The organism is Agromyces sp. NPDC055661 (genome assembly GCF_053618135.1).
Window position 1 is genome coordinate 995,392 of the sequence record NZ_JBSHHC010000002.1, and the last position, 57,671, is coordinate 1,053,062.

General features: G+C 70.0%; 46 protein-coding genes, 2 tRNA genes and 1 pseudogene (2 of these 49 only partly in view). 21 read left to right on the top strand and 28 right to left on the bottom strand.

Features of this window, described 5'->3' with window-relative positions; genetic code table 11:
• Nucleotides 1-817, top strand: partial view of a beta-ketoacyl-[acyl-carrier-protein] synthase family protein gene (locus ACWGO8_RS18205; RefSeq protein WP_452044359.1) — the 3' portion only. Its footprint begins 419 nt before the window's first position; only the last 817 of its 1,236 coding nucleotides appear in the window; its start codon lies off the left edge, out of view; the stop codon is at nucleotides 815-817.
• Between the two features lie 136 nt (nucleotides 818-953).
• Here ACWGO8_RS18205 and ACWGO8_RS18210 read toward each other — a convergent pair whose 3' ends face one another.
• A complete protein-coding gene (locus tag ACWGO8_RS18210; RefSeq protein ID WP_452044360.1) occupies nucleotides 954-1,475 on the bottom strand; it encodes a DUF3145 domain-containing protein in 522 nt (173 codons plus the stop codon).
• Between the two features lie 195 nt (nucleotides 1,476-1,670).
• Here ACWGO8_RS18210 and ACWGO8_RS18215 point away from each other — a divergent pair, with 195 nt between their 5' ends.
• Nucleotides 1,671-2,372, top strand: a complete 702-nt coding sequence (locus ACWGO8_RS18215) for a PadR family transcriptional regulator (RefSeq protein WP_452044361.1) — start codon at nucleotides 1,671-1,673, stop codon at nucleotides 2,370-2,372.
• Here the strand turns inward: ACWGO8_RS18215 and ACWGO8_RS18220 are convergent.
• Nucleotides 2,354-4,189 (bottom strand): bifunctional 3'-5' exonuclease/DNA polymerase, encoded by a 1,836-nt coding sequence (locus ACWGO8_RS18220; protein ID WP_452044362.1) that lies wholly within the window; start codon nucleotides 4,187-4,189, stop codon nucleotides 2,354-2,356. The two genes, ACWGO8_RS18215 and ACWGO8_RS18220, sit on opposite strands and share 19 nt — an antisense overlap.
• Before the next feature lie 195 nt (nucleotides 4,190-4,384).
• On the opposite strand from ACWGO8_RS18220, the gene ACWGO8_RS18225 reads away from it, so the two are divergent.
• From ACWGO8_RS18225 to ACWGO8_RS18235, 3 genes are all read left to right on the top strand, one after another.
• Nucleotides 4,385-5,059, top strand: coding sequence for a hypothetical protein (locus ACWGO8_RS18225; RefSeq protein ID WP_452044363.1), 675 nt, complete (start codon nucleotides 4,385-4,387; stop codon nucleotides 5,057-5,059).
• A gap of 115 nt (nucleotides 5,060-5,174) precedes the next feature.
• Nucleotides 5,175-5,645, top strand: coding sequence for an NfeD family protein (locus ACWGO8_RS18230; RefSeq protein ID WP_452044364.1), 471 nt, complete (start codon nucleotides 5,175-5,177; stop codon nucleotides 5,643-5,645).
• 84 nt (nucleotides 5,646-5,729) lie between these two features.
• Complete coding sequence (locus ACWGO8_RS18235; RefSeq protein WP_452044365.1) at nucleotides 5,730-7,187, top strand: SPFH domain-containing protein; 1,458 nt, start codon at nucleotides 5,730-5,732, stop codon at nucleotides 7,185-7,187.
• A gap of 24 nt (nucleotides 7,188-7,211) precedes the next feature.
• On the opposite strand, the gene ACWGO8_RS18240 is transcribed toward ACWGO8_RS18235, so the two are convergent.
• From ACWGO8_RS18240 to ACWGO8_RS18260, 5 genes are all read right to left on the bottom strand, one after another.
• A complete protein-coding gene (locus ACWGO8_RS18240; protein WP_452044366.1) occupies nucleotides 7,212-9,815 on the bottom strand; it encodes a DUF4062 domain-containing protein in 2,604 nt (867 codons plus the stop codon).
• Nucleotides 9,812-12,478 (bottom strand): DUF4062 domain-containing protein, encoded by a 2,667-nt coding sequence (locus tag ACWGO8_RS18245; protein WP_452044367.1) that lies wholly within the window; start codon nucleotides 12,476-12,478, stop codon nucleotides 9,812-9,814. The genes ACWGO8_RS18240 and ACWGO8_RS18245 overlap by 4 nt, the downstream gene beginning before the upstream one ends.
• Before the next feature lie 126 nt (nucleotides 12,479-12,604).
• The gene (locus tag ACWGO8_RS18250) at nucleotides 12,605-13,036 is read right to left on the bottom strand and encodes a nucleoside 2-deoxyribosyltransferase (RefSeq protein ID WP_452044368.1); all 432 of its coding nucleotides are present in this window, start codon (nucleotides 13,034-13,036) and stop codon (nucleotides 12,605-12,607) included.
• Nucleotides 13,037-13,049: 13 nt separating this feature from the next.
• Nucleotides 13,050-13,448: an MmcQ/YjbR family DNA-binding protein gene (locus ACWGO8_RS18255; protein WP_452044369.1), complete on the bottom strand. Its 399-nt coding sequence runs from the start codon at nucleotides 13,446-13,448 to the stop codon at nucleotides 13,050-13,052.
• A gap of 37 nt (nucleotides 13,449-13,485) precedes the next feature.
• The gene (locus ACWGO8_RS18260) at nucleotides 13,486-14,388 is read right to left on the bottom strand and encodes an alpha/beta fold hydrolase (RefSeq protein ID WP_452044370.1); all 903 of its coding nucleotides are present in this window, start codon (nucleotides 14,386-14,388) and stop codon (nucleotides 13,486-13,488) included.
• A gap of 108 nt (nucleotides 14,389-14,496) precedes the next feature.
• Here ACWGO8_RS18260 and dinB point away from each other — a divergent pair, with 108 nt between their 5' ends.
• The 3 genes from dinB to ACWGO8_RS18275 all read left to right on the top strand — a co-directional run bounded on the left by dinB (nucleotide 14,497) and on the right by ACWGO8_RS18275 (nucleotide 17,983).
• Entirely contained in the window at nucleotides 14,497-15,693 is a 1,197-nt protein-coding gene (dinB, locus tag ACWGO8_RS18265) for a DNA polymerase IV (RefSeq protein ID WP_452044371.1), read from the top strand.
• Between the two features lie 149 nt (nucleotides 15,694-15,842).
• On the top strand, nucleotides 15,843-17,039 hold the full coding sequence (locus tag ACWGO8_RS18270; RefSeq protein WP_452044372.1) for an epoxide hydrolase family protein: 1,197 nt from the start codon (nucleotides 15,843-15,845) through the stop codon (nucleotides 17,037-17,039).
• Nucleotides 17,039-17,983, top strand: a complete 945-nt coding sequence (locus ACWGO8_RS18275) for an NADP-dependent oxidoreductase (protein WP_452044373.1) — start codon at nucleotides 17,039-17,041, stop codon at nucleotides 17,981-17,983. The genes ACWGO8_RS18270 and ACWGO8_RS18275 overlap by 1 nt, the downstream gene beginning before the upstream one ends.
• A gap of 68 nt (nucleotides 17,984-18,051) precedes the next feature.
• On the opposite strand, the gene ACWGO8_RS18280 is transcribed toward ACWGO8_RS18275, so the two are convergent.
• Nucleotides 18,052-20,814, bottom strand: a complete 2,763-nt coding sequence (locus ACWGO8_RS18280) for an AAA family ATPase (RefSeq protein ID WP_452044374.1) — start codon at nucleotides 20,812-20,814, stop codon at nucleotides 18,052-18,054.
• A gap of 361 nt (nucleotides 20,815-21,175) precedes the next feature.
• Entirely contained in the window at nucleotides 21,176-21,763 is a 588-nt protein-coding gene (locus tag ACWGO8_RS18285) for a hypothetical protein (protein WP_452044375.1), read from the bottom strand.
• Between the two features lie 246 nt (nucleotides 21,764-22,009).
• Between ACWGO8_RS18285 and ACWGO8_RS18290 the strand changes: the two genes are divergently transcribed.
• The gene (locus tag ACWGO8_RS18290; RefSeq protein ID WP_452044376.1) at nucleotides 22,010-23,194 is read left to right on the top strand and encodes a flavohemoglobin expression-modulating QEGLA motif protein; all 1,185 of its coding nucleotides are present in this window, start codon (nucleotides 22,010-22,012) and stop codon (nucleotides 23,192-23,194) included.
• A complete protein-coding gene (locus ACWGO8_RS18295; protein WP_452044377.1) occupies nucleotides 23,191-24,189 on the top strand; it encodes an ATP-grasp domain-containing protein in 999 nt (332 codons plus the stop codon). Before ACWGO8_RS18290 ends, ACWGO8_RS18295 begins: the two co-directional genes overlap by 4 nt.
• A 27-nt stretch (nucleotides 24,190-24,216) precedes the next feature.
• Here ACWGO8_RS18295 and ACWGO8_RS18300 read toward each other — a convergent pair whose 3' ends face one another.
• Complete coding sequence (locus ACWGO8_RS18300; RefSeq protein ID WP_452044378.1) at nucleotides 24,217-24,918, bottom strand: hypothetical protein; 702 nt, start codon at nucleotides 24,916-24,918, stop codon at nucleotides 24,217-24,219.
• Between the two features lie 155 nt (nucleotides 24,919-25,073).
• Here ACWGO8_RS18300 and ACWGO8_RS18305 point away from each other — a divergent pair, with 155 nt between their 5' ends.
• Together ACWGO8_RS18305 and ACWGO8_RS18310 are read left to right on the top strand one after the other, a co-directional pair.
• Entirely contained in the window at nucleotides 25,074-25,913 is an 840-nt protein-coding gene (locus ACWGO8_RS18305) for a helix-turn-helix domain-containing protein (protein WP_452044379.1), read from the top strand.
• 62 nt (nucleotides 25,914-25,975) lie between these two features.
• Nucleotides 25,976-26,557, top strand: a complete 582-nt coding sequence (locus ACWGO8_RS18310; protein WP_452044380.1) for a dihydrofolate reductase family protein — start codon at nucleotides 25,976-25,978, stop codon at nucleotides 26,555-26,557.
• Nucleotides 26,558-26,623: 66 nt separating this feature from the next.
• Here the strand turns inward: ACWGO8_RS18310 and ACWGO8_RS18315 are convergent.
• Nucleotides 26,624-27,551, bottom strand: a pseudogene (locus ACWGO8_RS18315) (helix-turn-helix transcriptional regulator).
• Between the two features lie 100 nt (nucleotides 27,552-27,651).
• On the opposite strand from ACWGO8_RS18315, the gene ACWGO8_RS18320 reads away from it, so the two are divergent.
• The gene (locus tag ACWGO8_RS18320; RefSeq protein ID WP_452044381.1) at nucleotides 27,652-28,068 is read left to right on the top strand and encodes a cyclophilin-like fold protein; all 417 of its coding nucleotides are present in this window, start codon (nucleotides 27,652-27,654) and stop codon (nucleotides 28,066-28,068) included.
• Between the two features lie 77 nt (nucleotides 28,069-28,145).
• On the opposite strand, the gene ACWGO8_RS18325 is transcribed toward ACWGO8_RS18320, so the two are convergent.
• From ACWGO8_RS18325 to ACWGO8_RS18335, 3 genes are read right to left on the bottom strand one after another with little or no spacing between them, the layout of a single operon-like run.
• Nucleotides 28,146-29,387 (bottom strand): hypothetical protein, encoded by a 1,242-nt coding sequence (locus tag ACWGO8_RS18325; protein ID WP_452044382.1) that lies wholly within the window; start codon nucleotides 29,385-29,387, stop codon nucleotides 28,146-28,148.
• Nucleotides 29,387-32,803: a hypothetical protein gene (locus ACWGO8_RS18330; protein ID WP_452044383.1), complete on the bottom strand. Its 3,417-nt coding sequence runs from the start codon at nucleotides 32,801-32,803 to the stop codon at nucleotides 29,387-29,389. Before ACWGO8_RS18330 ends, ACWGO8_RS18325 begins: the two co-directional genes overlap by 1 nt.
• Nucleotides 32,800-33,177, bottom strand: a complete 378-nt coding sequence (locus tag ACWGO8_RS18335; protein ID WP_452044384.1) for a hypothetical protein — start codon at nucleotides 33,175-33,177, stop codon at nucleotides 32,800-32,802. Before ACWGO8_RS18335 ends, ACWGO8_RS18330 begins: the two co-directional genes overlap by 4 nt.
• Nucleotides 33,178-33,293: 116 nt before the next feature.
• Here ACWGO8_RS18335 and ACWGO8_RS18340 point away from each other — a divergent pair, with 116 nt between their 5' ends.
• Nucleotides 33,294-34,094: a helix-turn-helix transcriptional regulator gene (locus tag ACWGO8_RS18340; protein WP_452044385.1), complete on the top strand. Its 801-nt coding sequence runs from the start codon at nucleotides 33,294-33,296 to the stop codon at nucleotides 34,092-34,094.
• Between the two features lie 233 nt (nucleotides 34,095-34,327).
• Here the strand turns inward: ACWGO8_RS18340 and ACWGO8_RS18345 are convergent, their stop codons facing one another.
• Complete coding sequence (locus tag ACWGO8_RS18345; RefSeq protein ID WP_452044386.1) at nucleotides 34,328-35,197, bottom strand: hypothetical protein; 870 nt, start codon at nucleotides 35,195-35,197, stop codon at nucleotides 34,328-34,330.
• Between the two features lie 255 nt (nucleotides 35,198-35,452).
• On the opposite strand from ACWGO8_RS18345, the gene ACWGO8_RS18350 reads away from it, so the two are divergent.
• The 3 genes from ACWGO8_RS18350 (at nucleotide 35,453) to ACWGO8_RS18360 (ending at nucleotide 41,149) form a co-directional block, all read left to right on the top strand.
• A complete protein-coding gene (locus ACWGO8_RS18350; protein WP_452044387.1) occupies nucleotides 35,453-35,770 on the top strand; it encodes a histone-like nucleoid-structuring protein Lsr2 in 318 nt (105 codons plus the stop codon).
• 193 nt (nucleotides 35,771-35,963) lie between these two features.
• Nucleotides 35,964-36,590: a hypothetical protein gene (locus ACWGO8_RS18355; RefSeq protein WP_452044388.1), complete on the top strand. Its 627-nt coding sequence runs from the start codon at nucleotides 35,964-35,966 to the stop codon at nucleotides 36,588-36,590.
• A 254-nt stretch (nucleotides 36,591-36,844) separates the two neighbouring features.
• A complete protein-coding gene (locus tag ACWGO8_RS18360; RefSeq protein ID WP_452044389.1) occupies nucleotides 36,845-41,149 on the top strand; it encodes a hypothetical protein in 4,305 nt (1,434 codons plus the stop codon).
• 221 nt (nucleotides 41,150-41,370) lie between these two features.
• Here the strand turns inward: ACWGO8_RS18360 and ACWGO8_RS18365 are convergent.
• From ACWGO8_RS18365 to ACWGO8_RS18375, 3 genes are all read right to left on the bottom strand, one after another.
• Nucleotides 41,371-41,444: transfer RNA gene (locus ACWGO8_RS18365), tRNA-Ile, on the bottom strand.
• A gap of 10 nt (nucleotides 41,445-41,454) precedes the next feature.
• Nucleotides 41,455-42,711 carry a glycosyltransferase gene (locus tag ACWGO8_RS18370; RefSeq protein ID WP_452044390.1) on the bottom strand — a complete coding sequence of 419 codons (1,257 nt, stop codon included), beginning with the start codon at nucleotides 42,709-42,711 and terminating at the stop codon, nucleotides 41,455-41,457.
• A 168-nt stretch (nucleotides 42,712-42,879) separates the two neighbouring features.
• Nucleotides 42,880-43,797, bottom strand: a complete 918-nt coding sequence (locus ACWGO8_RS18375; protein ID WP_452044391.1) for a DMT family transporter — start codon at nucleotides 43,795-43,797, stop codon at nucleotides 42,880-42,882.
• A gap of 41 nt (nucleotides 43,798-43,838) precedes the next feature.
• Here ACWGO8_RS18375 and def point away from each other — a divergent pair, with 41 nt between their 5' ends.
• On the top strand, nucleotides 43,839-44,405 hold the full coding sequence (def, locus tag ACWGO8_RS18380) for a peptide deformylase (RefSeq protein WP_452044392.1): 567 nt from the start codon (nucleotides 43,839-43,841) through the stop codon (nucleotides 44,403-44,405).
• A gap of 57 nt (nucleotides 44,406-44,462) precedes the next feature.
• On the opposite strand, the gene ACWGO8_RS18385 is transcribed toward def, so the two are convergent.
• From ACWGO8_RS18385 to ACWGO8_RS18425, 9 genes are all read right to left on the bottom strand, one after another.
• Nucleotides 44,463-44,768, bottom strand: a complete 306-nt coding sequence (locus ACWGO8_RS18385; RefSeq protein ID WP_452044393.1) for an AzlD domain-containing protein — start codon at nucleotides 44,766-44,768, stop codon at nucleotides 44,463-44,465.
• Nucleotides 44,765-45,469 (bottom strand): AzlC family ABC transporter permease, encoded by a 705-nt coding sequence (locus ACWGO8_RS18390; RefSeq protein WP_452044394.1) that lies wholly within the window; start codon nucleotides 45,467-45,469, stop codon nucleotides 44,765-44,767. Before ACWGO8_RS18390 ends, ACWGO8_RS18385 begins: the two co-directional genes overlap by 4 nt.
• A 56-nt stretch (nucleotides 45,470-45,525) precedes the next feature.
• A tRNA-Asn gene (locus ACWGO8_RS18395) sits at nucleotides 45,526-45,598 on the bottom strand.
• Between the two features lie 79 nt (nucleotides 45,599-45,677).
• Nucleotides 45,678-46,688 (bottom strand): D-isomer specific 2-hydroxyacid dehydrogenase family protein, encoded by a 1,011-nt coding sequence (locus ACWGO8_RS18400; RefSeq protein ID WP_452044395.1) that lies wholly within the window; start codon nucleotides 46,686-46,688, stop codon nucleotides 45,678-45,680.
• Entirely contained in the window at nucleotides 46,685-47,551 is an 867-nt protein-coding gene (locus ACWGO8_RS18405) for an ATP-binding cassette domain-containing protein (RefSeq protein WP_452044396.1), read from the bottom strand. Before ACWGO8_RS18405 ends, ACWGO8_RS18400 begins: the two co-directional genes overlap by 4 nt.
• A complete protein-coding gene (locus ACWGO8_RS18410; protein WP_452044397.1) occupies nucleotides 47,551-49,239 on the bottom strand; it encodes an ABC transporter ATP-binding protein in 1,689 nt (562 codons plus the stop codon). Before ACWGO8_RS18410 ends, ACWGO8_RS18405 begins: the two co-directional genes overlap by 1 nt.
• The gene (locus ACWGO8_RS18415; protein WP_452044398.1) at nucleotides 49,236-50,312 is read right to left on the bottom strand and encodes an ABC transporter permease; all 1,077 of its coding nucleotides are present in this window, start codon (nucleotides 50,310-50,312) and stop codon (nucleotides 49,236-49,238) included. The genes ACWGO8_RS18410 and ACWGO8_RS18415 overlap by 4 nt, the downstream gene beginning before the upstream one ends.
• A 1-nt stretch (nucleotide 50,313) precedes the next feature.
• Nucleotides 50,314-51,408, bottom strand: a complete 1,095-nt coding sequence (locus ACWGO8_RS18420) for an ABC transporter permease (protein WP_452044399.1) — start codon at nucleotides 51,406-51,408, stop codon at nucleotides 50,314-50,316.
• Between the two features lie 87 nt (nucleotides 51,409-51,495).
• The gene (locus tag ACWGO8_RS18425; protein WP_452044400.1) at nucleotides 51,496-53,133 is read right to left on the bottom strand and encodes an ABC transporter substrate-binding protein; all 1,638 of its coding nucleotides are present in this window, start codon (nucleotides 53,131-53,133) and stop codon (nucleotides 51,496-51,498) included.
• 420 nt (nucleotides 53,134-53,553) lie between these two features.
• On the opposite strand from ACWGO8_RS18425, the gene ACWGO8_RS18430 reads away from it, so the two are divergent.
• From ACWGO8_RS18430 to ACWGO8_RS18440, 3 genes are all read left to right on the top strand, one after another.
• Nucleotides 53,554-55,677: a hypothetical protein gene (locus ACWGO8_RS18430; protein ID WP_452044401.1), complete on the top strand. Its 2,124-nt coding sequence runs from the start codon at nucleotides 53,554-53,556 to the stop codon at nucleotides 55,675-55,677.
• A 130-nt stretch (nucleotides 55,678-55,807) separates the two neighbouring features.
• A complete protein-coding gene (locus ACWGO8_RS18435) occupies nucleotides 55,808-56,275 on the top strand; it encodes a hypothetical protein (RefSeq protein WP_452044402.1) in 468 nt (155 codons plus the stop codon).
• Nucleotides 56,272-56,832, top strand: a complete 561-nt coding sequence (locus ACWGO8_RS18440) for a TlpA family protein disulfide reductase (protein ID WP_452044403.1) — start codon at nucleotides 56,272-56,274, stop codon at nucleotides 56,830-56,832. Before ACWGO8_RS18435 ends, ACWGO8_RS18440 begins: the two co-directional genes overlap by 4 nt.
• A 34-nt stretch (nucleotides 56,833-56,866) precedes the next feature.
• On the opposite strand, the gene dnaG is transcribed toward ACWGO8_RS18440, so the two are convergent.
• Nucleotides 56,867-57,671 carry the 3' portion of a DNA primase gene (dnaG, locus tag ACWGO8_RS18445; RefSeq protein ID WP_452044404.1) on the bottom strand. 1,142 nt of this gene lie beyond the right edge of the window, so the window shows 805 of its 1,947 coding nt (coding positions 1,143-1,947); its start codon lies off the right edge, out of view; its stop codon occupies nucleotides 56,867-56,869.

The window sequence follows — 57,671 nt, forward strand, 5'->3', positions numbered from 1 at the left end:
CCCGGGCGCCGCGGTCGGCATGGACCTGCACGCACGCGCCGGCATCACCACGGTGGTCTCGGCCTGCGCGTCGAGCACCGAGGCGCTCGTGAACGCGTACAACCACCTCCAGGCCGGACTCGCCGACGTGGTCATCGCGGGCGGCTCGGAATCGGCCATCCACCCGATCACGATCGCGTCGTTCAACTCGATGCAGGCGCTCTCGCGCAACAACGACGACCCGGCGCACGCGTCGCGGCCGTACGACGTGGCGCGCGACGGCTTCGTGATGGGTGAGGGCGCCGCGGCGCTCGTCGTCGAGACCGAGGAGCACGCGAAGGCCCGCGGCGCGCGCATCTACGCCGAGCTCATCGGCGGTGCGGTCACGAGCGACGCGTACCACATCACGGCGCCCGACCCCGAGGGCACCGGCGCGGCCCGCGCGATGCGGGCGACCCTCGAGCAGGCCGGCGTCGGCCTCGACGAGGTCGCCCACATCAACGTGCACGCGACGAGCACGCCCGTCGGCGACATCGCCGAGTACACCGCCCTGGCGGCCGTCTTCGGCGAGCACCTCCCGAACATCGCCGTGAGCGCGACGAAGGCCTCCACCGGGCACCTGCTCGGCGGCGCCGGCGCGATCGAGGCGATCTTCACGGTGCTCGCACTGCACGAGCGCACGGCTCCCCCGACGATCAACGTCACCGAGCTCGACCCCGAGATCGACCTCGACGTGGTGCGCGAGCCGCGCGCCCTCGGCGACGGCCCGCTCGTGGCGATCTCGAACTCGTTCGGCTTCGGCGGGCACAACGCGGTGGTCGGCTTCCGCACCGCCTGATCCGCACGGCTCATGGAACGGGCCCCGACGCCTCCCGGCGCGGGGCCCGTTTCGTCGCCGCCCACTGCTTCGCTCGTGCGGTCGCCGGGAAGGGTCATCCGACTTCCGCGTCGCGCCGCTCGGGCGGCGTCGCCGCTCAGCCCACCTGGTGCAACCAGACGACCGGGGCGAAGTCGCTCGCGTGGCGGAACGGCTCGAGCTCGTCGTCCCACGCCTGGCCGAGGGCCAGGCGCAGCTCGCGGTGCAGCTCGACCGCGTCGTGGCCCGCGACCTCCATCGCGTAGCGGATGCGGTCCTCGGGGATGACGGTGTTGCCGGCCGTGTCGGTCTGCGCGAAGTAGACGCCGAGTTCGGGCGTGTGCATCCAGCGCGCGCCGTCGGACCCTGGCGTCGGGTCCTCGCTCACCTCGAAGCGCAGCTGGTCCCAGCCGCGGAGCGCTGACGCGAGCTTCGCGCCGGTGCCGGCCTCGCCCTCCCAGGTGAACTCGGCACGCAGGAGACCGCGGTAGACCGGCTGCTCCGACCAGTCGAAGTTCACGGCCGTGCCGAGCGCACGCCCGGCAGCCCACTCCACATGCGGGCACAGCGCCCGCGGCGAGGAGTGCACGAACAGCACGCCTCGCGCGGCGCGCACGGCCCGCGTGACCTTCTCCGCCATCTCCGTCTCCGTTCTCGAGGTGCGTCTTCCCCTACGACCTCGGAACCGCCGGACAGCGGGTGTTCGATTGTGGACGGCGAGCCGTCATCGACGAGTATGCCGCGGAATCCCGCCCCTGACAAGGATCCGCGCCGGTCGGAGCCCCATTCCGCGACCTCTGGCGACACGCCTCGATCGCGGACGACACGGAACAGTATGCTCGGTGAAGCGTTCCCGATCCCCCAGCCGGAGGTGCACATGGCCGTGCGCGACGCGCTCCTCGCGCTCCTCACCGTGGGTCCTGCGTACGGGTTCCAACTGCACGGCGGCCTCGCGACCCGCACGGGCGGCCGGCGCAGCATCAACGTCGGCCAGACCTATGCCACGCTCGAGCGCCTGCAGAAGCAGGGGCTCGTCGAGCCCGCGGGCACGACCGACGACGGCCTCCCCCTCTACGGCCTCACGTCCGCGGGTGCGACCGCGGCGCGATCCTGGCTCGAGGGCACGGATGCCGCGGGCGCCGACCCGTGGGACGAGGCCCTCGACCGCGTGCTCATCGCCCGCTCGCTGCCGGGTGTCGATGCCGACGCGGTGCTCGTCGCGGAGCGGGGTCGCTGGACGCGGCGTCGTGACGCGGCATCCGATTCGGACGAGCGATCGACCGTCACCGCGGCCGGCACGTCGAGCGACGAGCCGGCGCCCGCCGAGGGCGAGCGGGCGCTCGTCTCGCTCGTCACGGCGGCCGAGCGGTCGCGCGCGGTGGCGATGCTGGGCTGGCTCGACGAGGTGTCGGCGCAGGAGCGGATCCCGTTCCCGCCCCGTGCGGAGCGACCCAGGCGCGGACGACGCCCGGGTGCGGCATCCGTCTCGGCCGAGCCGAGCGATGCAATCGACGCTGTTCAGCCCGCCGACGCGTAGCTCTCGACGATCGCGAGGTCGAGCGGGAAGTCGACCGGGAAGTCGCCGAAGAGCAGGCGCCCCGACGCCGCAGCGGTCTCCTCGACGGCGGCGGCGACCGCGTCGGCCGTCTCGCGAGGGGCGTGCACGATGATCTCGTCGTGCAGGAAGTACACGAGGTGCGGCGTCCGGCCGAACACCGGGCCCGAGGCGACCGCGTCGGGCGTGGCATCCGTCACCGTCGACCCGATCTCGGCGAGGCGGCCGCGCAGCGCGGCCATCCAGCAGAGCGACCACTCCGCCGCACTGCCCTGCACGACGAAGTTGCGGGTGAACCGACCCCAGTCGCGCGCCCGCGAGCGCGCTCGTCGTTCGTCGACGGCCGTGGCGTCGGGCTCGCTCGCGCGGGCCTGCACCGCGCGCCACTCCGCCGACGGGAGCGGTGAGGACCGCCCGAGGAGCGTCGTGACCGGGAGCCCGCGCTCGCCGTCGGCCGCGGCCCGGTCGACGAGGCCCATCGCCCGCGGGAACGCACGGGCGAGGCGCGGCACGAGGCGCCCGCTGTCGCCCGTCGTCGCCCCGTACATGGCGCCGAGGATCGCGACCTTCGCCTCGTCGCGCGTGCCCACGACACCGCCGTCGACGAGTCCGCGGTAGATGTCGCGTCCGCGCGCCGCCTCGGCCATGGCCTCGTCGCGCGCCATCGCCGCGAGCACGCGCGGCTCGAGCTGCGCAGCGTCGGCCACGACGAGCGTCCAGCCCGGATCCGCGACCACCGCGCTGCGCACGTTCTTCGGCAGCTGCAGCGCTCCCCCGCCCGACGTCGCCCACCGGCCGGTTGCCGTGCCGCCGGGCACGTACTCGGGACGGAACCGTCCGTCGAGGATCCACTCGTCGAGCCACGTCCAGCCGTTGGCGCTGAGCAGGCGTGAGAGCTTCTTGTACGCGATGAGGGGCTCGATCGCGGGGTGGTCGTGGTCGCGCAGCTCCCAGCGCGCGGTCGACTCGACCGGGATGCCCGCGCCGCGCAGCGCGCGCAGCAGGTCGGCCTGCGAGTCGAGGTTCACGGATGCCGCGCCGAGCTCCTCGCGCACCCGGGTCGCCAGGGCCTCCATCCGCGCCGGCTTCCATCCGGGCGAGGGGCGCGGCCCGAGCTCCGACTCGAGCACGGCCTCGTGCACGGCGCGGTCCCACGGCATGCCGGCGGCCTGCAGCTCGGCGCCGATGAGCGCCCCCGCGGACTCCGCCGCGAGCAGGAGCCGGAGGCGTCGGGGGTCGTCGCCCTCGGCGACGAGGGCGAGCTGGCGTGCGAGCTCGGCCGCGACCGCGTCGACCGGGACGGATGCCCCTGACGCGCGCCCCGCGGCATCCGTGGACGGTACGGGGGCAACATCGATCGCGGGCTCTGCGGCGCTGCCGAGGCCGACCCCCGAGTCGCCGCCGAAGTCGTCGAGGTCGAAGAGGGCGCTGTGCGCGGCCACCGCTGGAGTCGTGGTCGTGGCGACCGCGCCACCGGCCTCGGCCGGTCCGGGGGGAAGCCACCCGGGCCGCGCGTGCCGCCCGCCCGCGCGCGCCCACTCGGTGATCGTCGATCGGTCGAGGATGGCGCTGCAGAGCCGCAGGTCGTGGCACCGCTCGACCCGGACGCCCGCCTCGAGGAGGCGCGGATACCAGCGGCGCGTCTCCGCCCACACCCAGCGCGGATGCTCGCGCGCCTCGAGCGCGCGGACGGCGTCGGCGAACCCGTCGGGCTCGACCTCGGCGAGGGGTCTGGCGGGGTCGTCGGGGTCGACGAGGACGATCCGCCCCTGGGCTCCCGCACCGACCACCACGTGCACGGCTCCATTCTCGCCGCGGCCGGTGACACCGGCAGTCCGGCCGACTCCGTCCGGAGTGTCGGCGGGATGCCGCACCATAGGTCCCATGGAGCAGCGAGGGATCCGATCGTGGTCGCGGTGAGCTTCCGGTGCGGCCACGGGGCTGTCGCCGGCGCCGACGGGGTCGTCGCTCTCCGGCGCGTGTGTCCCCTGTGCATGCTCATCGACGAGACGCACCGCAGCCGCGGCGAGCTCCTCGGCCGCGTCGCGCCCGCCCAGCGATCGGCGCTGGCCCGCGAGACGCGGATCGGCGCCACGTACGACTGGCGCTGCGCGCGCGGGCACGATCGGTACGCCGCCACGATCAGCGAGGTGCTCACCGGCCCCGGCTGCCCCAAGTGCCGGGTCAATGCGGGCGGTCCCACCGCCGCGCGCGAGGCCGGCGTCGCCTACATGAACCCGGGCCTGCGCACGCGCACCTCGCAGACCGAGCAGCGGCTCAGGATGCTGCTGGGCGAGCGCATCCGGCTGCACCAGGGCGTCAACGCGGTGCGCATCGCCCGCACGTTCTACGGTCGCCAGGAGGTCTGGCCCGACATCCTCGTGCCGCAGCTGCGCATCGCGATCGAGTACGACGATCCCGGCCGCTCGCGGCGAGCCCATCGCGGGCTCAAGGAGGGCTCCGACCTCGAGAAGGACGAGGCGCTCCGCGAGGTGGGCTGGGAGGTCGTGCGCATCCGCGCGGGCGGCCTCGCCGCTGCCGGCCGGAACAGCGTCGTCTGCACAGCGCTCTCCCCCGCGGTCGTCGACGAGGTCGTGGCGTGCATGCGCCGGATCCGCGGCGACGCGGCCGTCGACGCCCTCTCGCTCGGCCATCCTGCGCTCCCGTGACGCCGGTGCGACGAAGGTGCGCACGATTGATGCGCGGACGACCCCGTCGCCGGTAGGGTGAGTGCACCCGCGGGTGGTCGCCCGCGGGATTCGTGCGCACGAGAGGCCCCCGACGTTGCTCCTCCCCTTCCTGATCGTCGGAGGCCTCGGCCTCGTGCTGCTCGTCATCTCGCTCGTGCTCGGCGACATCCTCAACCACTTCGACATCGGCGACGGAGCCATCTCGGGCACAGCGATCGCCGTGGGCCTCGTGGTCTTCGGCGCGGCCGGAGCACTCACCGTGACCTGGGGTATCGACGTCGTCTGGGCGTACGTGCTGGCCGCGGTGCTCGCCGTCGTCGCCTACCTGCTCAGCGCCATGGCCGTCCGCAGCCTGACGCGCAGCTCCGACGGCGTGCCCGCCTCGGCGCTCGGGCTCACGGGCGTCGCGAAGTCCGACGTGTCGTCGTCGGGCGGCGAGGTCAGCCTCGACGGCCCCGGCGAGATCGAACGCCGCCTCGCCTGGTCCGACGCCCCGATCGCCGAGGGCGCGCGGATCCGCGTGATCGAGCACGCCGGCACGCGCGTCAAGGTCGTCGCCGACTGACGGCCGCCCCGATCTGTACCCAGACCCCCTCGAGTTCCACCCCGTCATCCTCCGGAATCCTCCGGAACCCTGAAAGGACCGCCCGTGCTCGACCCCTTCCTGGTGCAGGTGATCTCGATCGTCGCGATCGCGATCGCGCTCATCGCCCTGCTCGCCTTCATCGCCCGTCGCATCCGGCGCGTCCCGCCGAACGAGGCCCTCGTGATCGTCGGTCGCGGCGCCGGACGCCCCGCACCCGGCGAGGCGCCCATCGGACAGCGGGTCATCATCGGCGGCCGCACGTTCGTGTGGCCGATCCTCCAGCAGGGCTTCGCCATCTCGCTCGAGCAGCGCCAGATCGGGATCACCGTCGAGGGCGTCGACAAGAACCGCATCAAGATCGCGATCAAGGCCTCGATCAACTTCAAGGTGAGCGGCAACGAGGACGGGGTGCGGCGGGCCGCCCAGCGCTTCCTGTCGCAGCAGGACCTCCTCACCGAGATCATCAAGGAGTCCCTCGAGGGATCGTTGCGCTCGATCGTCGGCGACATGACCATCGAGCAGATCATCTCCGACCGCAAGAGCCTCTCCGACCGGGTCGTGGCCGAGACGAAGGCCGACCTCGTCGAGCAGGGCCTCCAGGTCGACCTGCTGAACATCTCGGACATCTCGACGCCCGGCAGCGACTACCTGGGCAACCTCGGTCGCGCCGAGGCTGCCCGTGCCCGCCAGGTCGCCGAGATCAGCGAGACGGATGCCGCGCGCGCCGCCGAGTTCGCGCGCATCGAGGCCGCGGAGCAGATCGCCGAGCGCCAGAAGGCCCTCAGCCTGAAGCAGGCGATCATCAAGGCCGAGACCGACAAGGCGAACGCGGAGGCCGAGGCTGCCGGACAGCTCGCGAAGGCCGAGCAGGACAAGCTGGTCGCCGTGCAGGAGCGCGACGCGCTCGCCGAGCAGGCGCTCGTGACCCAGGAACGCCTCGACATCGACATCCGCAAGCCCGCCGAGGCGGCGGCCTACGCCGAGGTGCAGCGCGCCACCGCGCAGCGCGACGCCGCGAACGCCGCAACCGAAGCCGACGCCTACAAGCGCACGAAGATCGCCGAGGCGAACAAGGTCGCGGCGGTGCAGGACGCCGAGGCCTCGGCCACGGCCGTCCGCGTGTCGGGCGAGGCCGAGCGCGACCGCCAGGTGGCCCTCGCCGCCGGTATCCGCGCCGAGGGCGAGGCGCGCGCCGCCGCGATCCAGGCCGAGGGCCTCGCGGATGCCGCCGCGACCGACGCGAAGGCGATCGCCCTGAAGAAGTACGGCGAGGCGGCCCTCGCGCAGGAGATCATCTCCCGCCTGCCCGAGATCGTGCGCGCCGCCGCGGAGCCGATCGGCAACATCGACACGCTCACCGTCGTCTCGACCGACGGCGCGAGCGCGATCACGAAGACCGTCGGCCAGGTGCTCGGCGAGGGCACCGAGGTCGTCAAGTCGCTCACCGGGCTCGACGTCGGCGCGATCCTCGCCGGTCTGGCGGGCGGTCAGCTCGTGAAGGCCGACCTCGCAAAGGATTGACGCGATCGGGCGGGCCGGCCGGACTCATCGATCCGCGCCGGTTCGCCCGTCCAGGGCCAGGTCGATCGCCGCGCCGCGGGAGAGGGCACGTCCTTCGGCCCGCGCAGCCTCGAACGACTCGGCCCACTCCGAGGCGAGGACCTGCTGCACGAACGGCGCATGCGTCATCCGCGCCCGCTGGTCGGCCATGCCCGTGCGGGTGCGCGAGGCCTCGGCCGCCCCCAGCAGCAACCCGCTGCGCGCCACGTCCCCGCTCAACGCGGCGCACGCCGCCAGCCCCTCGAGCGCGTAGCCGTTGCCGTCCTCGAAGCCGAGCTGCAATGAGAGCTCCAGCCCTCGCGTGAAGAGCTCTGGACGCGCCTCGCCCAGGCCGAGCCGTCCCCATCCCGCGTTCGTGAGCGCGATCGACTCCACGAAGCGATCGCCGAACCCGACGGCCTCCGCGATCACGGTCTCCGCGACCTCGAGCGAGCCACGGGCATTCCCGCGATAGAGCTGGATCGTGCCGAGGCTGGACCTGAAGAAGGCGTTGAACGTGGGATCCAGCTCCGGTCCGACGAGCTCGACCGCTCGTCGTTGCAACGCCTCCGCGCGGTCCAGCTCGGGGGGCCACCGATACGTGCACGCGATGCTCAGCACCGTCAGCGAGCAGCCCTCCCCGAACGCGTCGCCGAGGTCGTGGAACAGCTCGACGCTCTCCTCGATCGGGGCGAGGTCGATCTCGGCGGTCGGTTGCAGCAGCGAGACCCAGGCCGAGATCGCATTCGCGATCGCACGGGTGCGGGGGGCGAGCGGTGGGCCGGCACGGAGCACGTCTCCCATCCAGGCCTTCGCTTCGGGCAACAGGTTCCGGATCCACCAGTACAGCAGCAGGCGCCACACTGCATCGACCACGGCCTCCGTCTGGCCGAGGTCGATGAGATGGCGATACCCCGATCGGATGTTGTCCCGCTCCGCCTCGAGCCGGTCGAGCGCCGCGAGCTGCGTGGCTCCCCGCAGCTTCGGCTCGATCTCGGCGGCGAGGCGGACGTAGTGGTCGGCATGCGCACGTCGGGTTGCCGCGGCATCCGGGTCGCGCTCGAGCCTCGCGGTCGCGATCTCGCGCACCGGGACGAGCATCGAGAAGAACGGGACACCGGCGTCGTCGCGCTGCCGGAGGAGGCTGCCGTCGACGAGCTCCGCGATCGCGTCGAACGCCGCCTCGGCCAGCGGCGTGCCGTCGACGACCGCCTCGACCGCGTCGAGGCTGAAGTCGCCCGAGAACACGCCGAGGCGAGTGAACAGCGCCTGCGCTTCGGCGGTGAGCAGGTCGATGCTCCACTCCACCGTGGCGCGGATGGTCTGCTGGCGCTCGGGCACATCCCGGGCGCCCGTGGCGAGGACCGGGAGGACGCGATCGAGGCGCGACACCAACGCCTCGGGAGTGAGGACGCGGATGCGAGTCGCCGCGAGCTCGATCGCCAGCGGCACGCCGTCGAGCGCTCGGCAGATGCGGGCCACGGCCTCGGCGTTCTGCTCGGTGAGGTCGAAACGGGGATCCGCCGCTCGCGCGCGGTCCCGGAACAGGCGGACCGCCGGAGACGACAGGATCTCCTGCAGCGGGGTGCCGTCCCCTCCGAGCGGCAGGGCCAGCGGGTCGACGTCGTACACCTGCTCGTCCCGCAGCCGGAGCCGCGCCCGACTCGTCACGAGCACCGTCGATTCGGGCAGGCCAGCCAGAAGCGTCGCAACCACCGGCGCGGATGCGACCACCTGCTCGAAGTTGTCGAGCACGATCAGGTCCCGCCGGCCGGCACGCGCGGCGACGATCCGGTCGAGCATGGGCAGCTCCCCCACGTCTCGAACCCCGAACGCCCGTGCGATCGCGGGCACCACGTCGCGGTCCTCCTGGACGTGCTCCAGTGCGACGAGCGTCACCCGGTCGAACCGGTCGCTCGCGCGACGAGCGACCTCGAGCGCCAGGCGCGTCTTGCCGATGCCTCCTGCGCCGACCAGCGTGACGAGCCTCGGGCCGTCGTCGACACCGATCCAGCCGAGCAGCGTGGCGACATCCGCGTCGCGTCCCAGCACATCGGTCGCCGGGAGCGGCAGCGGCTCCGCAGCGGCGTCATGTGATTCGGCATCTGCTCCGCGCGACGCACGTGAGGCGTCGAACCGCTCGGCGAGGAGTGTCGCGAGGTCGGCCTCGATGAGCCGTGCGAGGTGGTCGGCATCGGTGAACGGCAGGTACGACGCGGCGTCGTCGTCCCGGATCCGCTGCACGAGCGCGGCGAGGCGTTCCTCGCGCGCAGCGGGCTGCTTGAGGTAGATCAGCTTCGGCATGTCGGGTGGCGCGAGGCGGTACTCGTCCTCGAGCCCCGAGATGTCCTCGCCCGGGGCGATCCAGCCGTACTGCTGCCAGTAGACACCGACAAACACGTCGCTCTGCGCGAGGTAGGAACGGTAGAGCTCGCGGGGCGGATGCGGGCGCGCGCCGAGCTCGAACATGACCGGAGCGAGATGCAGGCGCTCGATCGCACGCCGCGCGGCCGCCCGCTCCGGCTCGAGCTCGCGGAGCGTGGAGCTCACGAAGACCCGCAGCAGCCGGTCGGGCGTGCGGATCGACGGACCGTCGATGCCGTCGCTCACGTCGACGTCACCTGAGTCGTGCGCTCGAGCGCCATGGCCAGCGCGTCGGGTCGCGGCATCCGGCGACCCGCCTCGCGCGCGGCCTCGAAGTCGGCCGCCCGATCGCCCGCGAGGATCGCGTCCACGACGGGCTGGTACGAGCGGTACTCGCGCTGGTCCATCAGCCCGGTCCGCGAACGCAGGCTCTCCGCGGCACCGAGCAGCGTTCCGGCCCGCTCGACGTCGCCGGTCGTGCCCGCCGTGGCGGCGAGCCCTTCGAAGGCGAAGGCGATCCCGCCGACGTTGTCGAGACCCGTCGCGATCTCGAGCGCGCGCAGGAACGGATCGGGACGGGGATCGCCGAGGGCGAGGCGAGCCCAGCCGACCTGCGTCACGGCGATGCTCTCGACGAAGAGGTCGCCCGCCGCCACGGCGACGTCGCGCGACCGCTCGAAGACCTCGAGGGCTGCGGCCGGATCGCCGCTGTGGAACAGCACCCGCCCCAGCCCCGTGAACAGCACCGCGAGGAACGTCGGGTTCGCCTGCACCGCGGGAAGGTCCAGCGCCTCCCGCTGACCCTCCAGCGCACGACGGAGCTGAGGCGGCGAGACGGACATGCAGCAGAGCGAGAGGATGGCCAGAGCAAGGGCTTCGGAGAATTCGTCGCCCTCGGCGCGGAACAGCTCCACACTCTCGGCCGCCGGTTCGGTCGTGACCGACGGATCCCGCTGCCAGACGGAGACCCACGAGGAGTAGGCGAGGGCGATCGCCCGCGCCCGCCGCGACAGCGGCACGTGTGCGTCGAGCACCTCCTCCATCCACGCTCGCGCCTCAGGCATGAGGCTCCGGATCCACCAGTAGAGGAAGGTCTGCCACACGGCCTCGGCCACTGCGTCGCCCTCGCCGAGCGCGATGAGGTGCCGGTACGCGGCGCGCAGGTTGTCGCGCTCGGCTTCGAGACGGGCGACGGCGGCGGGCTGGGTCGGCCCTCGGAGCAGCGGTTCCGCCGCGAGGGACAGCTCCACGTAGAAGTCCGCGTGCGCGCGGTACACGGCGGCGGCATCCGCTCCCTCCGCGAATCGTGCGGCCGCGAGCTCCCGCACGGGGACGAGCATGGAGAAGAACGGAACGCCCGCCTCCTCGCGCTGGCGGACGAGGCTGCCGTCGACGAGCTCGAGGAGCGTGCCGAGCAGGTCGGTCGCCCACGGCGCCCCGGCGGTGACCGCTTCGGCGGCGTCGAGGCTGAAGTCGCCGGAGAACACGCCGAGGCAGGTGAACATCGACCTCGCGTCGGGGCTCAGCAGGTCGATGCTCCACTCGACCGTCGCGCGGATCGTGCGCTGACGCTCCGGGACATCCCGGTCGCCGGTCGTGAGCAGCGGGAGCACGCGATCGAGTCGTGCCAGCATCGCGGCGGGGGTCAGGATGCGGATACGAGCTGCGGCGAGCTCGAGTGCGAGCGGGACGCCCTCGAGCGCCCGGCAGATGCTCGCGACCTCCGCCGCGTTCTCCGCCGTCAGTTCGAACCTGGGGTCCGCCGCCTCGGCACGATCCCGGAACATCCGCACGGCCGGGGCCTCGAGGAGCTGCTCGACCGACGGTGGGGCGTTCGCGTCGGGCAGCGCGAGCGGTTCGACGTCGAAGACGTGTTCGCCGCGCACCCGCAACCGCGCACGGCTCGTCACGAGGAAGGTCGCGCCGGGGAGAGCGTTCAGCAGGGCGAGGACGTCCATGGCGGCGGGGAGCACCTGTTCGAAGTTGTCGAGCACGATGAGGTCGACCCTGCCGGTGCGCGCCGACCCGATCTGCCGGACGAGGGGGCGATCCCGCGTGTCGCGCACCCCGAGGTCGCGGGCGATCGACGGCAGCACGTCACCGGATTCGGCCACCTCGGCGAGGCGGACGAACGTCACGCGGTCGAACCGGTCCTGGGCGAGACGTGCGACCTCGACGGCGAGACGCGTCTTGCCGATTCCGCCGGGACCGACGAGGGTCACGAGGCGCTTCGCATCCGAGCCCAGCCAGTCGAGGAGTGTCGCGATCGCGGTCTCGCGGCCGACCGCGTCGGTCGACGTGACGGGGATGCGGCCACCCACGGCGGGCACGTCGACGGCCGCGCCCGACCCGGCATCCGGACTCGGAGCCGGCTCCGAACGCGACGCGTCGAACCGCTCGGCGAGCAGGCTCGCGAGGTCGGACCCCACGAGGCGCGCGAGCTCGTCGGCGGTGTCGAACGACATGTACGAGGTGCCGTCGTCGTCCCGGATCCGCTCGAGGAGCGCGGCGAGACGCGGCTCCCGCTCGGCGGACCGCTTGACGTAGATGAGCTTCGGCATGTCGCCCGGCGCGAGGCAGTACTCGTCCTCGAGTCCGGAGATGTCCTCACCCGGGGCGATCCAGCCGTACTCCTGCCAGTAGATGCCCACGAACACGTCGCTCTGCGCCAGGTAGGCGCGGTACAGCTCCCGGGGCGGATGCGGCCTGGCCCCCAGCTCGAACATGACCGGCGCGAGGTGCATCCCTTCGATCGCGTGACGTGCCGCAGCCCGCTCGGGACGGAGCTCGAGGAGGGTGGAGCTGACGAAGATCCGCAGGCGCTGATCGGGCGTCCGGATCCTCGGCTCCTCGGTCGGGTCGTTCACGACGAGGCCGCCGTCCGCCGCGCGCACCAGGACCGGCGCCACATGACGCCCATTCTCGTGCGCCCGCCGTGGCGCGTCCAGTGCGCCGGGGCGTGCCGGACGCTCGCGCCGGCTGCATGGAGCGACTCAGCTGGGACGGACGGCATCCGAATCCCCCGCACGCCGCGGCTACGGACCCAGGGTCGACGCGAGACGCTCGAGCGCCGCGATGACGGCGTCGGCCACGTCGGTTGCGGACGACTCGGGGAGGTCGAGCCGTATCGTCGCCGCTTCGGTGAGCATCGGGTTGTAGTCGCCGAGTCTCCCCGACTGCATGCGGAAGTCAGTCCTGACCAGGATGATCGGCTTCTTGCGGAAGGCGTACCCCACCTCCCACGCCGTCCCGGAATCAGGGTCGGGACCGTCCATGATCGCGACGACGGCGTCAGCCCAGTCGATCCCGGCGACATCGGCGGCGAAGATCGCCGCGGCGTCCTGCTCCAGGCCCTTCTCCTGCGGGAGGAAGACCTGATGCCCGGCGGCCCGGAGCGCTACCGTGAGGTCGGCGTTCCAGCTGCGCTCAGGGCCCGTGAAGAGCGGGCCGGCGAAATACACCCTCACATCGCCGAGTATGTCATCGGGGGTGCGGTTCGGCGTCGTCGAACTCGCGCCGCAGGTACTTCGGCGCCTGGACGCGCCATGCCTCGGTCACGAGCTCGGCGAGATGGTCGTCGTCGATGCCGGCCATGCGGAACGCGACCTTGGGCTCGCCCCACCTCGTCGTCGTGCGCAGGAACACGTCGGGCGCCATCTCGACGAGGGCGAGCGCATCGATGGGATCGGCGACCTTGACGCCGACGACGAGCTCGGCCGCGATGATCGCGCGCATGTCGTCGGGGATGCTCGGCCATGGGTGGCACTCCCACGCGTAGAGCTTGCCGCGCACGAACCACGCCGCGCCGCCGGTGGTCGCGCGTTCCTCGCTGCCGGGCAGCCCGACGGCGGTGCGGCGCAGATCGTCGAGGGTGGCCACGGTCCGAGGCTATGCCGCACGTCCGACACCGACCAGGTCAGTCGTCGCCACGGAGCCAGCCCACGACGTGCGCCGGCGCCGTGTCGGCGGCCTCGAGCGCGAATGCGAGATGCGAGCCGTCCATCCAGTGAAGCTCGGCGCCGGCGATGTGCTCGTGGGCGTACTCGGCGCTCGCGGGCGGAACCGTCTTGTCCGAGCGCCCGTGCACGATCAGCGTCGGACACGTGATTCGTTCCAGGGGCGCGGGCGTGAACACGGTGAAGTCGTTCTTCATCCCCTGGCGTCGCCGTGCTGAACCGAGGGACGCGCGAAGCGTCGCCTCCAGCGACGCCGTGCTGCCGGGCTCCCCCGCGAGCCGCGCGGCCCGATCCGCCGCGACCGCCTTGGTGTCACTTCCGGCGACGCGGAACAGTGCGGTGAGCGTCCGCTTCGTCGCGTGCGTGAGGAACCAGAGCTGCGCCTTGGCGACGGCATCCGTCGCCAAGAGCTGCGTCGCCGCCCTCGGAATCGGGCCGGGAATGCAGACCCCGTCGACCTGGACGAGCCGGCTCACGCGCTGCGGGTGCCGAGCTGCGAGCTCGTATGCCGCAGGCCCGCCGCCCGAGACGGCGAACACGATGATGCGGTCGATCTCGAGCGTGTCGAGCAGCGCGGCCATCGCATCGCCCTGCTCCGCGAAGGTCGGTCCCGTCGACAGCGGCGTCCCCAGGTATCCGGGGCGGCTCGGCGCGATGATCCGGTACCCGTTCACGCGCAGGAACTCGGCCGACACGAGCCCCTGGTCCCATCCTCCGAGGGTGCCGTGGAGCACGAGCACCGGCTCGCCCCGCCCGCGTTCGGCGACCTCGATCGGCCCCACGGCCGTGCCGACGGTACGCGGCGTCTCTGCGAGGCATGCGCGGTAGTCCTCCGCCGAGGGCGACCTCAGCTCGATGGCCATGGTCCACTCTGGCATCGGGACGCGCGCGTCGGCCACTCGCGGCGCACGAGGCGGCCCGTGTCCCCGGTGCATGCGACGATCCGCAGTAGGTGACGGCAGGAGGACGGGATGCGGGGCGAGGCGACCGTGCTGCATGCGGATCTCGACGCCTTCTACGCCTCGGTCGAGCAGCGCGACGCGCCCGAGCTCCGCGGCCGGCCGGTCATCGTCGGCGGCGGTGTCGTGCTGGCGGCGAGTTACGAGGCGAAGGCCCGTGGCGTGCGCACGGCGATGGGCGGCCGGCATGCGCGCGACCTGTGCCCCGACGCCGTCGTCGTCGCTCCACGGATGGACGCCTACTCGGACGCCAGCAAGGCCGTGTTCGCGATCTTCCGCGATACGACACCCCTCGTGGAGGGGCTCTCGATCGACGAGGCGTTCCTGGAGGTCGGGGGGCTCCGTCGCATCGCGGGCACGCCCGAGCAGATCGCGGTGCGCCTGCGTAAGCGGGTTCGTGCCGAGGTCGGGTTGCCCATCTCGGTCGGGATCGCACGGACCAAGTTCCTGGCGAAGGTCGCCAGCGCGGTCAGCAAGCCCGACGGGCTGCTCGTGGTCGAGCCCGAACGGGAACAGGAGTTCCTGCTCCCGCTGCCGGTCGAACGGTTGTGGGGCGTCGGTGCCGTCACCGCGGAGAAGCTGCACCGGCTCGGCATCCGCACGGTCGGGCAACTGGCCGAGCTCGAGGCCGCGGCCGCCGAACGGCTGCTGGGCAAGGCCACCGGCGCGCACCTGCACGCGCTGGCCCGGCTTCGGGATCCGCGTCCGGTCGACAGCACGCACCGGCGCGGCTCCATCGGTTCGCAACGCGCGCTCGGCACCCGCCCGCGCTCGCCCGAGGAACTGGACGTCATCCTCACCCAGATCATCGATCGGCTCGCCCGCCGCCTCCGCGACAAGGACCGGGTGTGCCGAACGGTCGTGCTGCGGCTCCGCTACGGCGACTTCGCGAAGGCCACTCGATCGCGGACCCTGCGATCCGCGACCGACCGCACGTCGGTGCTGGTCGCGATCGCGCAGGGGTTGCTCGCCGGCGCCCAGCCGCTGATCGCCGAGCGCGGCATCACCCTGATCGGCGTCTCGCTGTCGCAACTGGCTCGCGCCGACAGCGTCCAGCCCGAGCTGCCGTTCGACTGGGACGACGGAATGCGCCTCGACACGGTGCTCGACGCGGTCCGCGATCGCTTCGGTGCGGCATCCGTCTCGCGAGCGGCGCAACTCGGTCGCGACCCGGGTTGGTCGACGCCGCTGCTGCCCGAACACGAGTGAACGCGGCGATCGGGACGCCCCCGGGTGCGCGGACCCCGGGGTTCCCTCCCCCGTAGCTCCGACCAGTAGCGACGACGGGCGCGACGAACCGGCTGCGACGGGCAATCTCGATGCAGTCACTGACCGCACCCGGTCACCGAAAGGAAATCATGAACACCATCATCGACAGCACCACCGCCATCCGGCCCTTCACGGTCGAGTTCTCGCAGGAACAGATCGACGACGCACGCCGACGGGTCGCGGCGACGCGATTCCCGAGCCGGGAACTCGTCCAGGACCGCTCCCAGGGGGTGCAGCTCGAGACACTGCAGGCACTTGCGCGGTACTGGTCGGACGAGTACGACTGGCGCAGCGTCGAACGACGGTTGAACGCGCTGCCCCAGTTCACGACCGAGATCGACGGGGTCGACATCCACTTCATCCACGTGAGGTCGCGGCATGAGAACGCGATGCCCCTGATCATGACGCACGGCTGGCCGGGTTCGGTCCTCGAGCTGCTGGACACCATCGGACCGCTGACCGACCCCACCTCGCACGGCGGCACCGGCGACGACGCGTTCCACGTCGTGCTGCCGTCCCTGCCCGGCTACGGCTTCTCCGGCGCGCCGACCGACCTCGGCTGGGAGAACGGGCCCATCGCGAGCGCCTGGGGAAAGCTGATGACGCGCCTCGGCTACACGCGGTACGTCGCCCAGGGCGGCGACGTCGGTGCCGCGGTCACCGACGCGATGGGCCGCCAGGGCCCCGACGGACTGGTCGGCATCCACATGAACCTGCTCGCCCTCGCGATCGGCGTCAAGGACATCCTCCCGGCCGAGTCGGAGCAGGAGCGTGCGGCGCACGCCGCGCTCGAGACGTTCACCACGGACGGCTTCGGCTACTTCCTCGAGCAGTCCACCCGGCCGCAGACCATCGGCTACTCACTGCTCGACTCGCCGATCGGCCTCGCAGCCTGGATGCTCGACCACGACACCGACAGCTACCTCAAGATCAGCCGCGCCTTCGTCGACGGCGATCCCGTCGGCAACCTCAACCGGGACCAGATCCTGGACAACATCACGCTGTACTGGCTGACCGGCACGGGAGCGTCGGCCGCCCGCTGGTACTGGGAGTTCGGCCGCTTCCTGGCCGCGTCGCACGGCCACACGCCGCCGCCTGTGCAGGTCCCGGTCTCGTTCACGACCTTCCCGGGCGAGCTCTTCCCGTCGCCGCGCACCTGGGTCGAGACCGTCTACCCGACCACGACGTACTTCAACGAGGTCGACCGCGGTGGCCACTTCGCGGCTTGGGAGGAGCCCGAGCTCTTCACGGCCGAGGTGCGGGCCGCTTTCCGGTCGCTGCGCTGATGTTCGCACTCCGCGCCTACGCCCCGAGCGACGCCGCCCGCCTCGTCTACGAGGAGGCGCCGTCGCCCGGGCTCGGCCCGCAGGATGTCCTGGTCCGGGTGCACGCCAGCGGCGTGAGCCCGGGCGAGCTGGACTGGCCGGGGGCGTGGCTCGACCATGATGCCACGCCCCGCGTGCCGCCGATCGTCCCGGGCCATGAGGTCTCGGGGGTCGTCGAGGCGGTCGGGCCCGATGGGGCCGGCTTCGCCGTCGGCGACGAGGTCTTCGGCTACACGGACGTCCGCCGTGACGGTGGAGACGCGGAGTACGTCGCCGTCCGGGCCGACGCCGGCGAGCTCGCGCCCAAGCCCGCCTCGCTCACGCACGTCGAGGCCGCCGCCGTCCCGCTGTCGGCCTTGACGGCGTGGCAGGGCCTCTTCGACCACGGGGCCCTGCGGTCGGGCCAGCGCGTGCTCATCCACGGTGCCGCCGGCGGAGTCGGGACCTTCGCGGTCCAGTTCGCGCGCTGGCGGGGCGCTCGCGTCGTCGCGACGAGTTCCGCGCGCGACCGTGCCCTCGTGGGCGAACTCGGCGCCGACGACGTGATCGACTACCGCGGGGCGCCCTTCGAGGACGCGGTGTCGGACGTGGACCTGGTGCTGGACACGGTCGGAGGCGACACGTGGTCGCGTTCCTGGGACGTGATCCGTCCCGGCGGGCGACTCGTGTCGATCGCCGTCCCGCGCCCACCGGAGCGCGACGATGTCGACGGTCGACGGGCGATCTGGTTCGTCGTCCGGCCCGATGTCGGGCAGCTGGTCGAGATCGGCCGACTGATGGACGCCGGGCTCGTCCGGTCGATCGTCTCCGACGTCCTGCCGCTCGCCCAGGGTGCCGACGCCTACGGGCCCGGCGCCCGGCGGAGCGGGCCCGGCAAGGCGGTGCTCTCGGTGGTCGGCGGCTAGCAGCCGGCCGCGGCCGCCGCCGCGCCGGCCGGGAGCCACGAGCTCCCGGCCGGCATGCCGGTGCGAGGCTAGCCCGCGACCGCCTCGTAACTGGGGAGCGAGTTGCGAAGCGCCCTGCGGGAGTTGATCTGGAGCTTGAGGAAGACCTTCTTGAGATGCCATTCGACCGTGCGGGGACTCAGGTAGAGCGTGGCGCCGATCTCCGCGTTCGTCCTCCCGTCAGCGGCCAGTCGCGCCACGTGCGCCTCTTGCGGCGTGAGCTCCTCGTGCTGCGACGGCGTGCGTTTTCGGACCGTCTCGCCCGTCGCGAGCAGCTCGTCCCGAGCGCGTTCCGCGAACCCTTCGGCGCCCAGGTCCGTGAACATCGCGTGCGCGATCCGCAACTGCTCCCGGGCGTCGACTCGCCGGCCCTCTCGTCGAAGCCATTCGCCGAACACGAGGTGCGTGCGCGCCAGCTCCGGGCGCAATCGGGTGGTGCCGAGGGATCGGATCGCGGCGACGTAGTGCGGTTCGGCTTCGGCCGTCTCGCTGAGCAGGGCCGCGCAGCGCTCCGCGATTCCGACCGCCCATTCGGTGGCACCCACGCTGGTGCTCGCCGTGAGGCGCTCGAGCGATTCCGCCGCTCGGTGCGGTTGGCCGAGCCGAGCCGCCGCCTCGATGAGCTCCGCCGAGGCGAAGATCGAGACGAACCAGTCGGGCCAGGCATCCCACGCTCGTTGAGCGGCATCCAACGCCTCGTCATAGCGCCGCAGGCCGTTCAGGAGGATCGCGCGGGTCCAATGCGCCCACTGGAGCCCGAAGCCGGATCCGCTCTCGTCGGCCTTCCGCGTGGCCTGTTCCATCACGGCGAGGGCCGCGGATTCGCGACCGCGAAGGGCTCCCAGGAGCATCCCCCCGAATGGAGGAACCCGACTGCCGATCGCCTGGTTCACCGCATCCGCTTCGGCGCAGAGCCGGAGGGCGGCTTCGAATTGGCCCGTCATGACCATCGTGATCGCAGCACCGTTGAGGCCGAACGCGAGCGGGGTCAGGGCGCCGGCGTCTCGCGCCAGCTGCAGCTGCCGCATCGTGATCGCCTTCCGGCTCTCGAAGTCCCACGTCTCCAGCGCAGCGGCCGACGCGATGACGCTCCACCGCATGCCCCGGTCGACCGGAAGGTCCTCGACGAGGAACTCGCCGAGCGCGCGACGGATCGCGGGTGCGGCCGCCTCGCGACCGTCGGTCATCAGCACGGACATCGCGTAGAGGAGGAGGTCGGTGCCGTGCTGGTCGTCTCGGAAGAGTCGTCGCCCGCGCACGACGCGAGAGACCTCGCGCATGTCCGCGCCGGCACGGTCGCCTGCGAAGAGCGCCGCCCCCCATGCATCGAGGTAAGCCTCGCGCGCCAGGATCGGATCGAGCGGCTCGAGCCGTTCCGCAGCGGCGAGCAGAAGGGCGGGAACGTCGTCCAGCGCCCCCGAGGCCGAGGCGATCTGGGCATGCACCAGGTCGGCCCGAGCGCGGTGCAGCTCATCGGACGCGAGTTCGTCGGCCGTCTGGAGCACGTGCGACGCGGAGTCGAACTCGCCTGCATGCAGGCTCGCCTGAGCAGCCGCGAGGGCGCGTTCCGCCCGGGCGGTCGGGTCGGCCGTCAACTCGACCGAGCGCCTGAGGAACGCCGCCGCCGCGGAGAGGCCTCCTCGGGCGCGCGCTCGCCCCGCTGAGCGCTCGAGCTCCCGGGCGACGGTCTCGTCCGGTCCGATCGTCGCCGCCGCGAGGTGCCAGGCGCGTCGGTCGGGCTCGATCGTCGGGTCGATGGACTCGGCAAGCGCCAGGTGGACCGCGCGCCGATCCTGCGGCGACGCCGCGCGGTAGATCGCAGAGCGCACCAGCGGATGCCGGAACCGCACGCCGCTGTCGACGGTGAGCAGGCCCTCACCCTCCGTCGCCTCGGCGGCCGAGGCGTCGATGCCGAGCCGATCCGCGGCGCGCCAGAGCAGGATCGGATCATCCGCCGGCTCGGCTGCCGCGAGGAGGAGCAGGAGCCGCGCTTCCGGCGAGAGCGCCTCCAGGCGAGCGATGAAGGCCTCCTCGATGCGCTCGGGCAGCTCCCGTTCGTCACGCACGACGAAGGCGCCGGGGAGCTGCGTCGAGCTCAGCCGCCGGGGCAGCTCCAGCAGCGCAAGCGGATTGCCACGGGTCTCCGTCAGCAGTCGATCGCGCACGCGGGCGTCGAGTCGGCCGGGGATGACCGTCTGCAGGAGCGCGCGGGCGTCGTCGTCGGCGAGTCCTTCCAACCGCAGTTCCGGCAGGCCGTCGAGTGCGCGGTTCGCGGTCGGCTCCCGGACGGCGAAGACCATCGCGATCGAGTCGGCGAGCAGGCGCCTGGCGACGAAGGCGAGCGCCTGTCCCGAGGCGCTGTCGACCCATTGCGCATCATCGATGAGGCAGAGCATGGGCTGCTGCCCGGCCGCCTCGGAGAGGAGGCTGAGCGCGGCGAGCGACACGAGGAACGGGTCGGGCGTCTCCCCCTCGATGAGCCCCAGTGCAACGCTGAGCGCGACCGCCTGCGGAGGAGGAATCGACTCCACTCGATCGAGGATCGGCCGGCAGAGTTGATGCAGGGACGCGAACGGCAGCTGCATCTCCGACTGCACGCCGGCCGTGCGCCGGAGTTGGAGGCCCGAACCGTGTTCGGCGCAGTGGCTCAGGAGGCTCGTCTTGCCCACCCCGGCCTCGCCGCGGATCACCAGCACGGCGCCATGACCGCCTCGTGCCTGCGTCACGAGAGCGTCCAGCATCTCTCGCTCGCGCGCACGACCCAGGAGGATCCCGTCCTCGTGCACGCCCATGGTGAGGCCTCCTCGCAGCCGGTCCCGCTCGATCCTGCCGGTGACGAGGGAACGCGATGGGCCAGGCATCGCGTCGTCGCATCGGGCTGTCGGAGTCAATCCGGTGGCGGCACGGAGAGGCAAGATACGAGGGAGGCTCGCTTCGCTCGGAGTGTAATCCGGGGCGTGATCCGCCGCAATCGAGTCGGCTCCCCCGCCGCGAGACCGTCGAGCAGGCCGGACCGGCCTCTGACCGGAGTGTTCCAGTGGTGGTGCGCCGGCGCGGCCGGAGGTCGGGCCGCGCGCGGGCAGCGCCGCGGTGTGCGGCATCCACCCATCTCACCAAGCTGATGCCGGGCAATCGAGCCGCGAACGAGGCGGCTCAGTCGCCGAGGTAGGTCGCGATGTCCTCGCAGAAGTCGCGGTCCTCGGTGTCGAATCGGCCGTGGAACCCGATCTGGCCGTCGACCTCGATGAACTCGTCGTCATCGGGATCCGCCGGCGTGCCGCTGTGGTCGAAGATCACGGCGCCTTCGACAAGGCCGGTGTTCTGGAACAGGGACGTCCCGTCGAGCCGGACCTTCGTCGAGCTCGCGTCCTTGAAGTGGATCGTGAGGGTGCCGTCGCCGTTGTCGACGACGTCGGCGTCGCGATAGTTGCCGTGAGCAGCATTCACGAGGGTGTTGCCGTTCGCGGAGTACGCGGTATCGGTCGTGTACGTGCCCGCGAAGCGGATGAGGCCGTCACGCTGTGTGGTGATGCGGTCGATGCCGCTTCCGTCGAAGGTCTCGGTGACGTCGAAATCGACGACGTCGGGCGGGCACCAGCCGTCCTCGCCGACGGCATGGACGACGGTGTACGAATCCTCCCAGGGGATGATCTGCACCGGGCCGGCCGACGCCGGCGCTGCGACGCTGATGCTCAGCATGAATCCGGCTCCGATGCCGCTGATGAGGACTGAGCGCTTCATGGTGCTCCCCTGTCTCGCCGCCCCGAACATGAGCATATGTCGTGTTCCGCACGCTACTCCCGGGGGTGCGGGGCGGTCACCCCCCGTTCGCGCCGGAGGCGCGGGCGCAGGCGCAGGCTCGGTGCATGCTCGTCCGCACACACCACGGAGGCCCGATTGCAAGGGGTTTCTGTGGTCCAGGTCGAGAAGTACCGTGTGACCACCGGAAAGGGGACTCGGATGACTGGCAACGACGATGAACGGACCGTGACGTCATCACCGACCGAGCAGCTGGCGCCCGCACTCGAGATCGACGCCCGGCTCACCGAGATCGAGCGTCGCGTGAACCTGCTCGTCAACGTCACGCCACTCAACGCGGCGGAGGCGTGGACGGACTTCGAACGGAGTGACTTCGGCACGGCCCCCACACTGCGGCTGCGTCCGTTGGACTTCGATCCGGACCTGGCACAGCGTGACCTGTACGACCTCCAGGTCGAGAACGTGGACGACCCCGCGCTGCACACGCTCTTCCGGGCGAAGCGAGACGAGATCGCCCGGCAGATCACCGCGCTGGAGGACCGCGACACGTCACGGTTCCTCTACGGGTCGCTCCAGCTCTACGGAACGGTGGCCACCCCGCTGGCCACGGCGGCGGCGGAGCTGCTCGAGACGATCCCCCCGCAGGCGCCCAGCACCCAGACCGTCACGGCCGGGGCCTTCGCCGAGGCGGCCCGTGCGGAGTTCGAGCGCTACCGCGCCGTGTACCCGGACTTCCCGGTCAACGTCGAGGTCCGGGACGACATCTCCGAGCTGATGGTGTCGTTCGGCCACCTGCTCATCCCGGAGTCCGCCGCCTTCCGGGCCGACCGGGTCGAGCCGTTGCTGCACCACGAGGTCGGCACCCACGTGGTCACGTACCAGAACGGGGCCCGGCAGCCACTGACCCTGCTCACCATCGGCCTGCCCGGCTACGACGAGACCCAGGAGGGCCTCGCCGTGCTCGCCGAGTACCTGACCGGCGGGTTGGACCCGCGGCGACTGCGCGTGCTCGCGGCGCGAGTGGTCGCGGTCGGCAAGATGCTCGACGGCGCCGGCTTCCAGGACATCTTCGAGTCGCTGCGGAGCGACCACCGCATACCGGCACGGACCGCGTGGTCCATCGCCATCCGGGTCGTCGTCGGGGGCGGTTCGGTGAAGGACGCGATCTACCTGCGCGGGATCACGCGCATCCTCGACGCCATCGCAGAAGGCAGCCGCCTCGACGTCCTGCTCGTCGGCAAGCTCGCGTTGGACCACATCCCCCTGGTGCAGGACCTCCTCGACCGCGAAGTGCTCCATGCGCCGTGGGTTCGGCCACGCTGGCTCGACGTGCCCGGTGCACAAGAGCGGCTGGACAGGCTCCGCGCGGGCGCGACGGTCACCGACCTCTACGAAGGGAGCGTGGCGGCATGAGGCTCGCATTCCTCGTCAACGACGTCGACACCGAGATCGACGAGTACACGACCACCCGACTCGCCAGGGCCGCAGCCAGGAGCGGGCACGAGACCTGGTACGTCGGCGTGGGCGACCTCGAGTTCGGCAGCAGCGACGGGCTGTTCGCGGCGCGTGCTCGCGCCGCGAGGTGGAAGAGCGAGGACACTCTCGCGAGCTTCATGGAGGGGATCAAATCCCGCGACACCGAGCGGATCGTCATGGATGAGCTGGATGCGCTCGTCCTGCGCAACGAGTCGATCGACGACCTGCAGGAGCGCCCGTGGGCCAGCCCGATGGGCGTGGTGTTCGGACAGATGCTCGCGGAACGCGGCGTGACGGTGGTCAACGACCCGAACACCCTGCATCGAGCGACCAGCAAGCTCTACCTGGAGGAGTTCCCCGAGACGATCCGACCACGGTCGCTGGTGACACGAGATCCGGCGGCGATCGAGCGGTTCGTCGACGAAGTCGGCCACTGCGTCGTCAAGCCGCTGTACGGGGCCAAGGGCCGCAACGTCTTCATGATCGAGGGCCCGGAGGAGACCAACCTCGCGCAGATGACGGAGGCGGTCCTGCAGGACGGCTACGCCATCATCCAGGAGTTCATCGACGGAGCCGAGGACGGCGACGCCCGGATCTTCCTGCTCGACGGCCGCATCCTCGAGCGCGACGGCAGGCCGGCCGCCTTCCGACGCGTGCCCAGCGGCAACGACCCCCGCGCCAACATCAGCACCGGTGGACGCTCGGTGCCCCTCGAGGTCGGTGACGCCGAGCTCGGCATCGTCGAGGCGATGGGCGACAAGCTCGTCGCCGATGGCATGTTCCTCGTGGGCATCGACGTGATCGGCAGCCAGGTGGTGGAGATCAATGCGGAGAGCCCCGGCGGGTTCCAGAGCGTCGAGCGGCTCTACGACATCGACATCGCCGAGACCGTCATCGAAGCCCTGGAGCGCCGCGCGGGCCCGGGGTCTTGAGTCGTCCCGCAGGTCCTTCCTCCGACGTCACGAACGACCCGCATCCGCCCAGTCGTTCTCCAACTCGACGCCGTTTGTGTCGAGCGCCGACTCGAACGTGATGAACACGTCGACGAGTGCATCCCGATCGGTGAAGTACCGCGCGTAGTAGGCCTCGAGCTCGGGGGCGAACCCGCCGTCGAGCTCGACCTGGGAACCGAGGTAGGCGAACAGCTCGCTGGCACGGTTCTCGGACCGGTCCCCGACCGACGCCGCGATCTGTCCGTGCACGACGTCGGCGGCAGGCACCCGCACGATCTCCGCCTCGACGAGCGCATCGACCTCATCGCGCTCGGCGGGATCCAGCCGGGCGTACACGGCGTGCAGCAGCTCGTGCGCGGCCGTCGTCACCATCATCGGCCGCAGTCGCGCATCGTCGGGCCTGAAGATCGAGATGACGTCGTACCCGCTGTAGCACCCGACCGTCGTGCCGCCGTCGGAGTCATCGGGCTCGGATGCGCGCTGGTCGCAAGCCTGCGACAACTCGTCCTCGTCGCGGAATCGTGGCCGGGCATCGAAGAAGATCTCACGTCCCTCCGCCGTGAGGTACGCCTCATCGGCGAGAGCCGCGATCTCATCGTCGGGCCGGTCGAAGATGAGTCCTCCGGGGGTCGTGAGCTCGACCATCACCATGAGTCCGCCGAAGGTCAGCACGCTGACGAGCACGACGGTGAGTGCGTTCCGGGTCACGGTGGCGAGTATGCCACGACCGGATGTCCCAGCCGGTCTGCACGGCGGCGGCCGACGTACCCATCCGACCTGCGGTCCGTACCACCAGACGGAAGACGTGCACAGCATCGGTCGAAGCGCGTGATGCCCGGTGGGCCGTCGGCGATGATGTCATCGTGGAGTATGTGTCGAGGGTGCCCGGTCCGCCGCTGGACGGGCTGATCGACGACCTCTACTACTTGGCGGGCGCCCCGCCGTACTCCCGGTTGTTGCTGCCGGCGGCGCCCGCGCCGTTGCTCATCGTCAACCTCGGGTCTGCATTTCTCATCGGAACAGGCACCGACGGAGACGTCGTGGAATACGCCGACGGCTGCGCAGTCACCACGCCCACTCGTGCGTGGGAGTTCGGCTACCCGACCCCGACCCGGTCCGTCGGCGTCCACTTCAAGCCATGGGGGCTGGCACCGTTCCTTCCGATGCCCGCGGCCGAGTTGTGCGACCGACCGGCGACGGTTCAGCAGATCTGGGGCGAGTCCGCTGTCGCCGAGTTGCACGACCGACTGGCCTCGGCGGACGCACCGCACGAGATGCTGATGGTGCTCGAAGAAGAACTGGTGCGACGGATGCGCGCGATCGACGGCCTGGACATCGTCCGCCACGTGAGCACCGCCATCGCGGAGACCGGCGGAGCGGTGCCGATCAGCGACCTCGGCGTGACAGCCCGCGCCAGCAGCACGTACGTGGCGAAGCGGTTCAGGGAGATCGTCGGCGTCACGCCGAAGCGGCTGGCGCGCAGCTGCCGGTTCACCTTCACCGTGTTGGCGATCGACGTGGCCGCACCGATCGACTGGAGCGACGTCGCCGCCCGCGCGGGCTACTTCGACCAGGCCCACTTCGTCCACGAGTTCCGGGAGTTCACCGGGCTCACGCCGACCCGGTATGTCGAAGTCCGGCAACGCTTCCTCCGCGAACATCCCGACCACGCGCTGGATGGCTGGCCGCTTCCGGCCGATTGATTTCCTACAAGAGCGACCACGCGCGACACACGAGACTTGGGACTCCAGACAGAGGAGGAACCGTGGGCAACATCGTCATGAACGCGTCGGTCTCGGTGGACGGCTTCATCGCGGACGAGAACGACGATCCCGGTCCACTGTTCGAATGGCTGGTCAGCGGTGACGTGCCGTTGGACGACAGCGGCGTACTGAACGTGTCGCAAGCGTCCTACGACCACATCCGGCCGTACTGGGACCAGATCGCGGTGACGATCGCGGGCCGCCACGTCTTCGACATCACGGACGGCTGGGACGGGACGCCTCCGAGCGGGGTCGACCACGTCGTCGTCGTGACGCACCGGCCGGCGCCCGCGGGCTGGGACCGCAACGCCTCGTTCCACTTCGTCGACGGCATCGAGGCGGCGGTGACCAAGGCGAGGGAGCTCGCGGGTGACCGCACTGTCGAGATCGCGGCCGGCGACGTCGGCGGCCAGATGCTCGCGGCAGGTCTGGTCGACGAGGTGCGGATGGACGTCGCACCCATCGTGCTCGGCTCCGGCAAGCGCTACTTCGGCCCGGTCGACGCGCAGCACCTGCTGGAAGACCCAGACATCGTCGTCCGCGGCAGCCGAGTGCTCCACCTGCGCTATCGCGTGCGCCATTGACCCATCCGATACACGGCCCCGCTGTGACTGGCACGTGGCGGGCGCGACTCCAACGCTGCCGCGGGCTCACCCGCTACGGCGCGTCGGCGGATGGCGCTGCGCGGCGTCGCGGGCGTCGGACCGTTCAACCGACTCGCCATTCGACGAGGCCCATGTTCCGAGCAAGAGGAGAGCATCCTGGTCCTGAGATCCGGGCCCGGCGGAGAGCACGGTGAGTTGCACCGCGGGCTGCCCGACGAGGTCGAGCCCGTCGTAGTGCAACGTGAGGTCGCCGACCACATGGTGATGGATGCGCTTGATTCCGGTCTCGTGGTGCCAGACGTCGTGTCGACCCCACAACTCGCGGAAGTGATCGCTCCGTGTCGACAGCTCGCCGACGAGGTCGTGGAGTCGCTTGTCGTGGGGGTCACGGCCGGCTTCAGTGCGGAGTTGGGCGACGTTCGTGCGCGCGGCGGCGTCCCAGTCCGGGTAGAACCGGCGCGCGACCGGCTCCAGGAAGATGAATCGCGCGAAGTTCGGTGGCGAGGTCGTCGCGGTCGTGATCATCTCATCCATCAGTGCGCCACCAAGCGCGTTCCATGCGAGCAGGTCGGTGCGCCCGTTGCCGATCAGGGCGGCTGCGGAGGTCATCGAGTCGAGGACCCACTGGATGCTCTCCGACGGGCGCCAGGTGGGCGGAGGCGTGCGACTCGTGCGGCGTCCCACTCCGACGCCGTCGGCTCGGCGGGCGAGGCGGTAGAGGTGCTCGCGTTCGGCGTCATCCATGAGCAGGGCCTTGGCGAGTCCGTCCAGCACGGCGTCGGATGCTCCGGCGAGTCCGCCGCGCTCCAGGCGCGCGTAGTACTCCACGCTGACGCCCGCGAGCGCGGCGGCCTCACCGCGCCGCAGCCCGGGTACCCGGCGGTCGCCGCCGGGGGGGGAGGCCGACCTGCTCGGGTTCGACTCGCGCGCGACGCGACATGAGGAATTCGCGTACCTCCGAACGGTGATCCATGTCCCAAGGCTAGGCGGGCGCTTCCGGCTGTGGGATGCCCTGCGAGGACACCTCAGACCCGGGACTCCCGCGCGCATTCGACAGACCGGATGCTCAGGTCATGACCTTCCGAATGCTCGCACCGATCGTCGCCGCTCTCCTGCTCGCGGGCGCGCCGGCGTGTTCGGCCATCCCTGACCGGCCTGCGCCCGAGGCCGTCGCGGTCCTGAACATCCCGGCGACTCAGCTCGAGGAGCGCCTTCCGGTCGATCTCGAGCTCGACGACCGGATGGGCACCGCACAGGTGGCCAAGCTCGCCGCCGCCCTCGACACCGCTGGAGCAGTTCCAGTCGACGACTACCGCGCGGGCGACGTGGCGTACTCGGCCGCCGAGCAGAGCCTGGTCGTCTTCCTCGTCGATGGCATTGCCGAGCCGTCGGATGGCCTGGTCGACGTCGGGCGAGTCATGTCGGGAATGGACGGCCTTTCGAGCTGCGCTCGCGCGTGCACACTTCGCCTCTCGGCTCCTCGCGACTGAAGATCGACGTCGGATCCGGGCCCGCCGCTGACGCACGGGTGCCAGCGCTCCGCAGATCGCTCCCGCCTATATTCGGTTCATTTCGGCGGCGGTCGCAACCGCACGACCTTCTTGAGTTCCTGGTCGAACCGGGTTCCGAGGTGCTCCATCCAGGACAGCACGGTGTCCTTCACGTCCGACTGCGCACCGGCTGCTGCCGCTCGATCCGCCCAGGACGATGGCCCCCACGAGGCATCCGCCGCCTTGGTGTACTGATCGAGGCGCGCATTCCGTTCGGCCCATTGCCTGGCGTAGGTGGTTCCCTGCTCCCTCGGATGTTCGCTGCGCGATTCCGCCACCAACGGTCCGAATCGTTCGGTCCAGTACGCCACGAGTTTCGGGGACGCATCCACACGGAATCGGCTGGGTGAGATGCTGATCCCCGTGAACGTGACCGGCGCGAGTTTCACCCAGATCAGCGCCTCGACCAGCAATCGAGCGGTGCGACGGTACGCACCCAGATCCTCCGGCACCTTCGGAATAGATGCCTGTGCGGCAACCTCCGCGACACTCACCTTGCGGGCACGGACCATCGCGGTCAATGCAGCTGCGGTCGACCTGCTCGCGTGCCGGAGCGCGGCGGTGTGCGCCATGCACTGGTCGAGAAGGGTGACGCCCGGGCTGTCACCCGCCGGAAGGGGCGAAGGTCGTGGGCCTGGAGCGCCTTGGGCGAGCGTGACCCCGCTCTGCGAAAGCCCTTCGCTCACTCCCTGGAACGAGGAACTTGCGATCGCCTTGTCGATCGGACGATCCGTCCCGGTGACCAAGTCCTCCTCGAGCGATTCGAGCAGGCTTGCGATCTTCTGTGTCGACACCGGCTTGATGCTGCCGGCGGCCGGCTGGTACTCGTAGACCTTCCCCGCGTAGGCGAAGAACTCGATCTTGGAGTCCTTGGCGAATGTCCGGCTGGCCTTCTGGAGCGCGGAGGTGTTGGCAAGGGCGTGAAGCGCTCTCGCGGTGATCGCCTGGATGATCATCCCGCCGTACGGCGAGTTGGTCATGAAGCCGAGGAACGCGGACGCGATCAACTCGGGCCAGGTCGTCTCGGTGGCCTTCTCGAGCACGGCGATCCGGACGTCCTGCACTTGCTCGGCTGCGAGCGTGATCGCGTCGAGCGGCAATTGACCCAGTTCGAGCTCTCGATCGAGCCACCGATCGATCAGGAAGCCGGCATCCTCGATGTCGTTCCCGGTGAGCTGCCACCATGCCGGCGGGGTGAAGTCGACAGGCTCTGCCGTCGCCGGCCGGGGACGGAGATCGGCGTTCGTCGGCTCTGGCATCAGGCTCGAGTTACGTCGTAGCCGGGCCGGACGCGGTGATCGTGGTCGTCCCCGGCGAGACCCACGTCGTCGAGATCCTCGCGGGCCGGATCACACGCGGTCGCGTAGGTGGGCATGGGCGTACCGTCCAGGGCGACGAGGGTCGTGGGAACGACCACGCTCCAGGGGCTCCCGCTCGGCTTGCCACCCTGCTGGCTGTTCTGCGACTCTCTGATCTCCTCGGCGATATCGAGGTAGGGACCGACCGCCGGGAGCGGGCTCGCAGCACTGATGGCGGCACTCGGCAGTCGCAGGCTGAGGCGAGATTGGACGACGCGTTCGAAACCGGGTCGCACGGGTAGGACCACCCTCGCTGAACCCGAACGGAGGAACTGCGCGAACAGGGGGTCGGCGTCCTGGCGCGCCAACGCCTCGGGCCAGTCCTCCCGGCCGGTCCAGAAGTACGGGTAGAGGGAGTAGGTCATGTTCTGCCACTCGAACGCCTGCTCGTAGAACGCCACCAGCCGTGCGGCCTCCCCCGCGCGCTCCAGGTCCATGGATGGGGCGGTGGGTTCCGGCGGATCCCCGGTCGGAACCGGATCGCCGGTGGTGACCACATCGAGAACGGATGCCTCCGGCGCGCCGAGCAGGGTGATGACGGATCGCTTCAGCTCATTGCGGATGGTCTCGGCGTTCTCCAGCGGGTTGCGCCCGCTGATGGAGATCCCGCGTGCGATCTGCGCCTGGGCCACTGCACTGCGCCAGTCGGTCTCCCACGCGGAGTGGGCGGCGAGGATCGCGTTGTACGCCTCCTGCTGCCAACGTGCTTCCGCGGTCGTGAGGTGCGCCAGGACTTCGAGCGTGAGGGAGAAGCCCTGTCCCCCGCTCGTGCTGATGGCGATCGGGAGCATCGCGCTGTCCGAGGTCGTCGTCGTGATCTCGGGTGGTGTCGTGCCGCTCTGGCCCCAGTTGAAGACCCCGCTCACTTTGTGCGCGCCGGGCGGCGCCCACGTCAGGTTCGGACCTACGGCCAGTTCGAGCCCAGGCCGGAATCCTCCGACGGCTGAGGCCATGAACGCGAGCAGTCCCGCCAGTGGCGGTGAGGCGGTGGCGCCGAACGTCGGAACGATGTAGGTCGTCAGCAGCCCGATGTCGTCGAGGTCGATCGGAGGCCGAGGCATGGCCGATGGATCCCACGCCAGCCACATCTCGATCAGCTGTCGGAGTCTGTCCTGCTTCTCCCGTGGCGCAGCCGGAATGGCGGTACCGGTGTTCGCCCGCAGGACCATGCGCTCCGCATCGGAGATCCGGTCTCCGTAGAGCCCGGACGGGCCGTCGACCAGGACGCAGGCTTCGAACCGCAACGGGAGGTAACCCTCGGGCAGTGTCAACTCCCGCGCGGACTTGAACAGGCGCGGACTGACGCCCGACGGCGCGCTTGCGCCACCGCTCGCGGCAGGCGCCTGTTGGGGCGATTCCTGCGACCAGGCGAACGGCACGGTGACGAAGAACTCGGGCGGCGGCGGGAATTCGGCGACGCGGAACGTCGCGGCGAGCGTCTGCCAGTTCGACGCGGCGATGCGCTGCGGCGCGAGCGCGATGTCGGTTCCCGGGATCACGAGCCGAGGTGGTGGGTCAGCGTCGACCTGGAGGTCAGTTCCGAGCTCGGCCGCGAATCGATACCCGACGGACGGGTCGGGGACCCCAACATCGAGCAGGACCCTCAGCCCATAGTTGTAGACCTGCGCGCAGTAGCGCTTGTTAACCCAGCGATAGACCCCGACGGTGTTCTGGCTCGACCCCTGGAGACGGTGCTCGTTCTCCTCGGTGATCGTGTTGCGCGTGAGCGATCGACGAACCTGCTCGGTGCTCGTGCACAGCCGATCAGTGGCTCGTTCCGTCACGTCCTGGGCGAACCGGGTGCTGACCCTCGTCGTCTCGCTCTCCGACTTCGACTGGGCGACGCCCACCGTCGCGGTGGCGCTCACGTACGGGCCGTAGCTCGCGCTGATGGTGCCGCCCGCGTTGAAGCTCTCGTCCCGATCGATCACGGACTGGGTCTCCGTGCCCAGCTCCGACCGTGTGGTCGTCTGCTGGTCGCGCTGCTGCTCCTCCTCGCGCCGTTCGGTCTCGATCATCTCGGACTCGGTGACATCCACCACCTGGTGTCGTCGGATCTTGGTCTCGCCGGCGAGGACGTTCTCCACGTGTGCGATCTCGCCGAGTTCGTACCCGGCGAGGGTCTGGCGCACCACCTTCAGGTCGCCCAGGACCGGCGGTGAGAGGAGGCGTCCTGGACTGACATCCACGCCGGCGGCGGCTGCGGTCGCCGAGGCGGCGCCGGGGACGGCTGCCTTCAGCCACGGGCGCAGCCGGAGGTTCTCGGCCGCGATCGCCCTGCGGCGGAAGATCTCACGGTCGGCAACGGCAGCACTCGCGGCGTGATCGGTCAGGGCCCGATCGGCGGCGCGGTCGAGGCGACTGAGCGCGTTCGGGATGGAGTCATCCCCGAACTCCGCCAAGGCCTCTCGGGTCGCATCGCTCAACCCCGGCAGTGCGTCCATCCGCAGTGCGAGGTCAGGAGGCGCGCCGGCATCCGCCAGGGGCTCGACGGCGGTCGCGGTCGGGTCGACCGAGCGGAGCGCGGTCTTGATCTCCTCGCCGGCCGACGTGAGCCACCGGTATCTCTTCAACGCCTCGGAGAGGCTCGGCTCCTCCGTGATCGTTGTCGGACGGACGGTCGGCTGCGGCGAGGCCGGCTGGACCTCGAGATCGCCGGGCAGCACGACCACCGCCTCCCGGAGGAGCGCGTCCAACTCCTGGCCGGAAGGGGTGGACCCGCCGGAGAGACGTTCCAGCAGCGCCCAGATGACGAGGAGGCGCTTGAGGTCGACGACCTGCTGGGGACTCGCCGTCGAGGCGTATGTGACGGCGAGGAAGCTGTCGGCTGCCTTGGCCCACTCGAGATGCACCGGGGCCGCGAGCAGCAGGTCCGCCAGCTGGGCCCTCGGATCCGTGCCGTCGGCCAGCCGCAACAGCTCACTGCGAGCGGCCTTGCCGACCGCCTTGCCGTCTCGATCGGGGTCGTCCTCCATCTCGAGGAGGATGGCGTCGACGGCCTGCACGACTTGCGTCGCCTGGTCCAGGGAACCGATCCAGCGGTCGCTTTCGCTCATGAATCGATCCGCCAGCGCCCGCAGGTTGTCGGGATCGCCACCCGCTGCCCGCAGGCTGACGTGGAAGTCGGTGTTCTCCGCCGGGTCGTACGTCATCGCGCGCAGGAGCGAACGGCGCGTCGCTCGCTCGGGGTCTCGAATGGCGACGAACCGGAACAGGTCCTCGGTGACCATGATTGTCCTGCCGATCTGCAATTTCCGCGATTTCGAGGCCTCGCTGCCCGGTGGCCGGTGTTCCGCCGCGGTGAACGGAACGCTCACGTCCTGTCATGGAGGTCTCGTTCGAACTCCTCGAGCGATTCCCTGAGGTGCTGGTGCTGCCGACACCGTCGACGTGTGGCGAGGATCGCGCCGGCGAGATCGATCGGACCCTCGATCGGGAGGTCGCCCGATGACAGGTAGGCGACGAGCGAGCTGCCGCCGACTGCAGCGGCGAAGTCCGCAGCGGTTCGGATCGGATAGGTCCCGGACCGACTCGCGATCCTCGCCACCGCGACCGCGGCGAGTCTCGCATCGGGCAGGAGGGACAAGACCGCATCCATCGCGTCGGCGTCGGCGATTGTCAGGTCGTCGGACGGCTCGGGTTGGTCGACGCATCCGTCCTGTGATCGCCAGTCCACGTTCACCTCCCCCACGGTTCTGCACGCTAGGCGGCGCGGCTCGAGGCCGCTATGCGCAGAACTGCCCACACGCGCCGGCTCCGAGCGCCGTACGCTGTGACCACGGTTTCTGATGGCTCGGGAGGGGTGCCATGGATGCCACCACGTTTCGGGTTCGCTTCGTCGCCGACACCGTGGCCGAGGCGATCGAGGAACTCGAGCACGCCCGCTCGCCCGCGGTCACGATCGCCAACCGCCTCCTGGGCGCCGTGCACGCCGACTCGTCGTCCTATGGTCACATCGACACGCGATCGGGTGCGCGCGCGTTGGAGACCTGGCCCGACGTCATGGACATCGAGCTGATGCTGACGGCGTCGGTCACCGTGCCTCGCTCCCATCCCGTGATGGGTCACTGGCTCGCCGGCCACACCGACGTGGCCGTCGTCTCAGCGTTGGTCACCGATCGCACGGCGTGGCGCAACAGTGAGGCGTATTCACTTCTAAAGCGAGGACTGGGCTGCACAGAGACGGGCGGCATCCGGCTCGATACCGGACCGCATACCCTCCGGATGATCGGAGTAGCCAGGCAGCGGGACTTCACGCGTGACGAGATCCAACTGCTCGAAGACCTCCGCCGGCCGGCCATCGTCCTCACCGCGCACGCCGACTGGCTCGCGGATGTCGCACCGGGGGCGGACGAGACGGATAGCCCGCTTCAGCGCGCGACAGACGCCGGACTCACCACTCGAGAATTCGAAGTCCTCCAACTCCTCTCTACTGGCCTGCTCGCGTCCACGATTGCCGCGCGCCTGTCGATCTCTCCGCGCACGGTGCACCGGCACCTCGACCACATTTACCGCAAGCTCGACACCCACGACCGCCTGACGGCCGTCGTGCAGGCTCAGGCAGCGGGGATGCTCCTCACTGCAGCGCAGAACTCCTCGAGATGCTAGGCGAACGAGTCATGAAGCCCGGACGTCATCATTGAACCGGTGAACTCCGGACACCAGCGATCGCACCGCGCCGCGGTGGCGAGCATGCCACGGTCGGGTGACCCAGCACGGTATGGACCGCGGGCGCGAGCGTACTCATCGGACGGGCGGTTCGCTCCAACACACGGTAGATGTGCACAGCATCGATTGATGCGTCGTGCTGCATATGATCCGGTGCCACCCTTTCCTCCCGCTCAGAGGTCAGCGCCGAAGTGAGTGATGGCGACAAGATTGTCGGCGATGAGGTCCGTCAGCGTCGTGGATTCGGCATCGAACTCACCGGCCGTGTTCGGCTGAGAATCGGATCGGAATTTGTCGAGAGCGTCAGCGTCGCCCGGATCTACGGCGAGTTCGGACAACGAATCAAGGTCGAGATCGGTTCCGTATCCGGTCGGCGCGTTGGCAAGGTAGAGTCCGCGATATTGCGATACCGGACCCGCTTCGAACATCTCACCGTATCCCGCGGATTGGGGTCCCGAGTGTGCAACAAATGCGGTGGGTTCGACGTCTGGTAGTGCGGATACTGCTTGGCGGTATGTCATGTCGCCGAGTGTTCCGAGATTCCAGCCGAGATAGGCAACCGGCGGGAACTCTGTGTCGTCGACGATCGTCTCAGCCATGAACACGAGGTCGCTGTCGTCGTAGAGGGCTCGCACCTCGACGTGTCCGAGGTCGTATAGCGACATGCTGAGCTCGGGCCACGAGGCGGCATCACAGAACAAGACGTCGCCGCACGCCTGATTCGCCGTTTCCAAAGGCTGTCCGATATTCGCCGCAACGGCATCTCGAGTCATCCCGATCTCGACCCTCGCGAGCCCCGTCATCAAGGGGTTCTCGCTTTCGGACGGCGTTGGTGGTGCAGCGAACCACACCGATCCAAGATCGCGGAGCTTGCCGGGAAGGTCCAGAAGAACGAGCAGGAAACCAAGGATGACGCCGAGCACGCTCAATGCGGAGATGACCGGGTGGTTCTGTGCCCGGTTCCAAAAACCTGTTCGATCATCGGAGGTGGCTGCTTCAGCCGCGCCGTCAGGCGTCGCGCCGCCCCCGCTGCGCACCGGCATGCACGAAGACTACTCTCACGCGTCACCAGCAGTCCACGGCGTAACTCACGATTTGCAGACAGCGCCACCGATCGTCACGACATCCGCTTTCGCTCGAACTAATGGAGCGTCGAATATCCTGTTAGGGCCCAGTTTCTAAATTGCCTGCAAACGCGACCCGCTTCAATGCTGTCGACGAGAGGGCTATCGTGGAGCTTATCCCCTTGCGAGGCCCGATCTCCGATTAGCGATCGGCCATCAGAAAGTTGAACGATATTGGCAAAGAAGACCGTCGTTTCTCTTGTTGACGATATCGATGGAGCGGAAGCTGTCGAGACGATTTCGTTCTCGATCAACGGAACCAACTACGAGATCGACCTCTCGAGCTCCAACTCGAAGGCATTTCACAAGGCACTGAAGCCGTACGTCGAGGCGGGTCGGAAGACAAGCGCACGGTCCGCGCGGCGCTCGTCATCACCAGGTCCCAGTCCGCGCGACATCCGGGCCTGGGCGGCTGCGAACGGAGTGGGCGTGCCTGTCCGCGGTCGGATCCCCGCCGGCGTCCAGGACAAGTATCGCGCTGCCAACTCGTAGGGCGGACGGTCGCTTGGGGCGGACGGTCGCTCCCGAGTGGGCGGCTTGAGTTCCGGACTCGGCTCACGGCGCTCGCAGCGATCAAGTCCCGATCGGAATGCCGTTCCCCTACGTAGCCCGAACCTCTACGTCATTGTTCCCCGTGGGCGGCCGCTACTTGCCGGGTCCGCCGTCGAGGCGCACGATTGACGACATGGACGTCCACCTGCGGCGTTCGCGTCCCGAGGCCATCGGACCGCCGAACCTTTGTGGCGAGGATGAGCCTCAGCGATCGCGAAACAGCCGCAAGGGAATCATGCTGCTGGTCGCGGCGCTCGGGGTCGCCGCGCTAATGGGTTGTGTCGCCGCGGGGCCGGCTTCGCACTCGGACGACCATATGTCGACGCCGAGGGAGAACGGAGATCGCGTGGAGAACGGTGACTCGACTACTGCCACTCAGGATGTCTCATTCGTGGAGTTGACGGCCGACCCGACCGCGCTCGTCGGATCACGCATTCGTGTGACGGGCAACGTCTTCTTCCATTCGGTGTGTCCGCCCCCAGGAGCCACTGACGCTCCGTGCGTCCTCCTCGGCTACCTCACCGACTCAGAGCAGCGCACGTTCATCGCCGCTGATGAGTCGCGGGCGCTTGCTCTGGCAGAAGGCGGATCACGGCTCTCATGCGAAGAGAGCGCCGCCACCGGGCGAGCCTGCCCTGGGTGGTCTGCGGATTCGACCTACACCCTCGAAGGTGTGCTCGAGCACCAGGTCCTCGGAGGACGAGAGACCGACTTGGTCCAGCTCGACGTCGAGACGAAGGGCGAGCCGCAGGCTTGGTAACCCGAACTGGGGGTATCTGAGCGTCCCTCAGATTCTGGACAGTCGCTGACAGTAGGGCCAGCATCTGCTGTGTCGAGCGTGCCCGTCGAAGGCTGGTTTCCATGCGCCGCGGGTGCGCCGAGGGGGAAGTCATGACCGGACGATTCGTCGCGCCCGAAACTCCGGATTCGCCTTCAAGGCGGAGCGCGGTTCCGACACGCAAACTGCTCACTCCACGTAGGCCATGGGGTCGGTTTGCTTCAGTGGTCGCTTCCTTGGCACTCGTCCTCGGAGGGCTGGTCGTCGCGCCCGCAACTGCTGCGACCATCGACGCCGACTACGTCGCCCAGGGCCCAGGCCCGATCACGGGCGGCCAAACCGAGAGCGTCACGCCGAACAACGAAGTCGCCGGCGCGGTGCAGGCGATCGTCGCCCATCCGGCCGATCCGGCCGTTGCCTGGGTCGGGAGCGTGAACGGCGGGGTGTGGCGTACGACGAACGCCACCGCGGCCTCACCCACGTGGACGCCCCTGACCGACCAGCAGTCGAGCCTCTCGATCGGCGCGCTGGCGCTCGACCCGACGGTCGCCACGAACACCGTGCTGGTCGCCGGCATTGGTGCCGTGAGCTCGTACAACCGCATCTCGGGACCCCTCAACGGCTTACTGCGAACGGCCGACGGTGGCACGACGTGGACGCCGCTGGGCGGTGCCCAGCTCACCGGTGAGAGCATCATCGGCGTGGCGCCGCGCGGCGCCACGATCATCGTCGCGTCCAACAGCGCGACCAACGTCATCGGCGCAGGTCAGGGCGGCATCTTCCGAAGCACCAACGGCGGTACGACCTTCACCAGGCTTTCCGGGAACGGGACGAGCGGCCTGCCGAACGTCGGTGTCTTCGACCTGGTCAGCGACCCCTCGAACAACGCAGTCCTCTACGTCGGCTCGCAGCAGGGGATCTTCCGCAGCGCCGACACCGGCGCCACCTGGACGAACATCACCAACCAGGTCACCGGGATCAACAACGCGATCACGAATAACCTCAAGCTCGCCGTCCACAACACCGCCGGAAACAACATCGTCTACGCCGGCGTGGTCAACAACAACCAACTCGCAGGGCTCTGGCGCTCCGCCAACCAGGGCGCGAACTGGACACAGCTCGACACCCCGGTGACGAACGAAGGCGGCGTGGTCGTCGGGCTCCAGCCGCGGGAGAAGCCGGGCAGCCAGGGCGGCATCCACTTCTCGATGGTCGCCGACCCGGGCGACTCGGACGTGGTGTACCTCGGCGGCGACCGGCAACCGCTCAACGGCGGCCCCAACACCGGCACGTTCCCGAATTCGATCGGAGCGAACAACTTCACCGGCCGACTCTTCCGGTGCGACGCGGGCCTGGCCGCGAACAGCCAGTGCACACCGCTCACGCACAACGGCACTGCGAACAACAGCGCACCTCATGCCGACTCGCGCAAGATGGTCTTCGACGCGAACGGCGACATCCTCGAGGGCGACGACGGCGGCATCTACCGGCAGACCGACCCGTCGACCACGAACGGCCGCTGGCAGTCACTGAACGGGAACCTGCAGGTCTCCGAGCACGTCTCCTGCGACTACGACAGCGTGGGCGACCTGATCATCTGCGGCGACCAGGACACCGGCGCGGCCGAGCAATCCGCATCCGGCTCTGCGAGTTGGGTCGAACTCAGCCAGGGCGACGGCGGCTATATTGCCGTGAACGACACCGGTGCGTCCTCGATCCGGTTCAGCAGCTCGAACAACCTGAGCACCTCATCGTTCCTGCGACGCACCTGCACAGCTGCGAACGCCTGCGTGAACTCGGCACCGGGGTTCAACGTCGTCGGCCAAGGCCAGACGCTTCAGAACTTCGAACGGAACGCGGCCGGCCAGTCCACTCTGCCGCTGACTACGCCGCTCGCGATGAACACGATCGACCCGACCCGGATCGTCGTGTCCTCCAACACCCGCGTGTACGAGTCGACGGACGCCCTGAACAACCTGACCATCATCCAGAACGGCGGCACCGGCACCACCGCCGCGATCGCCTACGGCGGACGTTCAGGCGGCGCCGACAACGCCGGCGTGCTCTGGTTCGCCGACAACTCCGGTCAACTCTTCCTCCGCAGCGCCGGCGCCGGCGCACCGGCCCAGCTTCCCGGCTGGACCGGCGGCACGGCCAGTGACATCGTGCTGAACCCGGAGAACTGGGCGGACGCATACGTCTCGTCAGGTGCAAGCGTGTTCCACACCGTGGACGCCGGCGGCACCTTCGCGAACATCACCGGCAACCTCGCCGCCCTCGTGCCGGGCGCCAACGTCCGGTCCCTCGAGATCCTGCCCGTACCGAATACCAACGCGCTCGCGCTCCTCGCCGGAACCGACACCGGCGTGTTCGTCACGCAAACCCAGAACCTTGGGGTCTGGGCAGAACTCGGCGCGAACCTGCCGAACACGATCGCGTTCGACCTCCACGTCGACCAGGCCGATGACGTCTTGACGGTCGGGACGATGGGCCGGGGCAGCTGGCTCGTCGAGGACATCGAAGACGCCATCCCGATCGCGGATCTCCGCGTCACCAAGACGGACGCACCCGACCCGGTCATCGCCGGCGAAGAGCTCTTCTACACCGTCACGGTCACCAACGACGGACCCGACGGTTCCGCCGGGGCAGTCGTCGTCGACGACCTGCCCGACCAGGTGACCTACCTCTCCGACGACGGCGGATGCACCTACGCGGCGCTCGAGCACCGCCTCACCTGCCCCGTCGGCGACATCCCGGTCGGCGAGAGCCGGTCGTTCGTGATCAAGACCCGAGTCCACTCCGACACCGTGGTGAACGAGGACGATGGCACCCTCCTGATCGAGAATGTCGTCTCCATCTCCGGCGCGAGCGTCGACAGCACATTGTCGAACAACACCTTCACCCAGCGCACGTTCGTTCAGGAACGCGCCGACCTGAAGGTCACGAAGGTCTGCAAGCCCGATGGCCAGCTCCCCGCCGGCCAGACCGGGACCTGCACCATCTTCATCGACAACCTCGGTCCGTCGTCAGCCAGGGACATCGTCGTCACCGACGCGAACCTCAGCGACGGCGCGTTCACGATCGGAACCGTTACACCGAGCCAAGGCACGTGCGGTGGCCCAGTGAGCGGAGTGATCACCTGCCAGCTCGGCGACCTCGAAGCGGCATCGGCGTCATCGATCGGACGTGCCACGATCACCGTCGAGGTCTCGGCGAACGAGGCCGTCGACATCAACGACGTCGTCACAGTGACCTCGCCCACACCGGACCCGGTCACGTCCAACAACCAAGCGCAGGAATCGATCAGCGTCATGGCCGTAGCCGACCTGTCGATCGACAAGACCGGTCCACCGACCGCGATCGCCGGCACCGACATCTCGTACACGATCTCGATCGTCAACGATGGGCCGTCGACGGCGCGCGGTGTCATCATCACCGACCTGCTGTCCGCCGGGGTGAGCATCCTCGGCGTGAGCGGATCCGGCGGTGCGTCCTGCAACGCCGGCGTACCCGGCGATTCGACACGACCGACCGTCTGCTCGTTCGGCAACCTCGCACCCGCGGCATCGCGCACGATGACGATCCAGGCGCACGTCCTGCCTGGGTTCACCGGGCCGCTCCACAACGACGCCCGCGTCTCGAGCGACACCTTCGACAACGACCTGTCCGACAACCTCGACACGGTCACGACGGAGGTCACGGCATCCGCCGACCTGTCGATCACCAAGACCGACACCCCGGACCCGGTCCTCGCCGGAAAGGACCTGACCTACACGATCACGGTGACAAATGGTGGACCGTCGACCGCGACCGCGGTAAAGGTGACTGACACGCTGCCGGCCGGCACGACGTTCGTGGCCGGCGTCGACGGCAACGGTGCCACGGTCTGCGCGCTCGTGCAGCCCGGCTCGGTCGTCTGCGACCTCGGCACGATGAACCCGGGCGCGACGATCACCGTCTACCTCACGGTCCGGGTGGACCCGGCGCTGCCGCCCACCGCGGTGCTCCAGAACACCGCGACCGTGACCTCGCCGACGCCAGATCCCGATCCGGCCGACAACACCGCGACCGCGTCGACCGACGTCGACACGGCAGCGGACGTCTGGATCGACAAGACCGCGGTGCAGCGGTCTGGCAACCCGTCGCCGGTGATCGTGTACACGCTCATCGTGCACAACGACACGGGCTGCGAGTCCGACGCCCAGTCCACGCCGACACCCAACTGCGGCACCGGTGGACCGTCCGACGCACGGAGCATCGTCGTGACCGACGTCTTGCCGCTGACGGCGAAGAAGCTCGTCGTGCAGTTCGTGTCTCCACAGTGCACGTACTCGAAGACCACGCATCGGGTGACCTGCACGGCAGACCGCCTGCCGGCTGGCGCCACCGTCCAGTTCGTCATCGAAGCTCAGGCGAGCGGGAGCGTCGGCACCATCCTCAACAATGCGTCGGTCGCGAGTACGACGTTCGATCCAGACACCTCGAACAACTCCAACGCGGCGTCCATCGTCGTAAAGGGTGGCACAGGAAAGAAGCCCTAGGCATCGGAGCGATCCCGGTCGACACCCCGGTAGGCGGAAGCGACCGCGGTCCTTTGTGCCGTGCCGGCTCGTTGTCGGGCTGCCTGCATCGAGACCACTCCCGCGCGCCCGAACCTGACCCTGAACGCCCGAGCTTCAGCAGTCCTCATTCGAACCACACCGTCATACGAAACGGGACGAAGCTGCCCGAGGGCAAGAACCCGATGCTCATCAGGTATTTGTAGGGCGGACGGGACTTGAACCCGTGACCGATGGATTATGAGTCCACTGCTCTGACCGGCTGAGCTACCGCCCCTCGCGGCGCGTCACTCGGGGAGGGCGACCGGCGCGACATCGGTGACCGGGTCGGTCACCGGCTTCCCACGATACAGGCTCTCGAATGTCGACAGAGTGCGCTGTATGTCGTGCGCCGCGATGAGGCGGATCGACTCCTCCTTGAGCGCGCGGTACTCGTCGGGCGAGGCCTCGAGCACTGTCCGGAGCTTCGCCGCGAGGTCCTCGTGGCTGCCCGGCTCGAAGAGGTAGCCGTTCTCGCCGTCGTGCACGAGGTGCGGCAGGGCCATCGCGTTCGCGGCCACGACCGGCAGCGCCGAGGCCATGGCCTCCATGGTCACGATCGACTGGAGCTCGGCGATCGACGGCATCGCGAGCACGGATGCCCGGTGGTAGGCCTCGCGCAGCTCGTCGTCGGTCACGTAGCCGGTGAACGTCACCCGGTCGGCGATGCCGAGCTCGGAGGCGAGGTGCTGCAGGTTGCGCATCTGGTCGCCGCCGCCGACGATCTCGACCTTGGCGTCGAGGTCGGCGGGCAGGAGGGTGAGCGCCCGCAGGAGCACGTCGATGTGCTTCTCGCCGGTGACGCGGCCCACGAAGAGGATGCGGTTCTCGGTGCGCGGCTCCCAGCTGGGCGAGTACTTGTGCGCGTCGATGCCGCAGGAGATGGCGTGCACGTTCTCGAGACCGGTGTGCTTCTCGAGGAACTGCGCCGCCTTGCGGGTCGGCGTGGTCACGGCCTCTGCGCGGCCGAACGTGCGGCCGGCGGCCTTCCACGCGAGCCCGACGGCGAACTCCTGCACCGACTTCGGCAGCAGCGTGAACTCGAGCATGTTCTCGGGCATGAAGTGGTTGGTGCCGATGATGCGGATGCCGCGCTTCTGCGCCTCGACCGAGAGGCCGCGGCCCACCACGATGTGCGACTGGAAGTGCACGACGTCGGGCTTGACCGCGTCGATGACCCGCGCGCTGTTCTGCTTGATGCGCCACGGCAGGGCGAAGCGCAGCCAGTCGTGCGGGTACCAGCGCCAGCTGCGCAGGCGGTGCGCGGTGACCTCCTGGCCCTCGTGCACCTCCTTCCACGTGCCGTGCTTGCGGCTCGCGGCGGGTGCCATGACGTGCACGTCGTGGCCGCGCTCGACGAGGCCGGCGGCGAGGCGCTCGGCGAAGCGGGCGGCGCCGTTGACGTCGGGGGCGAACGTGTCGGCGCCGATCAGGATGGTGAGCGGGCGTTCCGTCTCTGCGCCGTCGGTGCCGGCGGGGGTAGTCGCACCGGGTGTGTCAGACACGTGGTGTTGTTCCTCACAGTTCGTCGGATGGAGGCGATCGGCCTCTGGGATCACGGCGCAGGGGTCAGGCGCGGGGTTTGGATCCGACCATAGTCTACGCATCGCCGCCTGCGCGTTGCCCGGGTCGCATGTCGTGAGCCCGGCTCGGATGCGCGGTCGGGCGGCGTTTCAGAGGCGCGTCTGCGGATGGTTGCGCGCCAGCATGAAGACGCCCCATACGGCGATCGCTCCCGCGACGACGAACACGAGGTTCGCCCACAGCGGCGCCTGCGACGCCTCGCCGAGCACGACGATGCCGATGACCACGGCGACCATGGGGTCCACCACGGTGAGCCCGGCGATGACGAGGTCGGGCGGTCCGGTCGCGTAGGCGTTCTGCACGAAGTAGGCGCCGAGCGCCGTCGCGAGGAGCAGGCCGATGAGGCACGTGAACGTCAGCCACTCGAACTCGCCCTGCTGGATCCGACCCAGCACGACCTTCGCGAGGGTGGCGACGAACCCGTAGAGCACGCCGGCCATGATGACGTAGAAGACGGCCCGGATGCGGCGGCGGAACAGCGCGAACGCCACGCCCGCGAGAGCCAGGACCACCGCGAGGATGATGAGGATGGTGATGAGCTGGTCGTCGGTGACCGGCTTGTCGACGGCCGTGAATGCGGCGACGCCGACGAAGAGGAACACGCCGCCGACGCACATCACGATGGCGATGATCGACTTGCGGTTCAGCTTCACGTGGTTGATGCGCGAGTTCAGGATGGACGTGATCACCAGGGCGATGGCGCCGAGCGGCTGCACCACGATGATGGGGGCGAAGTAGAGGCTGCCGAGCTGGAACATGATGGCGAGCCCGAGCATGAGCGTCCCGACGACCCACGATGGCCGGGCCAGCAGCAGCGCGAGCTGTCTGCCGTTGAGGCCCTTGCCGAGCGTGTCGACCGTGCGCGCCTCGACCTTGACGACGCCGCGGTGCTGGAACTGCGCCCCGAGGGAGAGGAACACCGCTCCGACCAGCGCGAGCGGGATGCCGATGAACGACGTGGGGTCGAGCGCGATCTGCTCGGAGAGGTCGCTCAGGTCCGGATCCACGGTGACGACCCTACCCGTTGCGTCGCCGATATCCTTGCCGAATGGCCGTGCTCCCCATACGCATCACCGGCGACCCGGTGCTGCACTCCCCCGCCCTTCCGGTCGAGACGATCGACGACGAGCTGCGCGCGCTCGTCCGCGACATGTTCGAGACCATGGATGCCGCGCCGGGCGTCGGGCTCGCAGGGCCGCAGGTCGGCGTGCCGCTGCGCCTGTTCACGTACGGGTGGGCCGACGAGGCGGGCACGAAGTGGCGGGGGGTCGCCATCAACCCCGAGCTGTGGATCTCGCCGCCGCCGGCCGGTGAGCCCGACCTCGACGAGGAGTCCGAGGGCTGCCTCTCGTTCCCGGGCGAGCGGTTCGGCCTGCGTCGCGCCGAACGGGCCATCCTCCGGGCGACCGACCTCGAGGGGCTGCCGTTCGAGATCGACGCCGAGGGCTGGCTCGCGCGCATCTTCCAGCACGAGTACGACCACCTCGACGGCACCCTGTACGTCGACCGCCTCGGCGAGAAGGACCAGCGCATCGTCGCGAAGATCACCCGCAAGCTCGGCTGGGGCAAGCCCGGCGTCTCGTGGCTGCCGGGCGTCGACCACCTCGAGGACTGAGCCCGACGGACGGCCGGGCCGGCGCGCGGTCGGTCCGGAGCCCGGCTCCCGACGGCGTCAGACGAACGCGCGGATGCCGGCGGCGACGAGTGCCGCGACGATCACGACGACGAGGAACGGCACCCGCAGCGCGAACAGCGCCGCCGCGACGATGACGGCCGGCACGCGGGCGTCGAACACGATCGCCTGCCCCGCGCCGAGCGTCTGCACGGCGATGAGCGCCGCGAGCAGCGCCACGGTGAGGAGGTCAGCGATGCGGGCGGGACGCTCCCGTTCGAGCAGCCCGGCGGGCACGAGGTAGCCGCCGAGCTTGAGGGCCAGCGTCGCCGCGGAGGCGATGAGGATGACGTGCCACGTGGTCATGACGCGCTCCTCCGCGAGAACAGGTCGAACCATCCGACGACGACCGCGACGAGCGCCGCCACGAGCACGGGCAGTCCCGGCATGAGCACCGGCGTGGTCAGCGTCGCGACGAGCGCTGCGGCCACGGCCACGGCGCCGGCCTGGAAGCGCTTCAGCCGCGGCCACAGGAGTCCGAGGAACGCGGCGGCGGCCGCGGCATCCAGCCCCCACGCCCTGGTGTCGCCGAGCGCGTCGCCGATGAGGGCGCCCGCGAGGGTGGTCAGGTTCCAGCCGACGAAGATGACGATTCCCGTGAGCCAGAAGCCGCGTCGAGCGGCCCGATCGTCAGTCTGCGCGAGCGCGACGGCGGTCGACTCGTCGATCGTGATCCACGCCGCCGCGATCCGCTGCGCGAGTCCGCCGCGGTCGACGAGCGGCTTCATGCGCATGCCGTAGACGACGTTGCGGATGCCGAGGAGCGCCGCCGTGGCGATCGCCGAGCCCCCGGCCGCGAGGCCTCCCGAGGCCAGCACCCCGACGAGCGCGAACTGCGATCCGCCGGTGAACATCACGAGGCTGAGGAAGCACGTCTGCCAGACGTCGAGTCCCGCGGCCACCGAGAGCGCGCCGAACGAGATGCCGTAGGCGGCCGTCGCGAGACCGACGCCGACGCTGTCGCGCAGCACCGTGGTGCGCCCGGTCGACGTGTCGCGCTCCTCCACGAATCCCTCCCGAGTCGACGAAAGGGCCGCCCGGTGCACCCGGACGGCCCTTGCTGCTCCCCCACTTGGACTCGAACCAAGAACCTATCGGTTAACAGCCGATTGCTCTGCCAATTGAGCTATGGAGGATCGCGTGTTTCAGCAGAGTCACTCTAGCAAAGGGAGCCGCGGACTCCCAATCCGAGCGCCCCTCGCATCCGGCGACCCGTCAGTACCCCGCGTGGAGGTCGATCCGGCCCTCGAGCGGCACCCCGTCGAGGAAAGCGCGGACGTTGCGCGCGACACGTTCGGCGAAGAGCGGCACGACCATCTCCTCCGTGTCGGCGACGTGCGGCGTGATGAGGCAGTTCGGCGACGACCAGAGCGGATGCCCCGCGGGCAGCGGCTCGGGATCCGTCACGTCGAGGCCTGCCCCGCCCAGCTTTCCCGTCCCCAGCGCGCCGACGAGCGCGGTGGTGTCGACCACGGCGCCCCGGGCCACGTTGACGAGGACGGCACCTCGCGGCATCCGTTCGAACTCGTCGGCGCCGATGAGGCCGCGCGATGCCTCGGTGAGCGCCGCAGCCACGAACACCACATCGGCCCGCGCCAGCGCGTCGCCCAGGCCGGCCTCGGTCACGGTGCGGGTGGCATCGGCGACCGGCTCGTCGCGCCGACGCACGACGGTCGTGCGCACGTCGAACGGGGCGAGGAGCCGGAGGAGTTCCGTCGCGATCCCGCCCGCGCCCACGACGACGACCTCGGCGCCGAACAGCGTGCGGCCCCGCTCGTCGGCCTCCCAGCGATTCGCCCGCACGCGGTGCGGCACCTCGCGGAGCACGGCGAGGGCGAGCATGAGCGCGTGCTCGGCGACGGGCTGCGCGTAGGCGCCCTTCGCGCTCGTCCAGGTGCGGCCGTCGTCGCGGTGACGGCGCAGCACGTCGGCGAACGCGTCGACGCCCGCCCAGGGCAGCTGCACCCACGCGATGCGCGGGTGCGCGGCGAGCACGGCGTCGAGGTCGCCGGCACCGGATGCCGCGGTCCACACGAGCCCGCGTGTGGCATCGTCGAGCGGCCGCACCTCGCCACCGGCGCCGAGCACCGCCGCGACGACCGCGTCGTCGTGGGGCAGCACCGCGATCGGACCCGGCTCGAGCGCGCCGACGCCGGACGCCGACGGCGGCGGCTCGGACCCGGCGACGGCTCGGTGCCGCGGGCGCGCCGCCGCGGCATCCGTCATACCGCTGGACCCTCGTCGAGCTCGTCGATCACCGCGTGCCCGCCGTCGAGCGCGCCCGCGAGGGCCATGACGTACGGGTGGCCCGGGTCGTGGAACACCTCGTCGATCGTGCCGATCGCGGCGAGCTCGCCCTTGTCGAGCACCGCGATGCGATCGGCCGTGCGCCGCAGCACGGGCAGGTCGTGGCTGATGATGAGCGCCGAGAACGTGCCGTGCTCGCGGTCGCGCAGCTCGGTGATGAGCTGCGCGACCGCGTCGCGCACGGTGAGGTCGATGCCCGCGGTGGGCTCGTCGGCGATGAGCAGCGCCGGACCGAGCACGAGCGCGCGGGCGAGCGCCACGCGCTGGCGCTGCCCGCCGCTCAGCTCGTAGGGGAACTTGTCGAGCATGCTGAGCGGGAGTCGCACCGCGTCGATCATCGTCGCGACCCGGGTCGCCAGCGCGCGCCGGTTGTAGCGGCGGTCGCGCTCGAGGATCGGCTCGCCGACGATCTCCGCGACGGTGCGGTCGGGCGGGAGGGTCGCCGCGGCATCCTGCGGCAGGTAGCCGACGTGGAACCGGAACTCGTCGACCTTGCGCTTGGGCAGCGTGCGCAGCCGGCGGCCGAGCACGTTCGCCTCGCCGCCCGTGATCACCGGCCGCACGTCGCCGCCGCGGACCTGCTCGAACGCCGACCCCGAGAGCACCTTCGCGAGCGTCGACTTGCCGCTGCCCGCGCTGCCGAGGAGGCCGAGGACCTCGCCCGGCTCCACGGTCAGCGTGAGCCCGTGCAGTGCGACGTGCGCCGGGCTCGCGCCGTGGGCCGGGTACTCGAGCGTGAGGTCGCTGAGCACGATCGGGAAGCCGTGTGCTGCTCCGCGCATCACACGGCCTCCCGGAGCCGGCGCAGTTCCTCTCGTCGTTCGGCCTGAGCGATCGGGTCGGGCACGGGGAGCGACGCCAGCAGGCGCTGGGTGTAGTCCTCCTTCGGCGCGCCGAGGACCTCGACGCCCGTTCCCTCCTCCACGAGCTTCCCGTGGTAGAGCACCGCGATCCGGTCGGCGAGCAGGTCGACGACGGCGAGGTCGTGGCTGATGAACAGCGACGCGAAGCCGAACTCGAGCTGCAGCTCGCCGAACAGCTCGAGCACGCGCGCCTGCACCGAGACGTCGAGCGCCGAGGTGGGCTCGTCGGCGATGAGCAGCTCGGGGCCGAGGGCGAGCGCCCGCGCGAGGCTGGCGCGCTGGCGCTGGCCGCCGCTGAGCTCGTGCGGGAACCGGTCGCCGTACGCGCGCGGCAGCTGCACCGCCTCGAGGAGCTCGTCCACGCGCTTGCGGGCGGAACCGGGGTTCTTCGCGCGCCCGTGGATCACGAGCGGCTCGGCGACGCACTCCGCGATCGTGAGCAGCGGGTTGAAGCTCGAGGCCGGGTCCTGGAACACGAACCCGATGCGGCTGCGGAGCGGACGGAACTGCCGCTCGCGGATGCCGTTCATCTCGGCGCCGAGCACCTTCAACGAGCCGCCGGTGACCTTCGTGAGCCCCGCGATCGCGCGGCCGATGGTGGTCTTGCCCGAGCCCGATTCGCCGACCAGCCCGAGGACCTCGCCGGGCCGGATGACGAGGTCGACGCCGTCGACCGCGCGGAATCCCTCGCGGCCGAAGCGGCCCGGATAGACGATCTCGAGCCCGCGCGCCTCCACGACGGGCGTCTGCTCGGCCCATTCGACGGGTCGCTCGGCGGCCCGTTCGGCCGCGCGCACGGTGCCGTGGCCCACGTACGGCACGGCGGCGAGCAGCGCCTTCGTGTAGTCGTCCTTCGGCGCAGCGAAGAGCGTCTTGACGTCGGCCTCCTCGACGACCTTGCCCTGGTACATGACCGCGACCCGGTCGGCGAGGTCGGCCACGACGCCCATGTTGTGGGTGATGAGCACGATCGCGGTGCCGAACTCGTCGCGGACCCGGCGGAGCAGGTCGAGGATCTCGGCCTGCACGGTGACGTCGAGCGCGGTCGTGGGCTCGTCGGCGACGATGAGGCCCGGTTCGAGCACGAGCGCCATCGCGATGACGACGCGCTGCTTCTGCCCACCCGAGAACTGGTGCGGGAAGTGGTCGACGCGGTGCTCGGGGTCGGGGATGCCGACGCGGCGGAGGATGTCGATCGCCTTGGCGCGCGCCTCCTTCTTCGAGATCTGGCCGTGGGCTTGCAGGCCCTCCATGATCTGCCAGCCGACGGTGTAGACGGGGTTCAGGGCCGTCGATGGCTCCTGGAACACCATTGCGACGTCCTCGCCGCGCATCTCTCGGAGCTTCTGCTTCGACAGGCTGATGACGTCCTGCGCGCGGCCGGACTCGCGGTCGGCCAACAGCACGGCACCGCGCGTCGTCGCGGTCTCGGGCAGCAGGCCGAGGATCGTCTTCGCCGTCACGGACTTGCCACTGCCGGACTCGCCGACGATGGCGAGCACCTCGCCGCGCTCGACCGAGAGGGAGACGTCGTCGACGGCCTTCACGGCTCCGGCGTCGGTGGAGAACGAGACGCCGAGGTTCCTGATGTCGACCACCGTGCTCATCGCTTGACCTCGATTCCGTGCTCGTCGAATGTCTCCCCGTCTTCGAGGCCGGTCAGCCCGCCGGGGCCGGCGGTCAGCGTGCCACCAGGGACCACCGAGGTCTCGGCGACCTGTCCGGCCGCCTGCGCGACACGTCGGCGGCTGCGCAGGCGCGGGTCGGCGAGGTCGTTGAGGCTCTCGCCCACGAGCATGATGCCGAGCACGGCCAGCACGATGGCGAGACCAGGGAACGTCGCCGTCCACCAGATTCCGCTCGTGACATCCGACTGCGCCTTGTTGAGGTCGTAGCCCCAGTCGGCGGCGGCGGTGGGCTCGATGCCGAAGCCGATGAAGCCGAGCGCTGCGAGGGTCAGGATCGCTTCTGCCGAGTTCAGCGTGATGATGAGCGGCAGCGTGCGGGTGGCATTGCGGAAGACGTGCTTGAACACGATGCGCGAGTTGGACGCCCCGAGCACCTTCGCCGACTCGACGAACGGCTCCGCCTTGATGCGCACCGTCTCGGCGCGGATGACGCGGAAGTACTGCGGGATGAAGACCACCACGATCGAGCCGCCGGCCGCGAGGACGCCGCCCCACAGGCTCGACTGCCCACCAGAGATCACGATCGCGAGCACGATGGCGAGCAGCAGGGAGGGGAACGCGTAGATCGCGTCGAAGACGACGACCATCGTCTTGTCGATCCAGCCGCCGAAGTACCCGGCGTAGAGGCCGAGCGCGACGCCGATGAACAAGGACAGCACGACCGCGATGACGACCACGAGCAACGCGGTCTGCGCGCCGTAGATGACCCGGGAGAGCACGTCGTAGCCGCCGACGGTCGTGCCGAACCAGTGCTCGGCCGACGGAGGCTGCTGGCTGCCGAACCCGCCCTCGGCGTCCGAACGCTGTGCGAAGCCGTACGGCGCGAGCAGCGGGGCGAAGATCGCGAGGATGATGAAGACGGCCATCATGACGAGGCCGGCGACGAGCATGCCCCGCTGGAGGCCGACGCTCTGGCGCAGCTGGTGGACGACCGGGAGGCGGTCGCGGAGCCGGCGCTTCGGGGCGGCCGGCGTGACGGATGCCGCGGTCATGTCAGTACCTCACCCTGGGGTCGATGAACGCCGCGAGGATGTCGACGACGAAGTTCGTGAGGGCCACGATCACCGCGAGCATCACGACGATGCCCTGCACGGCCACGTAGTCCCGGCTCTCGATGAACTCCACGAGGATGAAGCCGAGGCCCTTCCACTCGAAGGTCGTCTCGGTGAGCACGGCGCCCGCGAGGAGCAGCGCGATCTGCAGGCCGATGACGGTGATGATGGGGATGAGGGCGGGACGGTAAGCGTGCTTGCGGAGCAGCCGGAGCTCCCCCACACCGCGCGAGCGCGCGGCGTCGACGTAGTCGGTCGACAGGGTGCCGATGACGTTCGTGCGTACCAGGCGCAGGAAGATGCCCGCCGTGTACAGGCCCAGGGCGATCGACGGGAGCACCGCGTGCGACAGCACGTCGCCGAGCACCTCGGGGTTGCCCGTCATGAGGGCGTCGATCGTGTAGAACCCGGTCTTGTTGGGAAGGGCCTGCATCTGCAGCTCGGCGCCGACGCTGGCGCGACCCGCGACCGGGAACCAGTGCAGCCATACCGAGAAGATGAGCTTCAGGATGAGGCCGGCGAAGAAGATCGGCACCGCGTACCAGTAGATCGCGAAGACGCGGAAGACGGCGTCCTGCGGCTTGTCGCGGTAGTACGCCGTGAGCAGGCCGAGCGGGATGCCGACGGCGAACGCGACGATGAGGGAGTAGAAGGCGAGTTCGAACGTCGCCGGGCCGTAGGTCGCGAGCACCTCGAGGACCGGCCGGCCGGTCGTGATGGTCTCGCCGAAGTTCCCGGTGAGGAGCTGGCCGAGGTACTCGACGTACTGGACGAAGATCGGGCGATTGTAGCCGGCGGCCTCTCGCAGTGCTTCGAGCTGTTCGGGGGTGGCCCGGCCGCCCTGCGCGGCGGTGATCGGGTCGCCCGTCGTGCGCATCAGGAAGAAGACCAGGGTGACCAGGATGAAGATGGTCGGGAAGATCAGCAGGAAGCGGACGAGCAGGTATCGCCCGAACCCGCCTCCTTGCGACTTCGGCTTCGGCCGTGCGGCGGCGGGGAGATCCTCCGTCGGGGCCGTGGTGTCAAGTGTGCTCATGGGTTCCTCAGGGGCTGCAGGGGAACGGGGGCGACCCGCGGTTGCAGGTCGCCCCCGTCGTCGAGCTTCAACGACTCTAGTCCGTCATCAACCCTTCGAGAGGGCTGCGTAGCGGAACTTGAACGAGGCGTCGAGCGTGTCCTCGGTGCCCTCGACGTCCGTGCCGACGACCGCCACCTGCGCACCCTGCATGTAGGGGATCGTGGACAGGTCGGCTGCGACCTTGTCCTGGATCTCCTCGATGAGGGCGGTGCGGGCGTCGGGGTCGGCGGTGACGGCCTGCTCCAGGATCAGGTCGTTCACCTCGGGGTTGTCGTAGTGGTTCGAGAGGAAGTTCTCCGTGAGGAAGAACGGGGTGAGGTAGTTGTCGGCGTCCGAGTAGTCGGGGAACCAACCCAGCTGGTAGGCCGGGTAGAGGTCCGCGACGCGGTCCTTCGAGTACTGGACCCACTCGGTCGACTGCAGGTTCACCTTGAACAGGCCGCTCGACTCGAGGTTGTCCTTGATGACCGCGTACTCGTCGCTCGACGACGGTCCGTAGCGCTCGGCCACGTACTGGATCGAGATGTCGAGCGGCGTCGTGACGCCGGCCGCGGAGAGGCGCTCGGCCGCCTTGTCGGGGTCGGGCGCGCCGTTGCCGTCGCCGTAGAGGCCCTTCAGGGACTCGTTGGCACCGGTGAGGCCCTCGGGGATGTACGAGTACAGCGGCGTGAAGGTGCCCTTGTACACGTCCTCCGAGATGGCGTCGCGGTCGATGAGGTCGGCGATCGCCTGGCGGACCGCGAGGGCCTTGGCCGGGTCGGCCTCGGCCGTCGTGGCGCCGAACGGCATCGTGTTGAAGTTGAACACGAGGTAGCGGATCTCGCCGCCGGGGCCGTCGACGACCTTGACGTTGTCGTTGCCGCGGAGGTCCTCGATGTCCGTCGCGCTGAGCGTGCGGTTGGCCACGTCGATGTTGCCCTCCTGCACGTCGAGCTTCAGGTTCGAGGCATCCGTGTAGTACTTGACGTTGACCGTGTCGGTCTTGGCCGGGCCGAGGAGGCCCTCGTAGTCGGCGTTGGCCTTGTACGAGATCAGGTTGTTGAAGTCGTAGCTCGTGATGACGTACTGGCCGGCGAACGCGTTGCCCGCGACGATGTCGTCGTCGGAGGTGACCGAGTCGGCCGAGAACACGTCCTCGTCGACGATGGGGCCCACCGGGCTCGACAGGATCTGCGGGAAGATCTGGTCGTTCTCCGACTTCAGGTTGAACACGACGGTGGTGTCGTCGGGCGCGTCGACCGAGTCGAGGTTGTAGAGCAGCGACGACGGGCCGTTCTCGTCGGCGATCGCCAGCTGGCGGTCGAACGAGAACTTCACGTCGGACGAGGTGAGGTCGTTGCCGTTCGCCCACTTGAGGCCCGGCTTCAGCGTGACCGTGTACGCGGTCGGCGTGGTGAACTCGGCCTTCTCGGCGATGTCGGGCTGCACGTCGGGGCTGCCGTACGGGGTGTTCATGAGGAACGGGTAAATCTGGTTCATCACGGTGAACGAGCCGTTGTCGTAGGCGCCCGCGGGGTCGAGCGACGTGACCTGCTCGGTCGTGCCGACCGTGAGGGTGCCGCCGCCGGCCGCGTCGGTGCTCCCGCCGCCGCCCGCCGTGCAGCCCGCGAGGGCGAGCGCGGCGGCGGACAAGCCCGCTGCGAGGGCGATGACGCGCCCGCGGTTCATGGATGCGGATGTCATATCCGTCTACCTCTTCCTGTGGATGCTGTCACGGCGTGCCGCCTGGGCGACCGCCGCGGCTGTGGGCCGGCGCGTCCCGACGCAAGGGACGGGCGGGCCGGTGCCTCGGCCTCCGCCCGGGGTTGGATGGGGCCGTCGACCCGCTCGTGAGAGCGGCTCGCTGGCGATGATTCCAGTCCTAGCACGGGGTGCCACATTACCGATGCGCTGTTATCCGAACGTGACGTTCTCGATTCCCGAACGATACTCGTCGGAAATCCCCATCCATGTCATCGGCCGAAGCTGGAAAGCTCACAGCATTCGGAAAGCGACTTCCGTTAGCCGACCGGATCCACGCGGGCCCGCCCGCGCGGCCACATCAATGGAGGGTGAAACGTGCAACGAACCGGAACACTTCGAACACGACGGAGATCCGCACTCGTGAGCCTCGCGGTGGCGGGCGGGATGCTGGCGCTGGCGACCGTGCCGGCCACGCCGGCGCTCGCGGCGCCGCCGGAGCAGATCGATCCGTCCGTCCTCGACCCGATCGACCCGCAGGTCTGGGAGAACATGGACGACATGACCTGGGACGACTACGTCGGCGTCCCGGGCACCGACTGGGCGAACGACACCGAGGGCTCGAGCCGCCAGTTCAACGGCGCGATCGTGCTGCTCGACTTCGAGAACCAGCCGTTCCTCGTCACGCAGCCCGAGGGGTCGCACCCCTTCGGCGACCCGTCGGGCCTCGCCAACGGCCTCGACCGCGAGGACGTGCCGCAGTTCTACCTCGACCTGCTCAACAAGCCCAACGAGCTGAACCACGGCCGCACCATCAACGAGTACTGGATGGAGCAGTCGGGCGGTCGACTCAGCGTGCAGATGGAGGCGTTCGGCCCCTACAAGCTCCCCGGCAACATCGAGGAGTACGGCCTGAACGACTCGTTCAACCGACCGAACCAGGCGTTCTGCCCGCAGGGCCTCTCGTGCGACAAGAACATCCGCACCGACGCCAACGCGCTCTGGTCCGCCGACCTCGGCATTCCCGACCCGCTGCGCGAGTTCGACCAGGTCTTCTACGTCACGGCCGGCCACGACGAGTCGTCGACGTGGGAGGAGTTCGGGCAGATGCTGTTCGAGTCCCCCGAGGACGTGACCGACGACTTCGGTCCGCCGCGTGACGCGAACGGCCAGGCGCTCGACCAGAACGGGCAGCCGATGGCGAACTGGGCGAAGACCCGCTACATCCCGTGGACGTCGTGGCAGGGCGCGATCAACCACTGGCCGAACGCGAACTTCCCCTCGAACGGACGCGCCGGCAACTCGACGCAGGCCGAGTCCTCGGGCATGGGCACCTTCGCGCACGAGTTCTCGCACATCCTCGGCATCTCCGACAACTACGGCAACCCGTACGGCACGGATGCCGCGGACGGCGGTCCGCTCCGCGACACGAGCGGCCCGTTCGACGTGCTCGCACGCGGCTCGTTCAACGGCCCCGGCGGCACGCACCAGCGCTGGAGCGTCCCGTCGGTCGCCGGCGGCTCGCAGCCCGCGGGTGTCGCGCTCCGCAACCGGATCAAGCTCGGCATCATCGACCAGGCGCAGTACCTGAACCTGCAGGAGGCCGACGTCGACGCTGCTGGCGCCGTCGTCACCGAGGTCACCTCGCGCGCCGTGATGCGCCCGGGTGAGCTCACCGGCATCAACCTCGTGTTCGACAAGCCCACCTCGGCCGCGGCCGACAACTCGACCGGCTCGTGCACGCGCGTCGGCAAGTGGGACTGCGACGGCGGCTCGTTCGACAACTACACCGTCGAGGTCATCGACCGGATGGGCACGGACTCGTTCCAGCCCGACCACGGCGTCATGATCTCGAAGACGAAGAACGCCGACCGCAACCCGTTCATCTGGACGATCGACGCGAACCCGCAGGACATCGCCACGGTGGACTACGTCCGTCCCGACGGCACGCCCGTGATGATCACCCGCGGCGACCAGCGCCAGCTGAACGACGCGCTGTTCCACGCGGGCAACGACTCGGGCTCCGAGTACGAGTACGTCGACCAGGCGAACGGCCTCCACTTCTACGTGGTGGACACGCACCGCGACGCCGACGGCATCCTCAAGTACGAGGTCGCGGTCCGCTCGCTCGTGAGCGCCGGCCCGCAGGCTCGTGGCGTCGCCCTCGGCGAGGCCAAGGTCAGCGGCAACCTCGCCAACCTCAACGGCAAGGCGACGTCGGCGGCGGCGAACGGCAAGGGCGGCGCGGCGATCGCGAAGTGCACCGTGCCGCTCACCAACTCGGGCGCGGCCGTGGCCGACGCGAAGGCGAACAGCGACATCTACCGCCTCGCGACGTCCGTCCAGGGTGCCGGCTGGTCGGTCTCGACGCCGAGCACCATCGTGACGGCGGCGGCCGGCGAGACGATCGAGGTTCCGGTGTACGCCACGCGCGGCGCCGACGCCTCGCGCGACGCCACCGTGACGGTCACCGCGACCTCCGAGAACAACCCCTCGGCGACCGCGACCGTCACCTGCTCGATCGACGCACCGGGCAAGGCGAAGTAGTCCCACCGAATCAGGTGCGGGGCGGGACCTGGTCCCGCCCCGCACCTCCCGTTCCGATACGATCCAGTGCCGAACGTCCGGCTCCGGACGGCACCGTCCCACACCGTTCCACACCCAGGCAGGCAGATCCATGACCTCACGTGCGACCAGGGCAGCGGCGGGCGTCGCGATCGCCATCGCCGCCGCCGCGCTCGTCGGCTGCGCCGGCGCATCCGATGCCGCGTCCGACCCCGATCTCCAGCTCGTCGTGCGCGACGGCAACCTCCGCGCCCTCGGCGACGCCTGCGCGGGCGCGCGACCCTTCGACGACATCCATCCCGGCGCGGAACTGGTGCTGCGCGCCGGCGACGGCGCCGACGTCCTCACCACCGCCCTCCCCGACGGGGAGGCGGTGAAGATCGACGACATCGACTACGGCAACGCACCACGCGTGCCGAGCGTCTGCCGCTTCGCACTCACGCCGACGGGCGACCTGCCCGACGGTCCGCTCACGGTCCTCATCGACGGCGAGGTCGTCGCCGAGGGGGCCACGGTCAGCGACGAGGGCATGGTGTTCGTGCCGCCGCTCGCCGACGTCACCGGGAAGGGATCCGAATGAGGCTGGCACGTGGCATCCGATCGGCCGTGATCGCAGCGACACTGATCGCCGCGCTCGCCGCCTGCGGCGCGGAGCCGCGCGGTGGCGCGGAGCGCATGCCCGGCGAGCTGTCCGACGGCGCATCGTTCACCGCCGTGGACGACGCGCCCGCCGCGCCCTCGCTCGAGGGCGAGCTCGTCGACGGTACGCCCGTCGACCTGGACGCACTCGCGGCCGGCCGGCCGCTGCTGGTGCAGTTCGCCGCGACGTGGTGCACGACGTGCGCCGACCAGGAGGCCGCGCTCGCGGCCGTGGCTCGCGAGTACGGCGACGACCTCGCGATCGCGATCGTCACCGGCGACGAGCAGCCCGCCGACGTCACGGCCTACCTCGACCGGCGCGGACTCCCCTACCCCGTGATCGCCGATCCCGACCTGCGAATCTGGCGCGCGTACGCCGTCACCGAGCCCCCCGCGACGGCACTCATCGACGCCCAGGGCGGGCTCGTGCGCGTCTGGCCCGGCGGCGCGGTGGAGTCGACCATGCGCGAGCAGCTCGACCGGATCATCACCGGCTGACCCTCGACGCGCATCGCGCACAGCGATGCCGCGGTCAGTCGCCGCGCAGCGCCCGCCGCTCCTGCTCGAGCGTGACGAGCGCCTGCTGCACGGCGGCGAAGGTGGCCGTGTCGCTTCGGTCGGTCCGCTGGAGGCGCCCGAGCAGCTCCTGCTTCTGCCGGAGCAGCTCGCGGTCGACCAGGCCGGCGACGACGCCGCGCACGTACGAGGTCAGCTCGGCATCGCCGCGCTGCGGAATCGGCAGCACGGCGAGCTGCTGCACGATCGACGCGAACGGCGCGGGCACCTCGGCTACGACCCGGTCGACGGTGAAGGCGCCGCCGCCGGCGTTCGCCGATGCCGCGGCCATCGCGGAGGCGATCCCGTCGCGCACCACCGCGAGCGTCGCGTTGCCGAACCGGCAGTCGACGCCCTGCCGGAGCAGCTCCGATCCGACGGTGTCGGGGTACTGCAGCATCGCCTGGAGCGCATCGCGCTCGAGCCGCGTGGCGGGGTCGTTCGGCAGCTGCGCGATCGAGAACGGCCGCTCGGATGCTGCAGGGCCACCGTCCATCGCACCGGACTGGGCGCCCGCTCCCCCGTTCGACTCGGGGCGGCCGGCGCCGTGCGCCTCGGAACGGGGACCTCGCTCACCGCCCCGATCGCCGTCGCGCGTGCCGCCCGGCCGTCCGCCGGCGGATCGCACCGCCCGGGTGACCTCGGCGAGCTCCATGCCGAGCATGCGCGCGAGCTCGCGCGTGTAGCCGGGGCGGAGCGCCGGGTCGCGGATCTCGGCGACGACCGGCGCAGCCGCTCGCAGCGCGGATACCCGGCCCTCGACGGTCTCGAGGTCGTAGCGC

Excerpts from the sequence above, each read along its gene's own strand:
- ACWGO8_RS18225 (WP_452044363.1), top strand. The coding sequence starts at position 4,385 with ATGCTCATCGACGAGACGCACCGCAGCCGCGGCGAGCTCCTCGGCCGC.
- ACWGO8_RS18320 (WP_452044381.1), top strand. The coding sequence starts at position 27,652 with ATGACCTTCCGAATGCTCGCACCGATCGTCGCCGCTCTCCTGCTCGCG.
- ACWGO8_RS18415 (WP_452044398.1), bottom strand. The coding sequence starts at position 50,312 with ATGACCGCGGCATCCGTCACGCCGGCCGCCCCGAAGCGCCGGCTCCGC.
- ACWGO8_RS18400 (WP_452044395.1), bottom strand. The coding sequence starts at position 46,688 with ATGACGGATGCCGCGGCGGCGCGCCCGCGGCACCGAGCCGTCGCCGGG.
- def (WP_452044392.1), top strand. The coding sequence starts at position 43,839 with ATGGCCGTGCTCCCCATACGCATCACCGGCGACCCGGTGCTGCACTCC.
- ACWGO8_RS18425 (WP_452044400.1), bottom strand. The coding sequence starts at position 53,133 with ATGACATCCGCATCCATGAACCGCGGGCGCGTCATCGCCCTCGCAGCG.
- dinB (WP_452044371.1), top strand. The coding sequence starts at position 14,497 with ATGCGGGGCGAGGCGACCGTGCTGCATGCGGATCTCGACGCCTTCTAC.
- ACWGO8_RS18285 (WP_452044375.1), bottom strand. The coding sequence starts at position 21,763 with ATGAAGCGCTCAGTCCTCATCAGCGGCATCGGAGCCGGATTCATGCTG.
- ACWGO8_RS18420 (WP_452044399.1), bottom strand. The coding sequence starts at position 51,408 with ATGAGCACACTTGACACCACGGCCCCGACGGAGGATCTCCCCGCCGCC.
- ACWGO8_RS18270 (WP_452044372.1), top strand. The coding sequence starts at position 15,843 with ATGAACACCATCATCGACAGCACCACCGCCATCCGGCCCTTCACGGTC.
- ACWGO8_RS18215 (WP_452044361.1), top strand. The coding sequence starts at position 1,671 with ATGCTCGGTGAAGCGTTCCCGATCCCCCAGCCGGAGGTGCACATGGCC.
- ACWGO8_RS18385 (WP_452044393.1), bottom strand. The coding sequence starts at position 44,768 with ATGACCACGTGGCACGTCATCCTCATCGCCTCCGCGGCGACGCTGGCC.
- ACWGO8_RS18340 (WP_452044385.1), top strand. The coding sequence starts at position 33,294 with ATGGATGCCACCACGTTTCGGGTTCGCTTCGTCGCCGACACCGTGGCC.
- ACWGO8_RS18325 (WP_452044382.1), bottom strand. The coding sequence starts at position 29,387 with ATGCCAGAGCCGACGAACGCCGATCTCCGTCCCCGGCCGGCGACGGCA.
- ACWGO8_RS18210 (WP_452044360.1), bottom strand. The coding sequence starts at position 1,475 with ATGGCGGAGAAGGTCACGCGGGCCGTGCGCGCCGCGCGAGGCGTGCTG.
- ACWGO8_RS18275 (WP_452044373.1), top strand. The coding sequence starts at position 17,039 with ATGTTCGCACTCCGCGCCTACGCCCCGAGCGACGCCGCCCGCCTCGTC.
- ACWGO8_RS18440 (WP_452044403.1), top strand. The coding sequence starts at position 56,272 with ATGAGGCTGGCACGTGGCATCCGATCGGCCGTGATCGCAGCGACACTG.
- ACWGO8_RS18405 (WP_452044396.1), bottom strand. The coding sequence starts at position 47,551 with ATGCGCGGAGCAGCACACGGCTTCCCGATCGTGCTCAGCGACCTCACG.
- ACWGO8_RS18345 (WP_452044386.1), bottom strand. The coding sequence starts at position 35,197 with ATGCCGGTGCGCAGCGGGGGCGGCGCGACGCCTGACGGCGCGGCTGAA.
- ACWGO8_RS18410 (WP_452044397.1), bottom strand. The coding sequence starts at position 49,239 with ATGAGCACGGTGGTCGACATCAGGAACCTCGGCGTCTCGTTCTCCACC.
- ACWGO8_RS18435 (WP_452044402.1), top strand. The coding sequence starts at position 55,808 with ATGACCTCACGTGCGACCAGGGCAGCGGCGGGCGTCGCGATCGCCATC.
- ACWGO8_RS18355 (WP_452044388.1), top strand. The coding sequence starts at position 35,964 with ATGGACGTCCACCTGCGGCGTTCGCGTCCCGAGGCCATCGGACCGCCG.
- ACWGO8_RS18280 (WP_452044374.1), bottom strand. The coding sequence starts at position 20,814 with ATGGGCGTGCACGAGGACGGGATCCTCCTGGGTCGTGCGCGCGAGCGA.
- ACWGO8_RS18295 (WP_452044377.1), top strand. The coding sequence starts at position 23,191 with ATGAGGCTCGCATTCCTCGTCAACGACGTCGACACCGAGATCGACGAG.
- ACWGO8_RS18260 (WP_452044370.1), bottom strand. The coding sequence starts at position 14,388 with ATGGCCATCGAGCTGAGGTCGCCCTCGGCGGAGGACTACCGCGCATGC.